The 57,671-nt window shown below is 39.9% G+C and carries 42 protein-coding genes and 9 pseudogenes (2 of these 51 running past the window's edge); 12 read left to right on the forward strand and 39 right to left on the reverse strand.

The genetic code is table 11. The annotated features are described in order from the left end of the window. The 14 genes from ACWM1W_RS00495 to ACWM1W_RS00560 form a co-directional block, all read right to left on the reverse strand. Positions 1-128, reverse strand: the 5' end (the start) of a protein-coding gene (locus ACWM1W_RS00495) for an AAA family ATPase (protein ID WP_166135080.1). The gene continues 1,555 nt to the left of window position 1, outside the view; 128 of the gene's 1,683 nt are visible here — the first part of the coding sequence; the start codon lies at positions 126-128; its stop codon lies beyond the left edge, outside the window. 16 nt (positions 129-144) lie between these two features. Further along, a complete protein-coding gene (locus tag ACWM1W_RS00500; protein WP_166135083.1) occupies positions 145-2,253 on the reverse strand; it encodes a Mu transposase C-terminal domain-containing protein in 2,109 nt (702 codons plus the stop codon). Then, complete coding sequence (locus ACWM1W_RS00505) at positions 2,237-3,049, reverse strand: heteromeric transposase endonuclease subunit TnsA (protein ID WP_010325588.1); 813 nt, start codon at positions 3,047-3,049, stop codon at positions 2,237-2,239. Before ACWM1W_RS00505 ends, ACWM1W_RS00500 begins: the two co-directional genes overlap by 17 nt. Positions 3,050-3,498: 449 nt before the next feature. Beyond that, on the reverse strand, positions 3,499-3,990 hold the full coding sequence (locus ACWM1W_RS00510; RefSeq protein WP_071850529.1) for a GNAT family N-acetyltransferase: 492 nt from the start codon (positions 3,988-3,990) through the stop codon (positions 3,499-3,501). Then, on the reverse strand, positions 3,980-4,246 hold the full coding sequence (locus tag ACWM1W_RS00515; RefSeq protein ID WP_010325590.1) for a type II toxin-antitoxin system TacA family antitoxin: 267 nt from the start codon (positions 4,244-4,246) through the stop codon (positions 3,980-3,982). The genes ACWM1W_RS00510 and ACWM1W_RS00515 overlap by 11 nt, the downstream gene beginning before the upstream one ends. Positions 4,247-4,933: 687 nt before the next feature. Next, positions 4,934-6,772, reverse strand: a complete 1,839-nt coding sequence (glmS, locus tag ACWM1W_RS00520; protein WP_375725995.1) for a glutamine--fructose-6-phosphate transaminase (isomerizing) — start codon at positions 6,770-6,772, stop codon at positions 4,934-4,936. A gap of 12 nt (positions 6,773-6,784) precedes the next feature. After that, positions 6,785-8,149, reverse strand: coding sequence for a bifunctional UDP-N-acetylglucosamine diphosphorylase/glucosamine-1-phosphate N-acetyltransferase GlmU (gene glmU, locus ACWM1W_RS00525; RefSeq protein ID WP_375725996.1), 1,365 nt, complete (start codon positions 8,147-8,149; stop codon positions 6,785-6,787). A gap of 20 nt (positions 8,150-8,169) precedes the next feature. After that, positions 8,170-8,646 (reverse strand): phosphatidylglycerophosphatase A family protein, encoded by a 477-nt coding sequence (locus ACWM1W_RS00530; RefSeq protein ID WP_180052959.1) that lies wholly within the window; start codon positions 8,644-8,646, stop codon positions 8,170-8,172. Between the two features lie 22 nt (positions 8,647-8,668). Continuing rightward, a complete protein-coding gene (gene thiL, locus ACWM1W_RS00535) occupies positions 8,669-9,586 on the reverse strand; it encodes a thiamine-phosphate kinase (protein ID WP_375725997.1) in 918 nt (305 codons plus the stop codon). Between the two features lie 17 nt (positions 9,587-9,603). Continuing rightward, positions 9,604-10,053 carry a transcription antitermination factor NusB gene (gene nusB, locus ACWM1W_RS00540; protein ID WP_005233270.1) on the reverse strand — a complete coding sequence of 150 codons (450 nt, stop codon included), beginning with the start codon at positions 10,051-10,053 and terminating at the stop codon, positions 9,604-9,606. Positions 10,054-10,057: 4 nt separating this feature from the next. Beyond that, positions 10,058-10,528 (reverse strand): 6,7-dimethyl-8-ribityllumazine synthase, encoded by a 471-nt coding sequence (gene ribH / locus ACWM1W_RS00545; RefSeq protein WP_004280926.1) that lies wholly within the window; start codon positions 10,526-10,528, stop codon positions 10,058-10,060. Between the two features lie 11 nt (positions 10,529-10,539). Beyond that, a complete protein-coding gene (gene ribBA, locus ACWM1W_RS00550) occupies positions 10,540-11,661 on the reverse strand; it encodes a bifunctional 3,4-dihydroxy-2-butanone-4-phosphate synthase/GTP cyclohydrolase II (protein ID WP_104426889.1) in 1,122 nt (373 codons plus the stop codon). 412 nt (positions 11,662-12,073) lie between these two features. After that, positions 12,074-13,585 (reverse strand): acetaldehyde dehydrogenase ExaC, encoded by a 1,512-nt coding sequence (gene exaC, locus ACWM1W_RS00555; RefSeq protein WP_375725998.1) that lies wholly within the window; start codon positions 13,583-13,585, stop codon positions 12,074-12,076. 336 nt (positions 13,586-13,921) lie between these two features. Then, positions 13,922-14,890, reverse strand: coding sequence for an alpha/beta hydrolase (locus ACWM1W_RS00560; RefSeq protein WP_375725999.1), 969 nt, complete (start codon positions 14,888-14,890; stop codon positions 13,922-13,924). 519 nt (positions 14,891-15,409) lie between these two features. Between ACWM1W_RS00560 and ACWM1W_RS00565 the strand changes: the two genes are divergently transcribed. Then, positions 15,410-15,997: an LOG family protein gene (locus ACWM1W_RS00565; RefSeq protein ID WP_375726000.1), complete on the forward strand. Its 588-nt coding sequence runs from the start codon at positions 15,410-15,412 to the stop codon at positions 15,995-15,997. Positions 15,998-16,255: 258 nt separating this feature from the next. On the opposite strand, the gene ACWM1W_RS00570 is transcribed toward ACWM1W_RS00565, so the two are convergent. The 3 genes and pseudogenes from ACWM1W_RS00570 to ACWM1W_RS00580 form a co-directional block, all read right to left on the reverse strand. Continuing rightward, positions 16,256-16,492 (reverse strand): VF530 family protein, encoded by a 237-nt coding sequence (locus ACWM1W_RS00570; RefSeq protein ID WP_004280931.1) that lies wholly within the window; start codon positions 16,490-16,492, stop codon positions 16,256-16,258. A 153-nt stretch (positions 16,493-16,645) separates the two neighbouring features. Next, positions 16,646-16,771 (reverse strand): annotated as a pseudogene (locus tag ACWM1W_RS00575) (IS4 family transposase); the annotation flags it as partial. 84 nt (positions 16,772-16,855) lie between these two features. Then, positions 16,856-17,047, reverse strand: coding sequence for a hypothetical protein (locus ACWM1W_RS00580; RefSeq protein WP_005105075.1), 192 nt, complete (start codon positions 17,045-17,047; stop codon positions 16,856-16,858). Positions 17,048-17,253: 206 nt separating this feature from the next. Between ACWM1W_RS00580 and ACWM1W_RS00585 the strand changes: the two are divergent. Then, a pseudogene (locus ACWM1W_RS00585) lies at positions 17,254-17,409 on the forward strand (IS982 family transposase); the annotation flags it as partial. Positions 17,410-17,517: 108 nt separating this feature from the next. Then, the gene (locus ACWM1W_RS00590; RefSeq protein ID WP_004280933.1) at positions 17,518-19,290 is read left to right on the forward strand and encodes an alkaline phosphatase D family protein; all 1,773 of its coding nucleotides are present in this window, start codon (positions 17,518-17,520) and stop codon (positions 19,288-19,290) included. Positions 19,291-19,334: 44 nt separating this feature from the next. On the opposite strand, the pseudogene ACWM1W_RS00595 reads toward ACWM1W_RS00590, so the two are convergent. Continuing rightward, positions 19,335-19,547, reverse strand: a pseudogene (locus ACWM1W_RS00595) (hypothetical protein); the annotation flags it as partial. 70 nt (positions 19,548-19,617) lie between these two features. On the opposite strand from ACWM1W_RS00595, the pseudogene ACWM1W_RS00600 reads away from it, so the two are divergent. Next, positions 19,618-19,707 (forward strand): annotated as a pseudogene (locus tag ACWM1W_RS00600) (IS982 family transposase); the annotation flags it as partial. A gap of 16 nt (positions 19,708-19,723) precedes the next feature. Here ACWM1W_RS00600 and ppk1 read toward each other — a convergent pair. Beyond that, the gene (gene ppk1, locus ACWM1W_RS00605) at positions 19,724-21,802 is read right to left on the reverse strand and encodes a polyphosphate kinase 1 (RefSeq protein ID WP_005105077.1); all 2,079 of its coding nucleotides are present in this window, start codon (positions 21,800-21,802) and stop codon (positions 19,724-19,726) included. 392 nt (positions 21,803-22,194) lie between these two features. Here ppk1 and ACWM1W_RS00610 point away from each other — a divergent pair, with 392 nt between their 5' ends. Further along, positions 22,195-24,657, forward strand: a complete 2,463-nt coding sequence (locus tag ACWM1W_RS00610) for an ExeM/NucH family extracellular endonuclease (protein ID WP_200004097.1) — start codon at positions 22,195-22,197, stop codon at positions 24,655-24,657. A 292-nt stretch (positions 24,658-24,949) separates the two neighbouring features. Further along, positions 24,950-26,860, forward strand: a complete 1,911-nt coding sequence (locus ACWM1W_RS00615) for a bifunctional metallophosphatase/5'-nucleotidase (RefSeq protein ID WP_005105082.1) — start codon at positions 24,950-24,952, stop codon at positions 26,858-26,860. A 716-nt stretch (positions 26,861-27,576) separates the two neighbouring features. Here the strand turns inward: ACWM1W_RS00615 and ACWM1W_RS00620 are convergent. The 3 genes and pseudogenes from ACWM1W_RS00620 to ACWM1W_RS00630 form a co-directional block, all read right to left on the reverse strand. Continuing rightward, positions 27,577-27,875 (reverse strand): annotated as a pseudogene (locus tag ACWM1W_RS00620) (hypothetical protein); the annotation flags it as partial. Between the two features lie 10 nt (positions 27,876-27,885). Further along, positions 27,886-29,184 (reverse strand): Y-family DNA polymerase, encoded by a 1,299-nt coding sequence (locus ACWM1W_RS00625; protein ID WP_034684101.1) that lies wholly within the window; start codon positions 29,182-29,184, stop codon positions 27,886-27,888. Positions 29,185-29,207: 23 nt separating this feature from the next. Next, positions 29,208-29,711 carry a LexA family protein gene (locus ACWM1W_RS00630; protein ID WP_034580556.1) on the reverse strand — a complete coding sequence of 168 codons (504 nt, stop codon included), beginning with the start codon at positions 29,709-29,711 and terminating at the stop codon, positions 29,208-29,210. Positions 29,712-29,975: 264 nt separating this feature from the next. Here ACWM1W_RS00630 and ptsP point away from each other — a divergent pair, with 264 nt between their 5' ends. From ptsP to ACWM1W_RS00645, 3 genes are read left to right on the forward strand one after another with little or no spacing between them, the layout of a single operon-like run. Then, positions 29,976-32,840 carry a phosphoenolpyruvate--protein phosphotransferase gene (gene ptsP / locus ACWM1W_RS00635; RefSeq protein ID WP_005233291.1) on the forward strand — a complete coding sequence of 955 codons (2,865 nt, stop codon included), beginning with the start codon at positions 29,976-29,978 and terminating at the stop codon, positions 32,838-32,840. A gap of 6 nt (positions 32,841-32,846) precedes the next feature. After that, positions 32,847-33,779, forward strand: a complete 933-nt coding sequence (gene pfkB / locus ACWM1W_RS00640; RefSeq protein ID WP_004883949.1) for a 1-phosphofructokinase — start codon at positions 32,847-32,849, stop codon at positions 33,777-33,779. Positions 33,780-33,783: 4 nt separating this feature from the next. Beyond that, positions 33,784-35,466: a fructose-specific PTS transporter subunit EIIC gene (locus tag ACWM1W_RS00645; RefSeq protein WP_375726001.1), complete on the forward strand. Its 1,683-nt coding sequence runs from the start codon at positions 33,784-33,786 to the stop codon at positions 35,464-35,466. 29 nt (positions 35,467-35,495) lie between these two features. On the opposite strand, the pseudogene ACWM1W_RS00650 reads toward ACWM1W_RS00645, so the two are convergent. Then, positions 35,496-35,731, reverse strand: a pseudogene (locus tag ACWM1W_RS00650) (hypothetical protein); the annotation flags it as partial. Positions 35,732-35,978: 247 nt separating this feature from the next. Here ACWM1W_RS00650 and ACWM1W_RS00655 point away from each other — a divergent pair. After that, positions 35,979-39,326, forward strand: coding sequence for a DEAD/DEAH box helicase (locus ACWM1W_RS00655; protein ID WP_375726002.1), 3,348 nt, complete (start codon positions 35,979-35,981; stop codon positions 39,324-39,326). An 18-nt stretch (positions 39,327-39,344) separates the two neighbouring features. Here the strand turns inward: ACWM1W_RS00655 and ACWM1W_RS00660 are convergent, their stop codons facing one another. Both ACWM1W_RS00660 and ACWM1W_RS00665 read right to left on the reverse strand, forming a co-directional pair. Continuing rightward, positions 39,345-40,634, reverse strand: a complete 1,290-nt coding sequence (locus tag ACWM1W_RS00660; RefSeq protein WP_375726003.1) for a type II toxin-antitoxin system HipA family toxin — start codon at positions 40,632-40,634, stop codon at positions 39,345-39,347. Beyond that, complete coding sequence (locus ACWM1W_RS00665; protein WP_004282130.1) at positions 40,631-40,939, reverse strand: helix-turn-helix transcriptional regulator; 309 nt, start codon at positions 40,937-40,939, stop codon at positions 40,631-40,633. Before ACWM1W_RS00665 ends, ACWM1W_RS00660 begins: the two co-directional genes overlap by 4 nt. Before the next feature lie 380 nt (positions 40,940-41,319). On the opposite strand from ACWM1W_RS00665, the pseudogene ACWM1W_RS00670 reads away from it, so the two are divergent. After that, positions 41,320-41,949, forward strand: a pseudogene (locus tag ACWM1W_RS00670) (aconitase family protein); the annotation flags it as partial. Positions 41,950-41,953: 4 nt separating this feature from the next. On the opposite strand, the gene ACWM1W_RS00675 reads toward ACWM1W_RS00670, so the two are convergent. The 5 genes from ACWM1W_RS00675 to ACWM1W_RS00695 all read right to left on the reverse strand — a co-directional run bounded on the left by ACWM1W_RS00675 (position 41,954) and on the right by ACWM1W_RS00695 (position 49,180). Continuing rightward, on the reverse strand, positions 41,954-42,214 hold the full coding sequence (locus ACWM1W_RS00675) for a helix-turn-helix domain-containing protein (protein WP_004647603.1): 261 nt from the start codon (positions 42,212-42,214) through the stop codon (positions 41,954-41,956). A 284-nt stretch (positions 42,215-42,498) separates the two neighbouring features. Then, positions 42,499-42,867 (reverse strand): MbcA/ParS/Xre antitoxin family protein, encoded by a 369-nt coding sequence (locus tag ACWM1W_RS00680; protein ID WP_005233302.1) that lies wholly within the window; start codon positions 42,865-42,867, stop codon positions 42,499-42,501. Positions 42,868-42,997: 130 nt separating this feature from the next. Further along, positions 42,998-46,213, reverse strand: a complete 3,216-nt coding sequence (locus ACWM1W_RS00685; RefSeq protein ID WP_375726004.1) for a tyrosine-type recombinase/integrase — start codon at positions 46,211-46,213, stop codon at positions 42,998-43,000. Then, positions 46,197-48,509 carry a hypothetical protein gene (locus tag ACWM1W_RS00690; protein WP_005233304.1) on the reverse strand — a complete coding sequence of 771 codons (2,313 nt, stop codon included), beginning with the start codon at positions 48,507-48,509 and terminating at the stop codon, positions 46,197-46,199. The genes ACWM1W_RS00685 and ACWM1W_RS00690 overlap by 17 nt, the downstream gene beginning before the upstream one ends. Next, positions 48,509-49,180, reverse strand: a complete 672-nt coding sequence (locus ACWM1W_RS00695; protein ID WP_005233305.1) for a hypothetical protein — start codon at positions 49,178-49,180, stop codon at positions 48,509-48,511. The genes ACWM1W_RS00690 and ACWM1W_RS00695 overlap by 1 nt, the downstream gene beginning before the upstream one ends. A 151-nt stretch (positions 49,181-49,331) precedes the next feature. Here ACWM1W_RS00695 and ACWM1W_RS00700 point away from each other — a divergent pair. Next, positions 49,332-50,152, forward strand: a pseudogene (locus tag ACWM1W_RS00700) (IS5-like element ISAba27 family transposase). Between the two features lie 122 nt (positions 50,153-50,274). On the opposite strand, the gene ACWM1W_RS00705 reads toward ACWM1W_RS00700, so the two are convergent. The 9 genes and pseudogenes from ACWM1W_RS00705 to ACWM1W_RS00745 form a co-directional block, all read right to left on the reverse strand. Beyond that, entirely contained in the window at positions 50,275-50,355 is an 81-nt protein-coding gene (locus tag ACWM1W_RS00705) for a hypothetical protein (RefSeq protein WP_224214008.1), read from the reverse strand. Positions 50,356-50,402: 47 nt separating this feature from the next. Continuing rightward, a complete protein-coding gene (locus ACWM1W_RS00710; RefSeq protein WP_228722936.1) occupies positions 50,403-50,483 on the reverse strand; it encodes a hypothetical protein in 81 nt (26 codons plus the stop codon). A 64-nt stretch (positions 50,484-50,547) separates the two neighbouring features. After that, positions 50,548-50,778, reverse strand: a pseudogene (locus ACWM1W_RS00715) (transposase domain-containing protein); the annotation flags it as partial. 268 nt (positions 50,779-51,046) lie between these two features. Beyond that, entirely contained in the window at positions 51,047-52,201 is a 1,155-nt protein-coding gene (locus ACWM1W_RS00720) for a catalase family protein (RefSeq protein WP_005233312.1), read from the reverse strand. Positions 52,202-52,275: 74 nt separating this feature from the next. Next, entirely contained in the window at positions 52,276-53,865 is a 1,590-nt protein-coding gene (locus ACWM1W_RS00725) for a Dyp-type peroxidase (RefSeq protein WP_005233314.1), read from the reverse strand. Between the two features lie 203 nt (positions 53,866-54,068). Further along, entirely contained in the window at positions 54,069-54,638 is a 570-nt protein-coding gene (locus ACWM1W_RS00730) for a hypothetical protein (protein ID WP_004280952.1), read from the reverse strand. Positions 54,639-55,220: 582 nt separating this feature from the next. Further along, positions 55,221-56,429 (reverse strand): FMNH2-dependent alkanesulfonate monooxygenase, encoded by a 1,209-nt coding sequence (ssuD, locus tag ACWM1W_RS00735; protein WP_004883940.1) that lies wholly within the window; start codon positions 56,427-56,429, stop codon positions 55,221-55,223. Positions 56,430-56,710: 281 nt separating this feature from the next. Next, the gene (locus ACWM1W_RS00740) at positions 56,711-57,457 is read right to left on the reverse strand and encodes an ATP-binding protein (protein ID WP_002058176.1); all 747 of its coding nucleotides are present in this window, start codon (positions 57,455-57,457) and stop codon (positions 56,711-56,713) included. Between the two features lie 10 nt (positions 57,458-57,467). Continuing rightward, positions 57,468-57,671, reverse strand: the 3' portion of a protein-coding gene (locus ACWM1W_RS00745) for a DUF1376 domain-containing protein (RefSeq protein WP_000548572.1). Its footprint extends 351 nt past the window's final position; the window shows 204 of its 555 coding nt (coding positions 352-555); its start codon lies off the right edge, out of view; the stop codon is at positions 57,468-57,470.

The raw sequence follows: 57,671 nt of genomic DNA on the forward strand, positions 1-57,671 counted from the left end.
TTAATGGTAATTGTACTTTTTAGTGCATTTTTCACCTCTGAAAATTCACGTACAGGTGGTAATGCTTCTATAAGAGGATTTCCTTGATACTGCCCAAAACTTGGATGATAAACTGCATTAACTTTCATTTTTATTTACCTCGTTTTAATCATCATCTTCATCAAATAATGATTCGTAATAGGTTGGAAGAAGTAAGGTGGATTCTTCGTCTTCTGCTTTTTTAATTCCTGAGATTGGAATAATATTGTCTCTAACCTTCGCATTTTGTGAGCTTTGGATTTGGGTAGATTTCTTTAAATCCTCTCTTTCTTCAGTTCTTGCCTGATTACGGTTATTCCGTATCGATGAAAGACGTTGAGCATTACTTTTTTGAGTAGAAGATCTTGAAGAAATCGCTTTTTCAATGATATCTTCATTGCGTTGTTCTAAATCAGCACGTGCAAGATTTGCATTTATTTTGTAGCGAGATCGTGTTATTTTTTGCTCAAGTTGAACTTGCCATACCTCCCAAAAACTACAACCTCTAAATTCTCTAGAACGATTTGAAAGTTGTGCTTCCCAATAATCTGAATGATCTTCAGAATGAAATATATAAACTTTTTCAGCGTTAGCTGGATCGTAAGCAACTTTAAGTTTAGGCCTTTGTCTTGAAGCACTTTTCCTGTGTAGCAAGCCGCGTTCAATGAGTTCTTTACAATTATAGAAGACTCCGAAAACCTTTAATCCTAGCTCAGAGAGGGTGCCATCTGTGCGGGGAAGTAGTGCAATATAAATCGCTTTTTCTGATGCTGAGCGTAACTTACCTGTTCGATTCTGTATGCCCCAATTCCATAAATGAATAGGAATGCAGGGTAAATCTGTTGGCATATCAATGTCGCGATCATAAGAAGAAAGTTCATGTGTGTTGTTGTAAATGAGAACAGAATTTAAAATGATCTGGGTAAATTCCTTAACAGTGAGTGTTGCATCTAGTCGGTAGTCTTTACCACCACGTTTCTTTTCTTTGATTGCTTGGACTACACCAGGTGCATAAGGTTTAAATTCAGCCTGGATAGTGCGGAAATAGCGCTCTACAATTGACTTTAAATCACCACGATAGGCAGGTGTGTTTTCTATTCGGATGGCAAAGTTTTTTTCGAGATTCTCAATTTGATGTCCAAGTAATTCGGCTCTATCTGCCAAGATTGCCTCAGGTAATCCAATACATGGCCAATCATTAAAAGTAATCTCATGATCAAATTTTTTACAATAATCGACCTTATCAGACATCGCCATACGAAGAACTAGCATACTCGTAACATAAGATGGATTTTCTAATCCCACGTACATGCCAGTAACCATACGGCTAAATTCATCCATCATAAAGTAAATGGTTGGACGTCCAATAATGCAGCCTCTATCTGAGTCAGAAACAAGATAGATGTCAGCTATCGTAGCATCTACTTGGTAACGAGATCCTGGTCCGAGAACATGTGTATTAACTGTTGAATATAAAACTCTTTTGTCTTTTAAATATTCAATTTTACTAGTTCGTGATTTTATTTTTAGAATAGGACTATATTCACGATCATAAAAGTATTTTAATTGCCAGATTGATGGGGCTTCAGTTTCAATAATGTCGGGATATAGGCTTTGATATATACTAAGAAACTTACGATATGTGTAGGGTAGAGTATGCTTGTTTTCATTGAGCATGTACTGATTGATGACTCTCCTAAATAGTCTTTCAATATCTTCATCAATAAGAGCACCTGTCCCTTCAGAAATAATACGAGGGCGACCTAATTTTTTATTATTTACAGCCTTTTTAACACCTTTTCCTCCAGAATTGTAATACTGAGGGATTAAGGCATTGGGGGTCATTCCTCTTTGCCAATACTGGCGAAGTAAGCGATATATAGTCTGTTTAGTGGTAATCTTTTGATTTACAATTTCATTAATCAAAGATGCACGTATGTTTGAATCATAAAATTTTTCATGTTCAATTATAGGTTTTATAATAGCTAAATTCTTGTCACGTTTGATTTGATAGACAGAGTTTTCTTCTAATACCATCAAAGACATGTCTTCAAAAGGATCTGTAGTAATTTTTATGTTGCCCGATTCAATTGCCTCGATGAGTGTAGATCTTGTATACAATTCAGGTAAAGCTTTTTGATTTTCAAGTTCTATCCAAATTATATGATCTGTATATACTTTGAGGATGCGATACTTTTTCTCATCAAGCTCATAAACATCATTGATTCGAAGCATTGCAGATGACCTCCCATGAATCTTGTTCACTGAGTTTTATATTGCCACATGTGATTTTTCTATAACTAATGTTGATATCAAATACGAAGTACCTCTGAGCAATGAGCTCGCGGATTTCTAATAGTGATTCTCCTGGTTCTAATGAATATTGAACATCAATATATTTTGATAGTTCAATTAGACTCAGATGAGAATTTCTTATAAATTGCTGATAATAGAAGTTGATTTTATCTGGAGTGTGATTTTTACTTTCTGAGTAATTTGCAGGATATAACCATTTAATATTATCAACGACCGTCAGAGGGATATCTTTTTCTGTAACAAGATACCAAGGGATATTTTCTTTTTGCCAATAGCGTCTTTCTAACTCGAGACTTTCAAGAATATTTAAATTTTCTAATTCAGTATGAGAAATAGCTCTGATGACATAAACAGGGGGAGCATTAGTAGCTTCACTGACAATAAAAAATGTAGAAACTAGTGTTTGTGCAATACCATTTTTCATTGGATGATAAAGGGAAAAAGTACGCGCCAAATCCTCAGTTTCTTTTAAATTCAGTGGCATTTGTTCTCGAATATCTTTGATAAAAATATTTCTATCTAAAATCAAAAAAACAGCGAGTTCTAAATCTGAAAACAAGTGATGAGTTCGACCGGTTTTATAGCCATATACTCGACTTGAGCGGTTGTTTAGGGATTTATTATCCTTAACTGTCAAGAAGGGTTTGTATTTACTTAGAAAGCCTTGACCACGTCCTTCTTTTATCCATTTTAGTTGTTGCTCTTTGGTTAACATATTTTTTTAACCTGCTTTAGTATATTTTTGAGCATATCATTAGGTTGTTTATTATTCAATATGGTATGTATCTTTATTACTTTTTTCAGAAATTTATATTTTGTTTTATATTTTTTATTTCAAATTATTGATATTTATAATTTAATTATATTTATTCTGGTTAATTTTAAAATGTTTCATCTTATTGTGAAAAATTTAAAAAAATAAAGTTTCATTCTTTACTTTTGAAAGTATGATTTTAAATTCCAGTGAAAACTCTAGAATAAAATGAGCTACTATTGAATTGTTTGGTAGCCAAAATATTAATTTTCCTAGAGTTTTTTATCAATCAGCTTGAGAAAAACTGACTTTTCCTCATTAGTCTTCATAAATTGCAAATTGCTGAATAAGTCCGTCACCTATTCTTGTTCGTAATCTACTACTAGTCACTCCTGTTGCTAGTAGGCCATTTAATTAAAATTAGGTATTTCACTCACTGGATATATTAATGTTAATGGATTTGATGTTAATGAAATAAAGCCAAAACGCTGATAAAATTCCATCGCTTTTTGATCCTTGGCATGTATTACAATAAAATTTACACCAATAATTTGAGCAACTTTTGAAACTTGTTTAAGCGCATGTGCTAAAAGCACTTTTCCTATTCCTCGCCCTTGGGCAGTTTGATCAACGGCAAAGCGACCTATAACTACACAAGGGAGTGGATAACGAGGTAATCGTTGAGTGAGAACCGCATCAACCCCATCAAATCCAATAGAGGTACTTGATAGGCAATAAAATCCTCGCACCTGCTGTGTATCATCATCAATAGCAACATAGGTTTTACTTGTTCCTGATTTCTGATGCTGAGATGCGTATTGTTTGATGAACTTGTTTAAATCATCTTGCCCACAATTAAATGATTTTTTCTGATGATGGGCTTGTAAAACCTCAATTTTCATCCAATAAACTCATTAATTTTTTCATCTCATCATTTGCAGGGCGTGGATTTTCAAGCAAATTCATTAACATATCACGATCAGCATTATTTACTTTTAACTCGTGATTAGATTTAAGTAATTCTTTTGCTCGTTCAAATGAGGACTGGATCATAAAGGAACTCACACTAAGACCCAATAAATTCGCAGCTTGCTCAATTACATTCTTTGCATCTACAGTTGAACGAACATTTATTCGTTCTGTTGCTAAGTTAGTCATATTTTTCCACCAATTTGTACATCAGTATGATGTACAAATTATAGCAGATTAAGGTGGTGGTTTAAGATTCAAATTTGCATATTTTGTTTTGAAATATTTGAATAGAAAATCAGTGGTTTAATATGAACCAAAATGAGGGGGGTGAATAAGAATAGGTAGTAGGTTTGCATAAGAATACGCAAGGTATTCACACGCTATGACAAACCGGCTCAAAACTTCGCTGTCATCAATCTACCTTGCCTAAATCATGATCTGGCTTAATTGATGGTATGCCTTTTTGCTTTGGTTGACTGTTCTTTGAGCAAGTAGCGTATGATGTGTTCCCATTTGATACAAACTTAATTATAAAAATACAAACATTAAATTCAAATTTTTTATTATCTTATTTTATTATTATATGAGAGTAATAAAGTTTCATCCTTTGTTGTGCATAAGTATTTGTTTTTATTGGTTCCAAAATTATATTGTATTTATTAAAGTATCATACTATAGGCAGGGCTAGTCTAAATTTAATTCTATCAAAATAAAAAAAGTTTCATACCAAAATACTGAAAATACTGAAAATACTGAATATATTTTCTTTATTTTGAAAATTCGTATGAAACTTTATTACTAAGTATGATTATTTATTACCTAGTATTTAACTTTATTACTCAAAAACATCATATAACAGGCTAATTTTATGGATTATTCAACCGTTACTGATTTTGCCAGATTACGTGGCTGGTCAACATCAGTACCACGCAGGACTGCCACATGGTAAGACAGTAGCTGTACTGGAATACAATAAACAATTGGCGCTAAAACAGCGTTTACTTCAGGAATATGTACGACATGCTGGCGTTCTTTGGCTTTAATACCGCTATTTTCATCAGCGAAGACAAATAATTCACCACCACGTGCCTGAACTTCTTCCATATTGGATTTCAGTTTATCAAGCATGTCATCCTGTGGCGCCAGAATCACTACTGGCATATCATTATCCACCAGTGCCAATGGACCGTGCTTCAGCTCACCCGCCGCATAACCTTCCGCATGAATATAAGAAATTTCTTTCAACTTCAGTGCACCTTCCAGTGCAATCGGGAAGTGTGTACCACGACCGAGGAACAGACAGTGCTGTTTCTCTACAAATAGTTCAGAGAGGCGCAGAATTTCATCATCATGACTTAAGGTATCCAGAAGTACCTTAGGCATATGCCATAGTCCAGTCGTGATCTCAGTCATCTGTTCAGCTGAAATGGCATTTTTCACTGTACCAATTTTTAGCACCAGTAGCATTAGTGCAGCCAGCTGAGTGGTAAAAGCTTTGGTTGAAGCCACACCAATTTCAGGACCCGCTAAAGTCAGCAGACTGTAATCTGTTTCACGTACCATTGAAGAAGTTGCAACATTACAAATCGTCATCGTCGTAATGTTTACACCTTTTGATGCAGCACGTTTTTGGGTATCACGCAGAGCAGCTAAGGTATCGGCTGTTTCACCTGACTGAGAAATACACACATAGAGTGTGTTATTGACAATCACTGGCGTACGGTAACGGAATTCACTGGCAATCTCGACCTGACAAGGCAGATCAATCAGCTGTTCAAACCAGTATTTAGCAATCATGCCAGCATGGTAACTGGTACCACAGGCAATGATCTGAATCTGCTGGATTGTTGAAAAATCTTGTTCCGCATTCACCAGAAAGTCTTCACGCAGTGTATTGCCATTCAAGGCTTGTGAAATGGTCTGTTTTAGGGCTTCAGGTTGCTCATAGATTTCTTTGAGCATGTAGTGCTTATATTCACCCTTAGAAGCATTGCTCACGGTGGCATCCAGTTCTTTTACTGGGCGATCCACCAACTGGCCATCCACAAATACTTCAATGGTAGTACGGGTCAGACGGGCAATATCACCTTCTTCCAGATAGATAAAGCGATTCGTGATCGGTAATAAAGCCAACTGGTCAGAACTGATAAAGTTCTCGCCAATGCCTACACCAATCACCAATGGTGAACCTTCACGAACAGTAATCAATTCATCTGGATGATCTGTATGTACGATCCCGAGCGCATAAGCGCCTTTCAGCTGTGGTACGACCTGACGAACAGCTTCAAGCAGGCTAGGGGTAGATTTCAGTGCATCATTGACCAGATGGGCAACCACTTCAGTATCAGTTTGTGAAGTGAACACATAGCCTAAAGCTTCAAGATCGTCTTTCAGCTCCTGGTAGTTTTCAATGATACCGTTATGAACCACAGCAACATTACCCGAAATATGGGGATGAGCATTGTTTTCAGTCGGTTTACCATGAGTTGCCCAGCGTGTATGAGCGATGCCTAATGAACCATTAATCTGTGATTCATTCACAGCTTGTTCAAGGTTCGCGACTTTACCCACACGACGTTCACGGAGCACCTGGCTATTATTGATTAAAGCCAGACCCGCAGAGTCATAACCACGGTATTCAAGACGTTTTAGGCCTTCAATTAAGATATTGCTGATATTACGTTCCGCGATGCCACCGACGATACCACACATACTAACTTCCTCTTATTTCTTGATTTTTTGCGGACGCTGATAGTTTTCTTTGGCAAATTGCTTAGAACGTTCTACCGCTAAACTGTTCTCTGCCACATCACGGGTAATCGTTGAACCCGCTCCCACTGTCGCGCCATTACCGATCTGGACCGGTGCAACCAGAGAGCTGTTAGAACCAATAAAAGCATGATCCCCAATGATAGTCTTAAATTTGTTGGCACCGTCATAGTTGCAGGTAATCGTCCCTGCACCGATGTTTGAACCACTGCCAACTTCTGCATCACCCAAGTAGGTAAAGTGGTTGGCTTTAGAGCCTAGACCAATCTTGGTATTTTTAACTTCAACAAAGTTACCGATATGCACTTCATTGGCGAGTTGTGCACCCGGACGCAGTCGTGCAAAAGGTCCAATTTGGGTATCTTCACCAACGATGGCGCTATCGAAAATGCTATATGGCTGCACTTTAGTCCCGGCTGCAATCTTGGTATTCTTGATAACACAGCCGGCGCCAATTTCGACATTGTCGCCCAGCTCGCAATTACCTTCGATAATCACGTTGATATCAATGCGGACATCCTGACCAACAGTTAAATTGCCACGCAAGTCAAAACGGCTTGGGTCAATTAGATGTACACCTTGCTGCATCAACTGTTTAGCTTGATAAGCCTGGAACTGACGCTCCAATGCAGCCAGTTGCACACGGTCATTGACGCCTTCCACCTCAAAAGCCAGCTCAGGTTCTACAGATGCAACACTCATACCATCTGCCAGTGCCATTGCCACGATATCCGTCAGGTAATATTCACCTTGGGCATTGTCATTGCTTAAATGTGGTAGCCATTCATGTAATTTGGCATTGCTGACTGCATAAATACCGGTATTAATTTCTTTAATTTGACGCTGTTCTTCAGAAGCATCTTTATGTTCAACAATGGCTTGAATCTGACCATCTTTACGCACAATACGACCATAACCACTGGCATCTGCAAGCGTTAATGTCACTAGGCCAATACCTTGCTCTTGAGTAGCATCGAGCAGATTCTGAAGCGTCTGCTGGCTAATACAAGGGACATCACCAGACAGGATTAGTGAAATACCATCTTTCGGCAAAACAGGTAGTGTCATTTGTACGGCATGACCGGTACCAAACTGTTCAGCTTGTTCTACCCACTGGATATCTTGGTCTGCAAATGCGGACTGAACCTGCTCACCGCCATGACCATAAATGGTAATAATATTGTCTGCATTGAGTTTTTTTGTTGTGTCGACCACATGGCCGAGTAAAGGTCGTCCTGCAAGCGGTTGTAATACTTTCGGTAAGTTGGAACGCATACGGGTTCCTTTACCTGCAGCAAGAATAATCACAGTCGTAGACATGTTCTAATCCTAGATATGGCTTAAGCCATCGTGAAGTAAAAATAAATCCAAATACAAAGTGCTGCCCAGAGGCCAGCGATAATGTCATCCAGCATGATGCCAAAACCACCCCCAACCTGACGGTCAATGACTCGAATCGGCCAAGGTTTCCAGACATCAAATAATCGGAACAGGGCAAAGCCAATGAGTAGCCATAACCAGTTCATCTGACCTAAATAGATCAGTGGCAAAAAGGTGATGGATTGTCCTGCAAACTCATCCCAGACAATACGTCCATCATCATGCACATCCATGACTTTGGCAGTTTGGCCACAGATATATATGCCAATCAGGGACATGATGACAATGGCAAAAAGACTATTTACAAAACCTAAGTAGAGCCAGATGGGTACAAATAAAAGTGCAAAAGCTGAACCAAACGTTCCGGGCGCTTTAGGCGCCAGACCAGAACCAAATCCTACCCCACTAAAGACAATGAGCCGGTTGATCCATGACATGCTTTTAAAATTGATCGCAGGTTTATGCAAAATGTTGATATCCGTTAAATTGAAGTGAATGATCTACGCCATCTTTTTCAAAAGTTAAACCGTGTTGCTGCTGAATGGAGCCAATTATATTAATCGAAACATCCAGCTGTTTTTGCAATAATTTTTCATAATTTTGCGGGCTTATTGTAAAGCATAACTCGTAGTCATCACCACCCGCGAGTGCGTATTGCCAACGCTGTTCATCATTTAATGCCTGCAGGGCAGGACTGATCGGTAACTTTTCAAGTCCTAAAGTCGCTCCTACCTGAGAAGCTTTGAGAATATGTCCCAGATCCTGTGCGAGGCCATCCGAGACATCAATCATACTGTTGGCTAGGCCTTTTAAGGCAGTACCCAACTGACAGCGTGGAGTTGGATAATCCAAACGTTTCTGTAATGGATGACCAAGATGATTTAAAGCAAAAGCAGCATCACCCACTGTACCGGATACACAAATCAGATCACCAGGCTTGGCACCTGAACGGGGTACAGCTTTACCAATCTCTACCCAGCCCAGGGCAGTCACAGATAAGGTCAAATGAGGACTTTGTGTGGTATCACCACCAATTAAGCTCACACCAAATTGATCGCAACAATCATAGAGACCCTGACTAAAGGCTTTTAACCAGTCATGATCAATTTGGGGTAGGCTCAAGGCGAGTAAAATACTATGCGGGGTCGCGCCCATGGCTGCAATATCAGAAAGATTAACAGCGACAGATTTCCAGCCAATCGCATGAGGATCGGTGTCTAAAGGAAAATGACGTCCAGCAACGAGGGTGTCGGCACAGATGACCAGTTGTTGCTGTAGAGGAGGGGTGAGCAAGGCTGAGTCATCGCCAACGCCTAAATCGACAGAATTTTTATTCTGACGATTAAAATAGGTATTGATAATCGAAAACTCAGCCATACAACAATTCGACTAGATTAGTTGGCTTGCTGTTTTTCTGCTGCACGTAAAGTTGTCGCTAAACGGTCCAATACACCATTGATGTATTTATGGCTGTCTGCACCGCCAAAGTGTTTAGCTAACTCAATTGCTTCATCCAGAACCACGCGGTATGGAATCTCAAGATGTTCTTTGAGTTCATAGGCGCCTAGGCGAAGTGTAGCGAGTTCTACACCATCAAGTGCAGAAAGTTCACGATCCAGCACAGGGATAAGCAAAGCATCCAATGCTTCATGATTGGCAACCACTTGAGTCAACAATTCATGATAATAGCTGAGATCCACTTTGTGCATGGCATTGTCCACACGAGTACGTGCTTCAATCTCATGCACCGGATTGTGGCTCATCTGCCATTCATAAATTCCTTGTACAGCAAAGCGACGTGCTTTACGTTTTGCTGCATAAGTTGCTTGAAGTGTTTGCGACATAGCGTTAAATAGCCTTTAACAAGTTAACCATTTCAATAGCAGTCAAGGCAGCTTCACTACCTTTATTACCTGCTTTTGTACCCGAGCGTTCAATCGCCTGTTCGATACTATCCGTAGTCAATACACCATTGATCACTGGTAAGCCAGTGTCCAAGCCAACTACGCCCAGACCTTTGGCACATTCACCAGCTACAAAATCGAAGTGAGGCGTGCTGCCACGAATCACAGCGCCCAGCGCGATGATGGCATCGAAACGATCTGAAGCTGCCAGTTTTTTCGCAACTACAGGAAGTTCCCAAGCACCAGGTGCATGAACAACAGTGATATTATCCTCTGATACGCCATGGCGTTTCAATGTATCAATGGCACCTTCTAACAGATGTTCAACAACAAAGCTATTAAAACGACCAACTAAAATCGCATAACGGTCTTCGTTCGCGAGATGCAACATACCTTCAATACGGCGAACTGCCATAGGAACCTCGATTATTTCTCTGATGTTTGTTGTGCGGTGATGTATTCCACCACTTCTAAGTTAAAGCCGGACAGGGCATTGAAACGTAATGGAGAGCTGAGCAGCTTCATTTTTTCCACGCCGAGGTCACGTAAAATTTGTGCGCCGACACCAATGGTCTGATACTGCTGGGAAAGTGCAGCATTGGATTTTACATTTTTTGGTGCTGTTAGTGTATCCAGGGCAGGGCCTAAGTCCTGTAAATGGCGCTGGCCAATCCAGACCAGAACACCACGATCACTGTTTGAAATTTCTTTTAAGGCACGGTCCAGATTCCAGGCCGGTTCACCATCTTGCTTGTTCAGCTTTAATAAATCACGGGTTGGGTTAAAGCCATGCACACGTACAGTCGTCACGCCGTCTTTAGGCTGACCTTTCACCAGTGCTAAATGAATGTCCGGGTTACCGATTTCACGGTAACGATAGAGATCAAACACACCGTATTCAGTATCTATAGTTTGCTGATCAATACGCTCAACCGTTTGCTCATTGGTCATACGGTAGTGAATCAGATCAGCAATAGTGCCAATTTTCAGGCCATGTTTTTCTGCGAAAATTTCAAGATCTGGACGACGCGCCATGGTGCCGTCTTCTTTGATGATTTCACAGATCACAGATGCAGGTTCCAGACCCGCAAGACGAGACAGGTCACAACCGGCTTCAGTATGACCGGCACGGTGCAATACGCCACCTGGTTGCGCCATCAATGGGAAAATATGACCGGGTTGCACAATGTCACTTGGTTTGGCATGTGCAGCCACCGCAGTTTGAATGGTGTGCGCACGTTCAGCTGCAGAAATACCGGTAGTAATTCCGTTGGCTGCTTCAATTGAAAGGGTGAAGTTGGTTCCGTGCTGAGCGCCATTGGCATCTACCATCAAGGGTAGATTTAACTGCTGGCAACGTTCTTTGCTTAAAGTCAGGCAAACCAGACCACGCGCATGGGTGATCATAAAGTTGATGTCTTCAGGACGCACGTGGGTCGCAGCAATCACCAGATCGCCTTCATTCTCACGGTCTTCGTCATCCATCAGGATAACCATTTTTCCTGCACGGATATCTGCTACAAGCTCTTCAACTGTATTGAGCGGCATCAACCTTCACCTTCTTTTTTGATCTATACCAGACCGAATCATGACGTTATTACTGCATAGTCTAACGCTTTTTAAGCAATTTTGCCTATGCTTATTGCTTTCCCTCAGGGGTTCATTGTTATACACAGTCTTGCGTAGCATGAAAAGTCGACTTTAAATGAAAGCACAGGCTTTATGCTGGATTTTTAAACGATCGGAAAGCATAAAAAATGACAAACTTATTTAAAATCAACATAACTATAAATAATCTCTTATTTTTTATGCAGTTTTATTTATTAGTTTAATACAGCCCTTAAAAATACGTATACCTCCCCATTCTTTCCTTTATAAATTTTTTACCAATCAGTTTAAAATTCTGTTTGAAATAATGAATGAATCAGGCGGACCGAAGTCCACCCGAATTTAGATCAGTTTAGAAGAAGCCTGCTGGTTTGGTTGAATAACTCACTAACAGGTTTTTGGTTTGCTGATAATGATCCAGCATCATGCGATGGTTTTCGCGGCCAATCCCGGATTTTTTATATCCACCAAAGGCTGCATGAGCCGGGTAGATGTGATAGCAGTTGGTCCAGACCCGACCGGCCTGAATCGCACGACCAGCACGATAAGAGGTATGTGCTGAACGTGACCAGACACCGGCACCGAGTCCATAAATCGTATCATTGGCAATCTTGATGGCTTCATCAAAGTCTTTAAAAGTCGTCACTGCCAATACCGGTCCAAAAATTTCTTCCTGGAAGGTTCGCATGTCATTGGAACCTTTAAAAATCGTTGGCTCGATATAAAAACCTTGTCCCACTTCCTGACGCTCATTACCGCCTAATAAGATTTCCGCACCTTCTTCGCGGCCTGTTGCAATACAGCCCAGAATTTTGTCCTGCTGTTCTTGTGAAGCCTGCGCGCCGATCATGGTGTCAGTATCCAGTGGATGGCCTGTCTTAATCCGTTTTACTCGTTCCACGGCACGCTCAAGAAACTGGTCTGCAATACTTTCCTGAACCAGCGCACGTGAAGGACAGGTACAGATTTCACCCTGGTTCAAGGCAAACATAGCGAAGCCTTCCAGGGCTTTTTCCAGGAAGCCATCTTCCTGATCCATAATGTCTGCAAAGAACAGGTTTGGAGATTTACCCCCAAGTTCCAGAGTCACTGGAATAATATTTTCAGTCGCATATTGCATGATCAGCTGACCCACAGCGGTAGAACCGGTAAAGGCAATCTTGGCAATGCGTGGATTAGTCGCCAGTGGACGGCCGACTTCAACGCCGTAGCCATTCACGATGTTTAACACACCTTCAGGCAACAGATCCTGAATCAGCTCAACCAGTACCAAAATACTCACCGGCGTCTGTTCAGCGGGTTTCAACACAATACAGTTTCCGGCTGCGAGAGCAGGGGCCAGTTTCCAGGCAGCCATTAGAATCGGGAAGTTCCACGGGATAATCTGCCCAACCACACCTAAAGGTTCATGAAAATGGTAGGCAATGGTGTCTTCATCAATTTCGGAAATTCCACCTTCTTGGGCGCGAATACAGCCGGCAAAATAACGAAAATGGTCAATCGCGAGAGGAATATCTGCTGCCAGGGTTTCTCGGATCGGCTTACCGTTATCCCAGGTCTCTGCGACTGCCAGCAGTTCAAGATTCTCCTCAAGTCGGTCAGCGATTTTTAATAAAATATTGGAACGGGTAGTAGGGGAGCTGTTATTCCATTGCTGTTTGGCGGCATGAGCCGCATCGAGCGCCAGTTCAATATCTTCCACTGATGAGCGCGGAACTTTGGTAAAGGCTTTACCATCTATGGGAGAGACATTATCAAAATATTCACCTTTGATGGGTGGGACCCATTTTCCGCCAATAAAATTTTCGTATTGGGATTTAAATTGCACTTTTGAACCGTCAGTATTGGGATCTGCATAACGCATAATTCTATTCCTTGATATGATTATTATTGATTAATGCCGAACCACTTCTGCTCTGCAAAAGTCCTCAGATTCAACATCTCAGCTCTACTATAGAGAGGGAAAAAAATCGCAGGATAAATACTTACAAGCTTGCTACAAAAGGCAACATTTGAATAAAAATATAATTTATTATTTTTATAAATTTCAATATCTTATTGTTATAATGAAATGATTTTAATATGTAAAAAGCATTACTGATCAGCTTGATATTTTTATTTTATATTCAGGAAAAATAGGTAAATAAAATTATTGGAAAATAAGACAGGCAGAGCTTTCTACCTATCTTATTCATCTGGCTTATAGGGCCTTATTCTCCAGCCATTGAAATAGCTGCTGATAGACCTGCTCACGAACCGGTTTTTCTGAAAGAACCAGATCATGTACCCCATTTTGAATCGAACAGAGTTGCACATCGCCCTGGATTTTCTGTGCATGTTCAATCATGTCGTGTACCTGAAGAATCACATCACTGGTTTGGGCATTACGGTTAAAACGTAGGGGATAAGTGGTTTTATGGGCATGCATCAGCAAAGTCGGAATATTTAAACGTACACCTTGATGAATTTCTTTTTGTGCTTCGTGAATGGCATGTACAAAACTCAGACGCACCCAGTGATAGCTGGGTTTTTTCCATTCCAGATCAAAATGCCATTCCCCCTGATAGCTAATATGCAGGCTGGGCACATAATGACGGTTTAAGCGGCTAGGAAATAGCATTTCCGGAAAACGTTTTCCCAGACGGCTCAATTTAGGCACCAGAAACTTTTTCTCAAAAGGTGTCATATTAAAGTCATAAAAAGGACTATTGAGCCATAAGCCTTTAATTAAGGGATGATCTGGATGATGTGCTGCATACAGGGTAGTAATTAGTCCGCCGGTAGAATGGCCACTGAGTAAAACCGTATCATGGCCTTCCTGTCCAATAATTTCGAGAGCCTGGCTGATTTCTGCATCGTATTCTGATAGATGATAGACATTATAAAGTTTCTGATGGGACATATAGGATCGGCCATATTTACGTAAATCCAACGCATAAAAATCAAAGTCTTGCTGATTAAAACGCTCTGCCATTTCAGTCTGGAAAAAATAATCAATAAAGCCATGAATATAGAGGACAGCTTTAGAGGTGGGTTGGTCTGCCTTTTTGCGGATCAGTGTGGCAACTACTGTACCTTCAGTATCTGGCGGGAATTCTAAAGTGGCCTGTTCATAACCTTCACCTAGAATGTCAGGTTGATATTCAGGGCTGGAAAGCGGATGGGACATATTGTTCTACTCATGACTATTTTTATTCACTTATCCTTGTGGATTGGCTTGCATTTGTCAAATCCTGCTGTCTGACCCATTCGAGATCAGTAGTACCATTCAGAGAATAGCCAAATATAAAATCTCAGGTCATTAGTAACCTGATTGACTAATATAAAGATTAATAAAAAACCCCGGCATCCTGCCGGGGTTTTTCGTATTGGTTAGCTCGGTATAACTCCTGTCGTACCTTACAATCCTTGTGCTTATCTATTGTGATTATTATATGGAACTTCCTGTTCCTGATGTAAGTATCATAGGAAAATTCCACTATCCGGGATAGCCGCAAAGAACCAGAATCGATGTAAGTCAATGCGTACATGTCTGACTAAAAATTATCCATATTTTCTGTAGAAGTGAGGATTTATTCTGAATCATGAGCTTCGATAAGCTAGCCGCTTATGGCTATTTTGCCTGTTTTTAAGACAATTTTTTTATTTTAATGCAGTTAGAATATGTTGATTGATGAGGGGATAAAAAATGAAATCTATTGCAGTCTTTTGTGGTTCAGCTATGGGGAATAGCAAAAATTTTAAAGAGCAGGCCCAAGCTTTGGGTGAGTCTATTGCGAATCGTGGAATCACACTGGTTTATGGTGGCCGAGCTGGTCTGATGGGTGTTGTGGCTGATAGTGCCTTAAATGCCGGTGGAACAGTCATTGGAGTGATTCCACAAAATCTGGTCGATGCAGAATTGGCTCATCCGCTGTTAACAGAGCTGCATGTAGTGAAAAATATGCATGAACGTAAAACAAAAATGTCTGATCTGGCAGATGCGTTTATTGCCTTGCCGGGCGAGGTGGGGACTTTAGAAGAAATTTTTGAGCAGTTGACCTGGGGGCAGTTGGGCCTTCATCAGAAACCTTGTGCATTTTTAAATATCCACGGATTTTATGATGAATTACTAAATTTCCTGATGAAAACGACTGAGGCTGGATTTACCCAGTCACGTTTTACCGATGCCTTGATCTTCTCAAGTTCAATTGAGGAAGTATTGGATGCTGTGGAGCATTATCATGCGCCTGAACCGAAATGGAATAAAAGCGTAAAGGCAGTAGAATCGGTATGAGTAATACCCCAACCTTGGCAATAGTCACCGACATAAAATACACTAAATAACATAATTGGTATTTCAATAAACCCTATATATAACAGTTATATAGGGTTTTTATTTTGTGTGGTGTAATTTAAGGTAGAGTAGGGTGCTTTAAGTTTTGGTCACTAATTTTAATATGTAAATCAACAATAATTACCGACATATATATTCTCTTTCTAAGAGTAGTTTACTATTTGGTATAATATTATGATGAGGTTAGGGCTTTGACTGCTACGATTTCTGTTTGGCCTTTTGGCGTAAGACATACAAATATAAGTTTTCTACTTTTTCACGTGCCCATGGGGTGGTACGCAAGAATCGCAATGATGATTTAACACTTGGGTCTATGCAAAAACATCTAATCTCAATTTTACGACTTAAACCTTCAAAGCCACCGTAGTAATCCAATAATTCATCCAAAATGTCAGCAAGTTTTTTACCGTGTAAAGGATCATTGGTGGTGTTCATAATAGATCAATCGTATTTTGGGTGGCCATTATTATAACCTGGGCTAGTTGGAAAACTAGAGAGTTGGAATGTAGGTAATGATGGACTGAATAGCCACCAAAATTCTAGACACACATAACCATATTTTGGACTGCCACTGCTGTCCCACAATTTTTACAAGAGGAAGCTTACGCGAGCTTCCTCTTGATTGATGGAGGCTTTATCGAGTGAAAATAACGCTTTTAAGGTTTTTATTTCAAATAAATTTACTGGAATTATTCTGAGTAAGCGCTGAACTGTATTAGTTCAGAGTTAATCTGATTTTTTATCTTAGGAAAGAAAATTATTTCACCTAACCTTAAAATAATGTTTTTCAGTAACCAGCTAAATTTTTATTTGTTTATAAAGACGCTCTTTAGGGTCTTCATTTGATTTTGTGACTTTATCAGCAAATTTCTTATCTAACATCAAGGCTGCATATGTTTTGTAACCTATCTCCAATCGGTCTACCTTATTTCCTTCTTGTTCAAACTCTTCAATTAATTTATTGACTTTTTTTACGCTGATATCACTCATATCTTTCAACCATTTAATTTGGGGTTCTTTTAATCTAATCTTTAATTATTGAGATTAGATTAAAGTACAAAGCGCATTTAAGGGCTAATAGCTTATGGAGTAATCACCCCAGGTTAATTAACCCGAATCGCGGATAAGAAATAAACTTGAAAAATAAGAGGACTAGAGCCATCAGTTGAGTTACCAAACCTAAAGCTTTAGCCCCGATGTTCAATAGTAACGAATTATTCTGCGTAATTGATGATTTCTTTCTGAAATTTGAAGCAACTTATTGGAAATTTTCTAAATAAAGTCATCAGTCTATAAGAATTCGAATAGCCCAACTCAGCCTCTCAGAAATTAGTTTTATCGTCATTTGGTATATTTAGGACTTGGAAAAATTAGGCTTCATAGAAATGTCATAATTTAGAGATATTAATGTCATCGAACTGGATTAAAAAAGAACAAAAAACCCACAATAGCAAGCTGTTATGACTAAAAAAATATCCAGACGTGAACTGCTTAAGACCTCCATTGCAGGCTTCGGTGCTTTGTCTTTACCCATATCTTTGACCGCTTGTGGCAGTGATGAGGATGCTTCAGATCAAGCTCAGGCACATCCTAAAGTCGCTTTTAAACATGGGGTGGCCAGTGGTGATCCCTTACAGGATCGGATAATTCTATGGACACGCTTAAGTCCGGAAGATGAAAACCTGCGTTATCAGGTGCAGTGGGAAATTGCTGCCGATCAGGATTTTCGCCAGATAATCAATACAGGACAAGTTGAAACCAGTCGGTCGCAAGATTTCACGGTTAAAGTCGATGCGGATCGTCTATCGGCAGGGCAAACTTATTTTTACCGTTTTAAGTGTGCATCGGTATATTCATCTGTCGGTCAAACCAAAACTTTAGCCACGCAAAGCAAGCTGGTGCAATTTGCCGTTTGTTCATGTTCCAATTATCCAGCCGGATATTTTCATATCTATCAGGAAATTGCCCAGCAAGACCTAGATGTGGTGATTCATTTAGGGGATTACATTTATGAGTACGGGATGGGTGGTTATGCGACTGAACAGGCTGCAGCATTAGGCCGAAGTCTGGCTGCAGATAATGCTGAGGAAATCATTAAACTGGAAGACTACCGCAAGCGTTATGCCTTGTATCGAACTGATGCGGACTTACAAGCAGCACATCAGCGTCATCCATTTATTGTGGTCTGGGATGATCATGAGCTGACCAATGATACCTGGGAGCAGGGTGCGGAAAATCATGATGTTTCAGAAGGTGATTTTTTTGCACGTAAGCTGGCTGCTTTGCAGGCCTATTTTGAATGGATGCCGATTCGTCCAGTGTCTGAAACAGATCATTTGAATATTTATCGCCAGTTTAATTTTGGTGATCTGGTTCAGCTGAATATGCTGGATACTCGTATTTTGGCGCGTAACAAGCAATTGCAATATGCTGACTATCTTACCGCGACAGGACTAGATGCCAATAAATTTCAGACAGATTTGCTCAATCCGACGCGTACCTTGTTAGGACATACACAACGTGAATGGATACTGAAACAACTCAGCCAATCGAATGCCGTCTGGAATGTGCTGGGTCAGCAGGTGCTGATGAGCAAGATGCTAATTCCGGCCGAAATTCTGGCTGTTTTGGGGCAGATCACCAGTGGTCAGGCCACTGCAGATGTGTTGCTACAAGTGCGTCAGATGCTGACAGAACTGGTAGGCCTAAAAATACGCTATCTGCAAAATGATCCAACTTTGACAAAGGCAGAATTAGCCAGAATACTGACTGTTGTGCCTTATAATCTTGATGCCTGGGATGGGTACGTCGTGGAGCGTGAGGTGATTTATACGGCTTGTAAACAGCTGAATAAAAAACTGATTGTACTTGCAGGAGATACCCATAATGCCTGGAACTCCACTTTGAGAGATCAAGCCGGCAGTACAGTCGGGGTAGAACTAGCGACCAGTTCAGTTTCATCACCGGGTATGGAGAAGTATTTGCAGATTCCCTTAGCCCAGTTACAGGAATTTGAAATGGCATTTACTACGCTAATTGATGAGCTGAATTATTGTAATTTGAATCAACGCGGATACTTGAGTGTTGCATTTACCCCGGATCAGGTACAGGCGAACTGGATTTTTATCGATAGCATCCAGAATCGTAGTTATCAGGTTGATCAAAGCCGTGCGTATCAGCTTCAATTAGATCATGAATTAAATGAAATCAAACCGTTAAAGCAAACTGCCTAAGCTGCTTAGAGTTTAAATATCCGGGCCAATGCCCGGATATTTTTTTATAACATTTCATCCCTATAGCTATCAATATCCAGATGTTTGATCGTATTTGCAATACTGATGCTCATATTTTAGTAGCCGCGTATATAATCCGGCAAAGTGAATTAATTGCTGTTTTAGTTCGGCATACCGAGGATCATGGCTTGAATAAAAACGTAATTTTAGTCGTAGCAGGCAGGTTTTTTATAAGCCCAAAAACAGATTTTATGTAATGGGAACAAAAATCATGGCAGCCAAGGCCCAAGGAATTAAGAGCTTGGCTTTGTCCCTGATTCCGCGGATTTTAATTTGGGGATTTACGCATTGTTATGTGCATATCAACTCACCCATCAAAATAAGCCAAAAATTCTAATTATAGAATCAGTGGCTTAAACAGGATTCGGGTTAATTAAGATGTATGGTTTAATAAGTGCTGTTGTGCGATATACATGGGCTTATCCAAACTTGGTGTACATTGAATCCATGTTCCATCTGCTTGAAGCTCCCATGCACGGCGGTTATCTTGAAGATAATTCATTAAGCCATCTTGCAGAATTTGTTTACGAAGTTTTTTATCTTCGATTGGGAAACAGGTCTCGATGCGAGAGAATAAATTACGCCCCATCCAATCTGCACTGGCGCAATAAAGCTTGTTTTCGCCCTGATGGTAAAAATAATAAACCCGGGTATGTTCTAAAAAACGTCCCACAATTGAGCGGACTCGAATATTTTCAGAAAGCCCTTTCACTTGTGGGCGTAAGCAGCAAATTGAACGGACAATCAAATCGATTTGAACGCCCGCTTTAGATGCCCTATATAGGGCATCAATTAGTTGAGGTTCAGTTAAGGCATTTACTTTAATAATAATCTGCGCTTTTTTGCCTGCTTTGCTATTTTCAGTTTCAGTTTCGATGAGTTCAATCAATTGAGAATGCAGAGTAAATGGTGCATGAAAAAGTTTTTTCAATTTGACCATTTTCCCCATGCCTGTGAGCTCCTGAAAGACTTTATGGACATCTTCACAAATATCAGCATCACTGGTCAGTAGTCCATAATCAGTATAGATTTTGGCATTCATTGCATGATAGTTACCTGTGCCTAAATGAACATAACGTTTAATTTTGTCTATTTCACGACGCACGATCAGAATCATTTTGGCGTGGGTTTTATAGCCAACGATCCCATATACAACAACCGCCCCAGCTTCTTGTAATAGATTGGCAACTTCGATATTTGACTCTTCATCAAAGCGAGCACGTAATTCAATCACTGCTGTGACTTCCTTACCATTTCGTGCCGCTTCAGCAAGGACTTGCACAATTTCAGAATGTACACCACTCCGATAAAGGGTTTGTTTTATGGCTAACACATGTGGATCATGGGCTGCCTCTTTCAGTAGCTTAATGACCGGAGCGAAAGAGTGAAAAGGGTGATGTAATAAAACATCTCCGGTTTTTAATACCTCAAATATGGATTTTTTCCCATACAACACTTTCGGTAATTTTTGTACATGGGGAGGAAAACGTAACTCTGGCAAATTGAAGTTCGATATAAAGCGCGCCAGATTAAGCGGGCCGTCAATACGATAGAGTTGCTCTTGCTTAAGATCAAATTGTCCAAGTAAATAATCAATAATATTTTCAGGGCAATTTTTAGTCACCTCAAGTCTTACAGCCCGACCAAAGCGCCGTGAGGATAGTTCATCTTTTAAGGCAATTGCTAAGTCTTCAACATCTTCTGAGATAGTTAAATCTGCATTACGTGTGACCCGAAATTGATAACATCCAGTGGTGGTTACCCCTGGAAATAACTCATGAAGGTGTTGCTGAATAATGGCTGAAAGTAGAATGTAGTGTTCATCCTCGCCAGAAATACTATTAGGTAACTTTACTAATCTAGGTAATGATCGTGGTGCGGGAACAATCGCCAAATCAATTTTTCGTCCAAATGCATCTTTACCTTCTAGGGTTACAATGAAATTTAGACTTTTATTCACTAGCCGAGGAAAGGGGTGGGCTGGATCTAAACTGATAGGTGTGACCACAGGTCGAACTTCATTATGGAAATAGTCCTTAATCCATTCTTTATGTTTTTCGAGGATGTCACCATACTGAATGAAATGAACACCATGTCCTTGCAGTTGTGGTAAGAGATTATAATTAAGTATTTTATACTGTTCTTCGACAGCTTCGTGTGCAAGTTTGGAAATGGTGGTGACTATATCTGAGAGGAGTGAGTTATCTGGACGAGCTCTAGCATGATCTGAAAGTTCAATTTGTTGCATTAAACTGGCAACTCGTATTTCAAAAAACTCATCCAGATTACTTGAAAAAATAATTAAAAAATTTAATCGTTCAAGTAAAGGGTATTCAGTATCTTTCGCCTGTGCCAACACCCGCTTATGAAACTCAAATAGTGAGAGCTCTCTATTTATATACTTTTTTAACGGATGTGATGAAGAGTTTGAAGACACATTTAAGGTAGTCATTTATGGCTCTTATAAAGTCAGATTGCAGCGCTGAAGGAAGCTAATAGAAAATTCTTTAAAGCCTTTGAAAGAGGTTAATTGACTCTTTGTAAATAAAAAATGACTAATTCTGTAGAAAGGCTAAGAATTAAACTTTATTCAACTAAGCATTCTGTGACTGTTTCATGACATATTTATGACATCGTACTGTATTGTTATTTCATCTGGGTAATATTCAGACTTTTATCTGAATTTAGAAGAAAAGGGGCAACGTTGATTTAAACCGGGACAACTTGGGGGCTTAATGAGAAAAATTCTAGAAAAGCGATTTCACTAAAACTGTCATCAGTTATTCATAGTGATGTCATGTATAAAAACTAAGCTATTTTGAATTTTAACAACTGTTCAAAATCATTATGAATATAAAACCAAAAATATTGAGTTTAAGTTTAATACTTATGGGGTGCTCGTTTTCTGCACATGCACAATTAATGTTTAGTCAGTATATAGATGGTACATCTAATAAAAAGGGTTTGGAAATCTATAACCCTGACAGTTTAACAGTGAACTTAGCTGATTATGAGATTCAACAATTTACTAATGGTTCAACCACGAAATCTGCGACTTTTCAATTAGAAGGTTCATTGGCAAGTAAAGCAAAATACATTATTGGTCGAACAGAGTTGCAGGCAGTAATTGGTAATAAAGTCAATCAAGTGGCAGGACTTGCATTTAATGGAGATGATACCTTGGTCCTGTTTTATAAAGGTACTCCAATAGACCGTTTTGGTCGTGTGGGAGAGGATCCAGGTACTGGTTGGGGAGTGGGTTTTAGTAGTTATCAAAATAGTTTGTCACGTACTAAAACTTCAAATAATGTAACTTCAATTGATCCTGCAACAGCATTTGAGTTAGAAAGCGAATGGTCTAAATGGTCTGATCGAAATGAGTTTTCCCAGTATTTAGATACAAGCGCGCCTATAACCTCCCCCGTTACTCCTATCAGTTGTAATACAGCAGATACGGCGATTGCGGACCTACAATCTGCCGCAGAAAATCAACCATATGTTGTTCGTGGTGTTATTACCGCAGACTACCGTTATGACAATGGTTTTTCTGGTTTTTATATACAAACGCCCGATAGTAAAGCCAAATCCAATTTAAGTAATGCTATTTTTGTCTATCTTCCTGCAAGTAGTAAAATCACTGGAGGAAAAGTAGGTGAAGAGGTTATTTTAAAAGGTCGTTTAACCTCATATCAAAACCAACTCCAAATAGATCAACTTGATCAAAATATTCAAACCTGTCATACACAAGCATCCAATACAGTCACGGCACAGGCACTTAATTTACCGTTTACCAGTTTGACGGAGATAGCAGGAAATGTACCTAAACGCTATCAAGGGATGCTGGTTAAAATCCCACAAACTTTAACGATAAGTGAAAATTACAATTACGGTCGTTATGGTGAGCTATCTTTAAGTTTAGGTCGCTTGTATATTCCAACTAATCTATATCCTGCAAAATCTGCTGAAGCAGTTGCATTAGCCCAGCAAAATCTGCTTTCTAAAATTATCTTGGATGATGGCTATAATAATCAAAATAGAACACCATTACTTCCGCAAAACTTCAATGCCATAAATACATTAAGAACAGGTTCTGAACTGAAAAATGTTGAGGGGATTTTAGAATATCGTTTTAATGCATGGCGAATTCAACCGATACAGGGGAAGGTACAACCTGAAATTATCAAGGATACTAATTTACGTCCTTCAACGGTGATTCCAAAAGATGTTAAACAAATTCGCGCTGCGGCTTTTAATGTCTTAAATTATGATAATGGTTCAGAAAAAGGTTTCCCAACAGAACGTGGTGCAAGCTCAGAAACTGAGTTTAAGAAGCAACATCAAAAAATTGTCAGTGCTTTAAAAACAATTGATGCCGATGTGTATGGGTTAATGGAAATCGCAAATAATGGTTTTGATGATAAAAGTGCAGTGGCATACTTATCGCAAGCCTTAGGTGCAGACTGGAAATATGTCATTCCAACCCAAATGACAAAATTAGGTACAGATGCAATTGCAGTTGCGATTATCTATAACAGTAAGCGCGTAAAACCTGTAGGTGAGCCTGCAGTTTATGATGATCAGACTGAAAAGAACCGTGTCACCATGGCGCAAAGTTTCCAATCTGTAAATGGTGGAAAAATATTTACGATAGTACCCAATCACTTAAAGTCGAAAGGCAGTTGTCCTACCGATAAAACTCTGGCCGATGCTGATCAGGGTGATGGTCAAGGTTGCTGGAATGCAACACGTTTAACTGCAGTACAAGAACTTATGCAGTGGATTGCAAAAAATCCAACACAAGTGGCTAAACCAAATTATTTGCTGGTCGGTGATATGAATAGTTATGCTAAAGAAGATCCGATTTTAGCATTAGAAAAAGCCAATTATAAAGTCTTGCTCAATGACGAAAAAATTGGACAAGGTAAAACAGCCTATAGTTATGTATTTGGTGTTGCAAGTGATGCCAATGGCAATGGGGGCGCAGGAAACCTAGACCATGCAATTGCTGATGCAGACTTATATCCAATGGTGAAACGCGCTTTTGCTTGGCACATCAATGCTGATGAGCCGACGGCCTTAGACTATAACGAAGAATATAAAACAGATGAGCAAATTGCAGCATTCTATAGCGATGATGCATTCCGTTCTTCCGATCATGATCCTGTAATTGTTGATATGGATTTAAACGAAAATATATCGAGTAATCCTGATACAGGAAAAATAAGCGGTGGCAGCATGGGGATCTGGTCAATGTTAACCTTAACGGGCCTCGTTTTAGTTTCCATGATACGCAGACGTAAATTTTGATATGAGTTCATCGACTGTAAATTAAGAAAACTGACGAAATAAATTTAATCTATAAGGGGAAATTTCATATTTCTCCTTATTTTATTGAGTGCTTAAAAAATTAGCCAAGCAATAATCAAACATATGCTTATTCAAAATTTATAATTTAAGCTTGGGGCATGAAATGAAAAGTTCCCTAATGGGATAACTTAACCATTTGTTAAAAAACAATTAGAAAAAATAGTGAATGTCATGAATTTTAAACAGCAGACCTACATGATGTTTGTTTAAATTATAATCAGGTGGGGTGGTCATGTCTTTTAATAATAAACTAACTAGGTATTCGGGTTTTACATGCAGTTTATTAGTTTCTAGTATGTTTTTAACTGGGTGTAATAATGATAGTAAAGAAAATACGAATATAACGCCTGTTATTCCTCCTAAACCGCTGGAAGTCAATTTAGTACATATTAATGACAGTCATTCACATTTGGATGAGGAAAGTACTATATTAATGCTTGAAACTTCGATGGGTAAACGTGAAGAAATACAAGTCTCTAATGGTGGTTTTGCACGCGTTGCTGCGTTGATGAATACTTTGGCAAGCACTGAGAAGAATCCAATAAAAATTCATTCAGGTGATGCCATTACTGGGGACCTCTATTTTACTTTGAAAGAAGGTGAAGCAGAGGCAGATCTCATGAATAGTGTTTGTTTCGATACGTTAACGCTAGGTAATCATGAATTCGATAATACGGATGATGGCTTAAAAAAATTTATTGGATTCTTAAATGATAAAGGTAATTGTGAAAATAAAACCCAAGTCTTGAGTGCAAATGTCGAGTTTGGAAAAACTTCAGCACTATACCAAACTAACCTTGTTAAACCTTATACAGTTATGGAAAAAGAAGGGCAGAAAATTGCTTTAATTGGTTTAACGATTGCCAATAAAACTAAAAATGCTTCTCGACCAAATCAAGATACTGTATTTAATGATGAAGTAGTTACTGCACAAAAATATATTGATGAGCTAAAACAGCAAGGCATCAATAAAATTATTGTTCAATCTCATTTAGGGTACGGGTTAGAAAAAGATTTAGCCACTAAATTGTCAGGCGTTGATGTCATTGTTGGCGGAGATTCTCATACCTTGCTGGCAGATGCGAAACTTAAAAGTTACGGTATAAGCCCAGAGGGTGACTATCCCACTGTATTAAAAAATAAAGATGGTGATCAGGTCTGTGTTGTACAGGCATGGCAATATAGTTATGTCGTCGGACAACTCAAAGTCAACTTTGATGCCGATGGTAAAATTGAAGCATGTGCAGGAAAAGCCAATGTATTGATTGGCGATGATTTTAAACGTACAGCTAAAGATGCTCCAGCATTGATGAGTACGGAACTAGATTCTATTAAGCGAGATATTGAAAATAGTAACTCCTTACGTATTGTACAGCCTGATGCTATAGCTTTAAGTATTTTAGAACCGTATAAAGTCGCTAAAAACTTATTAGGCAAAGAAAAAGTTGCCATTGCTAATGATAATTTATGCTTACGTCGTGTTCCAGGAATGACCAAAGATACATCACGTTCTAGTTTAGGTGATGTCTGCAATAAAGCAGATTTTATTAATCAGCATGGGGGTGATGTACAGCAGCTGGTTGCCGAAGCATTTCTACAGCAAGGTAAAAAATATTTTAATGCAGATATTTCAATCCAAAACGGAGGAGGGGTAAGGGTAGATCTGCCTCAAGGTGATATTACGGTAGAGAAAATTTATACAGTGCTGCCATTCAAAAATACCTTAGTACAATTAAATGCAACTGGCCAAGAAATTAAAGCAGTGCTGGAAGATGCCATGGATGCTGTTACGAGTAATAACACAGGCAGTTATCCATATGCGGGTGGACTACAATGGGATGTAGATTTAACTAAGGCAAAGGGTCAGCGTTTATCCAATTTAAAGGTTCGAAATGCACAAGGTCAATATCAGCCATTAAATATGAATCAGACCTATCAAGTAATTACCATCAACTTTCTGGCTGATGGTCAGGACTTTTACACAAGCTTTAAAGACATTACTGGTGAGCGTCGTATAGATGTGGGATTAGATTATGCAGAAGCATTTTTGCAGTATGTAGAAGGGTTACCTGGTGAAAAAGGGCAAAAGGCCTTGTCCCGATTGCCAGTTGAGCAATACAGCACGCAAAATTATAAAGAATAAAAAGGATTTATTGATAAAAGATAAAAATTTTGGCTCAGACCGATCCATAGTTTTAAAAAAAAGAAGCTCCATTGAGCTTCTTTTTTTTAAAACTATGGATTAGAGAAATATTACTTTTTAAATTTTCATTCAAATTAATTTAAAAGGGGAAATAACTATTCCGATTCGTAAAGCGTATATTTGGTCTATATAGTACAATGGAAGTTGATTACATAGTTTTTGCTGGAAAATCTAAGGTTTGTCGTAATTTTTTGAAAGACGTTAAGTGATATTTAAGAATCAAATAAACTATTTTCATCATAGTGAAATAATTTGATTTTATATTTAGTGCAAATAAATAATACTGAATAATTAGTGATACAGCGCAAATTGATCTGTTTAATTTGGGAGAGTTAAACAGATTTTTTTCTTGAAAAAAATATCTAATCCCTAGCCGAAATTGTTACGGCACTAACAGCCCCGTCAAGTTATTGAGCGGGGTTTTTCTTTTCTTATTGGTGGTACACATGGATGCAGTCAATGCAAAGAGAACCTTAAATAAATTACACAATGAGTGAAAGAGATATGAAAACTTTGAACCGACATTTATAAACAGCTAACAGGTGATCACTATTGATGATAATGATGCCTAGTATTTACATGCCTATGAAGAATATTTAATCCAATATTAACCAGGAATATCTATTTAAATACAAATAGAACAGTGGGTTAATTTTTTAAAAAAGTCGCTCTTGGTGTAATACAGTCATAGGCTTATGTAGGGTAGCAGGTGATATGTCATCTAACTCATTAAGCTGAACAGATCGTGGGCGGCCAATACACGCTAAGCAAAACTAAAATTGCAGAGCATGACCATCTTTTACTGAATAGAGCTGCAGACGAGGAAAATCCTCTAGAGTCGATGGATATTTATCTATTGATGATTTTACTAATTTGAAAAGTTGAGGCTGTTGTTTAACATCTAACTTTTTTGCAAATCTTGTCCAAGTAAGTGCCAAAATTTGGCAGGAAATAAATCATTCAAATTATTTCACATTCAATAATTGATCCCACTTGAAGTAGTTTTGAGTTAGCCGATCTCTTGACATGTTCCAGGTTCTATTCGGTAACGTACTTGCTCCTAAAGCCAGCTTGGTTTTGCCAAACTTATGATGGATTTCCTCAAGTGAATCCATCAGGTTATTGTCTAAGCTTATTTGCTTCATGTCAGTGAACAGGTCATAAATATGGGAAGCTTTAGGCTCCAGGCACGTCAAGATCACGCCACATTTCTTAAAGGCAATATCTTTGGTATACAAGTCATCAATCATCGTGGTAGCAATTTTAGAGAACACTAACAGGTTGTCAGTAGGTTCTTGTAAAGTCACTGCAGCTGACTTGCTGTAATAAGGTCTATACGTGTCAAACGGGTTAGATTGTACGAAGCCAATTATATAACCACACAATAAATTTTCACCTCTTAAACGAGTAACTGCATCTTGCACATAGAGGCTCATAGCTTCTTTTAAGTCGTCAATATGGTAAATCCTTTGTCCAAAAGAACGGCTTGCAACAATCTGCTTTTTTGGTGCCCGCGTATGCTCTAGCTCTATACATGAAACACCCTGCAATTCCAGTAATGTCCTATGCATGACGATAGAAAACTGATCTCTGATCATCAGAGGCGAAGCCATAATGAAATCCATGACTGAGTGTATCCCCATGCTGTTGAGCTTTTGGCTGTGCTTCCTGCCAACTCCCCAGATTTCACTCACTTCTATAGCTTGGTACAGATCTTCAGCAGAGCAAGGATCCATTGAAACTAGGTTGCATACACCGTTCAGATAAACATTCTTTTTCGCAATGTGGTTTGCTAGTTTTGCTTCTGTCTTAGATCTGCCAATGCCAATACATACTGGTAAACCAAGCCAAGAAAAAATACGCTGACGAATGTGCTGGGTATAGTCAGTTAAGTCGTAATTTCCCGCATGGGCTGTCAGATCGAGAAAACATTCATCAATAGAGTAAATCTCCTGTTCTTTAGGAGAAACAAAGTCGGACAGGACTTTCATGAATCTGCGTGACATCTCTGTATACAGGGCATAATTGCTAGAAAGCACTTGGACCTGATGCTGTTCAACGATGTCCTTGATCTGAAATAGAGGAACACCCATCTTAATGCCTAGGTCCTTGGCCTCTTGAGAGCGGGCTACAGCGCAGCCATCATTATTAGACAGGACAATTACTGGTTTATCTTTTAGACCAGGGTTAAAGATGCGCTCACAACTCACATAGCAATTATTAATGTCTACTAAAGCGTAGATTTTCTGAGAATATATGGTCATTGGGCAGGAAACCAATAAAGAAATTAACGATTTCTAAATGACTTAATGACAAAAGTAACCACACCCCAAATCACCATTTCCTGGCCATCTTGCAGATGAATGTCTGAGCAATCTGGATTTTCAGCTTTAAGCCAACGATAATTATTTTCGATCATTAAGCGTTTTACAGTGAAATCATTGTCGATCAGTGCAATCACGATGTCTTCATGTTTGGCGTCAATACTTCGGTCTACAATCAGTTCATCATCAATCTCAATACCTGCATCTCGCATAGAAAGTGAAGCGACTTTCACCACAAAGGTTGCTGCTTCATTTCTAATCAAGTGTTCATTCATGTCTAGAGTTTTATCTACATAGTCTTGGGCAGGGGATGGAAAGCCAGCAGCGATTTTCTCAGCGGCTAAAGGAATTTTCATGTAGGTGGATGACTCTACAACAGAGATTGAAGCAATATCATTAAAGCACGGTGAACCGTACCGGGTTTGTCGGAGACCAAACTTTCTGAGATGAGACGCATTGCTTCTCAAGACGTAGCGAAGCGTAGTGATCCGATGAAAAAAGTAAAATATACCCCCTGAAATCAGATAGAGCGGTTCAATTAGAACTAAACCCAACTATCGCAACACTGAGCTCTGGAGAATCTCGTCGTTTCTTAATTGCGTCGTAATGATGATCATGAAGATAAAATCAAAAAATACAGATTTTTGTGTAAATCCTGAGTAGAATTCGACTTATTTTTTCTGCAGTAAAAAAGCATGGCTTCTCACTATGCTGCTTTGCAAGGACGTTTTATGCTCGCGCTAGATATACAACATGTTCGAATGAAACAACACGCCACTGATAAGGCACAAGCGTTGCAATGTCTAGTCGATATCTTAGTCGAAGACCAATTGGTTACACCTGATTATATTCATGGGTTGACCGTGCGCGAACAACAAAGTGCAACGTATTTAGGGCAAGGAATTGCCATTCCGCATGGGACGCCTCAGTCTCGCCAATGTATTTTAAAAACTGGTATTCGTCTGGCACACTTTCCTGAAGGAGTTGTTTGGGACGGTGAAAATAAAATTTATTTAGCAGTGGTGATTGCTGCGAAATCAGATGAGCATTTGCAAGTCTTACAAATTTTGACGCGAGCTTTAATTAATGATGTCGCTGATCAAGTGAAACAGGCTCAATCTGCAGAGCAAATTATCGCATTATTACAAGCCCAACCCGCATCTTTGGCATTGCATGAAAATTTAATCGCCACCCAAGTTCCCGCACTTGATGTAGAAGATTTAATTTGGCAGGCAACACAGTTGCTGAAACAGCAAAAAATGGTGGAGTGTGGTTTTCTGTCGGGTTTAAACCTAAACAGCATGATTCATTTAGGGGAGGGGGTCTGGTCGATCACTTCTAACCAGCATGTTTTGAGCCCAGCTGTAAGTTTGGTAAAAGCGGAACAGGTTTTAAGCCATCAGCAGGAAATGCTCAAGACTTTGGTGTGTATTGCCAGTAATGAGCAACTGGATATGCAACGGTTTCAACGGTTAATGGATATTTTGTTTGATACTGAACAAGTTCATACCCTCAACCAAGAGCAAGATAGTCACCAGTTGGCGCAGTTAATTGGTGCTGAACTGATTCCTGATTGGCCATCTCGTCGTATTGTCTTAGCTAACGCTCATGGTCTACATGCACGTCCCGCGACACACTTGGTCAATATGACCAAGAAATTTGCAGGGGATATTCTCGTTGCTGTAGATGAGGGGGCTTACGTTTCGGCAAAAAGTTTAACCAAATTATTAGCCATGGGGTGTCGTCGTGGTCAAACTCTGACTTTTATTGCACAACCCGATACCGATGCTGTAGCAGGCTTAGAACAGATTATTGATGCAGTTCAACAAGGTTTAGGAGAAGAAGTTGAAGCTGTTGACCTTGTATCTCATCAGCATAGCAGTAGTGCCCCAGTCGTAAATAATTTGGAATTAATGCCTTTTGAATCACATGGCGATACGGGTAGCTGCGGTATTGCGGCATCAACTGGCCTTGCTTTTGGTCCTGCACATGTGGTGAAGCCACATGAATTTAGTTATGAACGTCGCGGACAGAGTTTTAAAGCTGAGAATGAAAAGCTTGAAATTGCACTTCATCAGGTGAAAAATAACTTACGTCAATTCATTGCACATACTGAATCTACTGCCATTAAGCAGATATTCATGGCACATTTGGAAATGCTGGATGATCCAGACCTCCTCCAAAGTGTACAACGCGGTTTAAAGCAAGGGTTGTCTGCTGCAGCAGCTTGGCATGATCATATTGAAGTGGCTGCTACCGCACAGGCTGCACTTAGCGATCGTTTACTGGCAGAGCGTGCGGCTGATTTAAGGGATATTGGTGAGCGTGTTTTGGCTGCTTTGTGCGGTGTGGCCGATGTCACAGAACCCGAGCAACCTTATATCTTAATTATGCATGATGTTGGCCCGAGTGATGTAGCGCGTCTGAATAAAGATCGTGTTGCAGGCATTTTGACCGCGGTTGGTGGAGCGAGTGCCCATAGTGCTATTGTGGCACGTGCTCTGGCTATTCCAGCAGTCGTAGGTGCGGGTGTAGCTGTTTTAAATATTGAGAACCATGCCACAGTGCTAATTAATGGGGATAGTGGTGAGTATGTGGTCTCACCCGAGCAAAATCAGATTGATCATGCCATTGCAGAGCGCCAACGCCAGCGTGAGTTGCGAGAACAAGCGGAACAGCATTGTTTAGAACCTGCCATCACACTGGATCAACATCAAGTTGAAATCGCAGCCAATATTGGCAAAGTGGGCGCTACGATACAGGCTGTGGCCGATGGGGCAGAAGCAATTGGTTTGCTACGCACAGAATTGGTCTTTATGTCACACAGCAGTGCGCCTGATGAGGCTACACAGGAAGCCGATTATCGGGTGGTGTTAGATGCTTTGGCGGATCGTCCATTAGTGGTACGTACACTTGATGTGGGCGGGGACAAACCTTTGCCGTATTTGCCTATTGAAAAGGAAGAAAATCCATTCTTGGGCTTACGTGGTATTCGTCTGACTTTACGTAAGCCAGAGTTGTTACGTCAGCAATTGGTTGCTTTACTTAAAGCAGCAGATAATCGCCCATTAAGAATTATGTTTCCGATGATTGGGCGGGTTGAAGAATGGCGAGCGGCAAAAGCAATTTTGGATGAGGTTCGCATACAGCATCCATGTGAAAACTTACAAGTCGGTATTATGATTGAGGTTCCTGCGGCAGCATTGTTGGCTCCAATTCTTGCTCAAGAAGTTGATTTTTTTAGTATTGGAACCAATGACTTGACTCAATATACTCTGGCGATTGACCGTGGTCATCCACTGTTGTCTGCTGAAGCTGATGGTTTACATCCGAGTATTTTGTTATTGATTGATCAAACTGTTCGGGCAGCACATCAGCATGGTAAATGGGTGGGCATTTGTGGTGAATTGGCTGCTGATCCAAAAGCTGTGCCTGTATTGATAGGCTTGGGCGTGGATGAGTTGAGTATGTCGAGTACCAGTATTCCATTGGTGAAGGCGCAAATTCGTGGTTTGAACTATATAAATTGCCAACAGGTCGCTCAGCAAGCCTTAAGTTGTGACAGTGCAACTGCCGTACGTGCATTGGTGGAGTAATTACGAATGGCTAAGATATTAAGCATTACTCTGAATCCTGCAATTGACCTCACCGTGCAATTGGATCAACTAAAAGTTGGCGAGGTCAATCGTCAGTTAACGGCCCAAAGCCATGCAGCAGGTAAAGGCTTAAACGTGGCACAGGTCCTTAAGGATTTGGGACATGAACTGATTGTGAGTGGCTTTTTGGGGCAAGACAACCGTCAAATTTTTGACCATCATATCCAGCAAGAGCAATTTGATAACCAATTTATTTATGTTGCAGGTGAAACACGACAAAACATTAAAGTTGCAGAAGCTTCTGGTCAGATGACTGACATCAATGGCAAGGGCTTTTTTGTAGATACCTCAGCAAAACAACAACTATGTGAACGTTTATCTCAACTGATTTTAGAAGTTGATGTGATTGTGATTGCTGGCAGTTTGCCACAAGGGTTTTCTGCAGAAGAGCTTTCGACACTGATTCTATGGTTACAGTCTGCTGGTAAAAAAGTCGCAGTAGATACCAGTGGTGTTGCGTTGAAAGCAGCAATTGCTGCCCATCCTTGGTTGATTAAGCCTAATACAGATGAGTTGACGGAAACCTACCATTTGCCAGCAGAAACGTTTGCAGAACAGCAGCATCTTTTTGCCAGTTTAAATAGTCAGATCGAACATATTGTGGTCTCGATGGGTGAAAACGGAGTGAACTGGCTTCACCGCACGCAACCCCTGCATGCTACTGCACCGAAAGTCACCGTCCAAAGTACGGTGGGTGCGGGAGATTCCTTGCTGGCAGGTATGATTCATGGCTTGTTGAGTTCAACTTCCCCAGAAGAAACATTGAAAACAGCAACCGCAATTGCGAGCAACGCTGTGACCCAAATTGGGTTTGCCCTTCCAGACTTTGCTGTTATTGAAGATTTGAAATCGCAAATCTCAGTCCAATCATTGAGTTAATACGATGCAAGAGATAAAACATATTTTATTTGTGCCACATAGTCCCGAGCAGCCGATTAATGCAGTGATTTTGGCCAAAAAACTCTCCAAAGCAGCGACAGCACTTGGTATTTCCAATGATGTGGCGACATCAGTCGAGCATCTCGATTTATCAAATGTTATTGATACAGTTGTTTTTGTTGGACAGAAGTCGGTAGATGCGGATCAACTGCGTGACAAGGTTGTGAAAGTCATTGGTTTGAATAACGCACAACACGATGCGATCATGCTTTTGCAACAAGTTCTTGAGCATTCAGATGCTTTAGATGAAACTACTGCAGCCAATGTAGGGATTACACGGTTTGTCGCCATTACAGCATGTCCAACTGGTGTTGCGCATACGTTTATGGCGGCCGAAGCCTTACAACAGGGTGCAGTAAAGCACGGTTATCAGATTGATGTTGAAACCCAAGGATCGGTTGGGGCTAAAAATATTTTATCGGCAGAAAGTATTGCCAAAGCAGATGTGGTGATCTTAGCAACGGATATTGAGGTCAATACAGATCGCTTTGTAGGCAAACGTGTATATCGCTGCAGTACAGGATTTGCCCTTAAGCAAACGGATAAGACTTTTGCAAATGCAATTGCTGAGGCCAAAGTGCTTGAAACGGGTAAGCAAACAGCCACTAAGACAGAAAATGAAAACAAAGAAAAAACTGGAATTTATAAACACCTTTTAACAGGGGTATCTTTCATGCTGCCGATGGTGGTGGCGGGCGGTTTGACCATTGCCATCTCGTTTATGTTTGGCCTCAATCCTGTTGAAGGAAGCTTTGCCGCATCCTTAAAGCAAATAGGTGCTGCAGCATTTACTCTTATGGTACCTATGCTGGCAGGTTACATTGCTTATTCTATTGCGGATCGTCCGGGTTTAACTCCAGGTTTGATTGGCGGTTTACTTGCCACACAATTAGAGGCAGGCTTTCTCGGTGGATTAGTTGCAGGTTTTATTGCAGGTTATATTGCGTTATTTTTATCGAAGCAGCTTAAACTCCCAAGTAGCTTAGAAGCATTAAAACCAATATTGATTATTCCACTATTGGCCAGTTTAGCTGTTGGTTTAATCATGATTTATGTGGTTGGACAGCCTGTTGCACAATTGTTTGAATTACTCACACACTTCCTTGCCAATATGGGGACGACCAATGCCATGATCATGGGGATTATCCTTGGGAGTATGATGTGTATTGATGTTGGAGGGCCAATAAATAAAGCGGCTTATGCCTTTACGGTGGGCTTACTTACGTCACAAACATACGGACCGATGGCGATTACCATGGCTGCGGGTATGGTACCGCCATTGGGTATGGCAATTGCAACTTTTCTGGCAAAGTATAAATTTACCAAACCTGAGCAAGATGCAGGGAAGGCTGCTGTAGTTCTGGGCCTATGTTTCATTTCGGAAGGTGCTATTCCGTTTGCTGCCAAAGACCCGATTCGAGTGCTTCCATGCGCGATCGCAGGTGGTGCTGTAACTGGGGCTTTGGTTGCATTATTTAAATGTGAACTAGTCACTCCGCATGGCGGTGTAATGGTGCTGATCATTCCGAATGCGATGAATTATCCATTAAAATATTTATTGGCGATTGCGATTGGAAGTGTGGTGACTGGTGTAGCTTATGCCGTGATAAAACAACGGTTAGAATAAGCCCTTCATAGAAGCTTTGTGAAAGCTATTTAGTGCAATAAATGAATATTATGCTCAATCCAATTTGGATCAGTTGGAGAGTCTCTGCTTGAATTTGTCCAGGTAGTAGGTCATGAGCGATATTGCTGAACCGGATTGCAACCTTACAAATCGAGCCAATAATTTCATCAACTTCTTGGACACAAAGTTCCGCTTCCTGAGTACCAAGTTTCACAAGAGCTTGTCGAGGAATATTCAGTGCCTCACCCATGATATCCATTTGATGTGCAGGAAAGTTCTAAACCTCTACTGATCGCTTCTGCACTGTATTCAAAGGCGATTAATGGCCGACCTGTGATTGCGGTTGAGGAGACCAATGTACCCCAAAGCCAATATTCACCCCATCCATTGTAGTAAACATTAAGTTTTTGAGCATGGATTTATTTCCTTTTGATACGTTGGCGAGCACTACTGTTCTGAAATGACAGCTTTGTCCGTTATAATTGTATAAACATTTTTGGTTTCTGGTAATTATGTCCTCATTGATCAATTTTCTATCTCGCTTTAGTACTGCAACTCTTCAGCGCAGTCTGAGCTATGCTAAACACATTGATAGGGAAACGATTGAATTCTTTGAGGACAAAGACGGGGTTACGATGTATGCCCAAATTGAAGGGACAGATTATTACGATACTGCAATTACCTATAATCCCCAAAAAGACCGTTTAATCGATGACGATTGCACTTGTCCGGTTGGATATAACTGTAAACATGCTGCTGCTTTAGCGCGGTTATTCTTTCAAGAATATCGTCAGGAATTTCAGCAGCGTTATGCTGACTCTCAATCCCCGCAGGGAATCGCAAAACGCCAACGGGGGGATGATCAGGCGCAGCGCTGGTTGAATGATTTTAAACGGTATTTACAACAGACTGAACCAGAGCAATCTGTCAAAACAAACAATTATTTAATTTACCTGCTAGATCAGTCTGTCAGCTTAAAGAAATTGACAGTTGATGTTCAGAAGGCCAGACGCAATAAAAATGGCTCAATTGCGGGGGAAAGTTATTATACCCAATATGAAAATATCACCAGAAAGCATCTGACTTTAGCTGAACAAAAACGACAATTATTTAACCAGATTTATTATTATGCCAAAATAAACAGTGACGAACGCTTTTATCAAAGCAATCTCGATATCTCCAGCATTTTATTGGAGCATTTCAAATCTTTTATTCAAAGTGGCGATGTGTACTGGCAAAAAAAGAGCCATACTGCACTTCAATGGTCAGAACAAGGCTACAACATCGAATTTAGATGGGAACAAGGGGCTAAACAACAGACAGAGCATTTAAACATTGAATTGGTCAATGGTGATATTCGACTCGATTTGAAATTAAATCCACATATTCAGATTCTCGCGAGCCAGCCACCGTGTTATGTGGATATTCAACAGAACACGGTGGGCCAGTTATATGGTGAATATACGGCAAATCTTCTGTACCATTTTTTACAGATGCCTGATCTTCCATCTATGCTCTTGCCAGAGTTTGAGAAACTGACTCATCAATATTCAGACGTGAAAAATCTACCTCAGCCCGAGTCTATTCAGCATATTGATGTCCTTGAGGGAAGTCCCCAGCCAATTTTACGCTTCGGTGTTTTAGATAAATTTGATTGGAAATGGGAAGAGTCTGTTTGTGCCGAAATTGAATTCTCCTATGTAGGCGGACGAATAAAAGCAGGTACATCAGGTGACAGTTTTATTGGTGAGCAGCATGGCAAAATGGTGCGACAGCTTCGGAACTTAGTTCAGGAACAACAGTCAATCCAGCGTTTACAGCTATTGGTCGAATCACTGAAGTGGGTGAAAGATCTTAATTATTACCAGCAATTAAAACTGGATAAACAACGTCTTGATTCTATGGTTTTTGCGTTCTATGGAGACTGGATCAAACAGCTGATGCCCATCAATCAAATTGAATTGATTGGATGGCAGATAGAGCATCTGGAACACAGCCCATTTAAGCTGCAATATGTTGAAAATTTAAATATTTCCATCACTGAATCTGAAAGCCAACAAGACTGGTTCAATATCGGGGCGACCGTTCAGGACAGTGCAGGCAATAGCTATGATTTACTCGATGCACTTGTGGCTTTGGTGAAAGAACAGCCTGATTTACTTGATCCACGGATTTTTGGTCATCTGAATGACAGTCACATTTTCACCCTGAAAACTGCAGCGGATCAACCAGATTTGGCTTTATCCGCAAAGGACATTAAGCCGGTATTGTTGCATCTGCAGAGCATTTTACAGCAAGAAGAGCGTAGCATAGATCGCTATGATGCGAGTCAACTATTAGAATTACAACATCATCTGGGGATGGTGTGGCAGGTCAGTAATCGCCTGCAGCAATTTGCGCAGAAATTCAAACAAGGCTATCAGCAACAACTGCCGACACCACAAGGTTTTCAGGGGGAATTACGTCCATACCAGCAGCAGGGCCTAGGCTGGTTACAGTTTTTAAGGGAAACCCAGCATGGCGGGATTCTGGCGGATGATATGGGTTTGGGTAAAACAGCACAAACTTTAGCCCACTTACTCATGGAAAAGCAGGCTGGTCATTTGCAGGACAGACCCGCCTTAATTGTTGCACCCACATCGCTGATGCATAACTGGTTCAAAGAAGCGGAAAAATTTACCCCTGAGCTCAAGGTACTGCTGCTACAAGGCCCCGACCGCCATCAGTATTTTGAGCAGATTTCACACTATGATATTGTGTTAACCACCTACCCGCTCTTGGCGAGAGATGAAGAGCAACTGAAGCAATATGAATATCATCAACTCATTCTGGATGAAGCGCAGAATATTAAAAATCCGCGTGCCAAAGCTGCACAGGTAGTACGGCAATTAACAGCGCGACATCGTCTATGTCTAACTGGTACACCTATGGAAAATCATTTGGGTGAGCTGTGGGCACTATTTTATTTTCTAATGCCAGGATTTTTATATTCACAAGAAATCTTTAATAAAAAGTACCGCTATCCTATTGAAAAACGCGGTGATCAGCAGTTAAGGCAAAAGTTGGTAAACCGCATTAAACCCTTTATTTTACGTCGCTTGAAAACTGACGTTGCCAAGGAATTGCCTGAAAAAACCACGATTGAAGTCAATATTGACATGAATGAGCAGCAATCCAAGCTATACGAGGCTGTTCGCGCCACGATGCAGGCAAATATTCAGAAAATTGTGGCAGAAAAAGGCTTTAAGCGTAGTCAAATCCAAATTTTAGATGCCTTGCTGAAGCTGCGTCAGGTCTGTTGTCATCCTAGCTTGCTGAAACTGGATTCAGTTAAAACCGGGCAGGCGTATTCTGCCAAACTTGAACAGTTGATGGATATGGTTGTTCCAATGGTGGAAGAGGGACGAAAAATTCTTATTTTCTCTCAGTTTACCTCAATGTTGGAACTGATTGAACAACAGCTCCATCACGCAGAAATTGGCTATGTGAAGCTGACTGGAAAGACCAAAAAGCGAGATGAAGTCATTACAGCATTTCAGTCTGGACAAGTGCCGGTATTTTTAATCAGTCTGAAAGCAGGAGGGGTTGGTCTGAATCTAACTGCCGCAGATACGGTCATTCACTATGATCCATGGTGGAACCCTGCTGCTGAAGATCAAGCTTCAGATCGTGCATGGCGGATTGGACAGGACAAGCCGGTATTTGTGTATAAGCTGATTACCAATAAAAGCATAGAAGAAAAAATTATTGCCTTGCAGCAGAATAAAGCAGAACTGGCACAGTCTATTCTAAGCACAGATCATGAGGGAGAAGTGAAACTGACGGAAAATGATGTGATGAAATTGTTTGAGAAATTTTAGCTTGGTTACAGGTTTCCTCTAATCATCTGTAAGTATCTGAAAGTCTGGATGCAATTTTTTCCAATGTTCTCTTAATTTTTCTTTATGAACAGAAAACATAGGTAAGTCTAGTAATAGCACTTGCCATACTGACCGTGCTTTGTCCATGATCGCGTGAAGTTGTTTTTCAATAACACGCCATGGAACACCGACTTTTTCAGCCCATTGTTCAAAGTGTTTCATCTCAGCTAAATACCAATCTTTATTTTTGGCAAGATTCAATGCGAAATGAAGCTCATTTTCAATATATACACTAGTCATCAATATATCGTATGCGGGAGATAATCTTGGTGTTCTTTTGTCCTGATAAATCATACTCCAGTTTTTTAAGTGTGCATCTCCATTGGCGAGCAAAATGTTGACAAGTAAGTGGCTGGCAACTTGCTGAATATCAAGAATTTTGTTATATGAAAATTGATAAATGATCTTTCCTATCTGCTCATAATTTGTGGTGCTGTATTTCTGCTGTGGATATGCACCGAAGATCTGAGCAAAGTCTTCGATGTGAATAAGCTCTGTAGTATCAGCAGTACTCTGTCTATCAAATCTTTTGATTGCAAAAGCATATTGCTCTTGGGGTAAATTTAATGGTAGAAGGTTTTGTAAGAGTGCCATATCCACCAAGCGAATCTCAGAGACATCTATTCCGACCATTTTGGCAAGGCTCATCATAGGATATTCATTTAGCGGAACAAAAGCATGTCTGGAAGAAGGAGTTTTGACAATCCAGTCCCCGTGTAGAGACGATTCCGTTGCCTGGACTAGTGTAAAACGCCCATCTTTGGCTTTCATGGAAAACTTCATTTGGACGCCGGCCAAGGAAAACTTATTATCTGTTCGGATCTCCTGTTTTAAGATCTGATCTGGATTAGAGATCTGCAGTTTGAATTTTATTTCATCTGGAATTTCTTCTGGATCTAATGGAGTCGCAATGAGTGCTCCAGGTAAATCATGACCTAAAGCTGCCAATAACTGAAATTCATTGTCTATATGTACTTTGAGGCTTTGTGCAATCAGTTCGCGTAATGCACCTTCTGGTAGCAAGTTTGATAGCAAGGGATGTAAACGCTGATGTGTAACATAGGTCTTTTCTAAAATCCTATCCACTTGAGGATACAAGGGGGAAGTCAGCAGGCTCAAGGTCGGGCGTTGCTGATCAGAGCGGAAGGAATCTGTAAAAACCAGAATATTTTTTCCGCTCTGAAATCCTGCCAAGTATCCAACGATACCGTGATGTAATGTTAATTTCAGGACGGCAACAGTATTCATGGTTCCTCTCCTCCGAGAAGACCCTTCCATGGGTTAGTCATTAAGTCATCCTGATCTTCAATAGTGACTTTAATTTCATCATTCAATAATTGTCTGATCAAATGAACCTTATCATCAGGAATGAGCATCAGTTGAGCATTTAATCCTGCCGCTATAATTTCTAAGGTCTCTAATCGAGGGTTGCCCTGACTTTCCAGTTTTTGGTACTGCTGTCTTGAAATGCCTGTACGGGATTGCATATCAACTTGCTTTAAGCCCAATTGGGTTCGTCTTTTTTTGATTTGCTGAAGTAAAGACTTATTCATTGTAGATACATTTATTGCTTTTAGGTCCTGTAAGAAACATATTAGTTTCTTTTTTTTGAAAAGCAATTTATGACTTTATCATTTCGATCTGTAAAAGCCCTAGCTACGTAGTGATCTGAAATCACTCTGAAAATACAGTTAAAATACGCGGTTCAATTTACCTTAATCTCCTTACGTAATTGGCAGCCAGATCTGAACTGTTGGCAACTCTCTGGCAAAATTTCCTGGCAGCTCTGCATTTAACTACCTAGCGCAATCTGATAATAAATAATAACAAACCCGCCGTGCAGTTAGCATACAGTAAGTAAAGGAATGGTTGACTGTGATCATAAAAATAGCATATCAAGCCGGAGGGAAACTAGACGGCTAAGTATAGTAATATCAATAGTTTTAATACTTTAGAAACATTAACCGTCGGTTCAGAACACTATCAGATTTTCAACCTGTCTAAATTGCAAGTGCAGTTAGGTGACCTGTCCCAACTACCAAAATCTTTAAAAGTCTTGCTGGAAAATTTACTACGTTTTGAAGATCAGCTCACGGTGAAAACCGAGCATATTCATGCCTTGGCAGGATGGCTTAACGATCGAACTTCAGAACAGGAAATCCAGTATCGTCCGGCACGGGTCCTGATGCAGGATTTTACCGGTGTTCCTGCAGTGGTTGATCTTGCTGCAATGCGTGCAGCAGTGGCCAAAGCCGGTGGTGATCCGGAAAAAATTAATCCGTTGTCACCGGTGGATTTAGTCATCGATCACTGGGTGATGGTCGATTACTTTGCTAGCCCGCAAGCTTTTGACTAGAATATCGCCATTGAGATGCAACGCAATGGCGAGCGCTACCAGTTTCTACGTTGGGGGCAGGCGGCGCTCAATCAGTTTCGCGTGGTGCCGCCAGGAACCGGAATTTGCCATCAGGTCAATCTGGAATATCTGGCACAAGTGGTCTGGAGCAATGAGGTCGATGGGCAGGGCTTTGCCTTTTCTGATACCTTATTCGGTACCGATTCACAATTTATTCATCATATTCTGAAAATATTTCTTCAATTTCATCCCACTGCGGCAATTTATGCTTTTTTTTATTCACTTCGAATTGTAAACCAACACCATCAAGCACACGTTCAAATATGTCAAATGAACCTGTAAAATGGCCATTTTCCATCTCTGAAATTGTTGTTTTATTGACTTGAGTTTTTTCTGCAAGGCTTTTCTGTGTATAGCCTAACCCTTTTCTTGCCAAACGTATTTCTTTACCTATTTCACCTCGTGTAGCCATTTTTTTCTCCCGAAATTTGTTAGCCATATAGCAAACTTTTAACTAATTATGGTTAATATTCGCTATATAGCAAACTTTTATAATGATTCTTGAATAGCTAAATTGAACTTATAAGATTCAATTTAGCCTCAAATTAGGTTAATAGAATCCATATATGTATGGTAGTTCTCAATAATGAGGCAGTTGTATACCTCTTGAGAAGAGAAACTTCTTATACCTTGAATTTGAATTATTAGACAAAATTATGACTTTTAATTTTCTGTGTAATGAAGCTTTATATATTCTTAATATTTACCCTGAAGCCGAAGTCCTTCGACTACGTTTAATACAGTAGCTAATCCCTGAGTAGTCTGAATCTGTTTTATCGGAATGCCTTTGGTTAGCTTATTTGGTGACTTCATAAAATGCTGCATCCATTTAGCCTCTCCACCTGTTAGAGCATCTAGTGATATCGCAATACGAATTAAAATAATTGCGAGTTCTCCTTGACTTGAATCGGGATCTAACTGAAGCGAATTTAAAGTTTCCACTGAATCTAAATTGATAACGATAGCAAGCTGGTCCAGTGTCAAACCAAGTTGTTTTGCAGATGATAAAACAGCTTTAGTTAATACCTTTTTTTGTTTTGCAATTTTTTCTGACGTTTTATGCATGACTGATCTCAGTTTCAGACGTTGCTGATACCTAGAGTTTATACTATTTGATTATCGTTTCTCAGACATCCAATTTTTACTGAAGATATATTAAATTTGGCTTTAGATAAGGAAGCAACGGTTAAATTATTTAACAGCATGTGGTTATTTTTAGACCTTCAGCTTTAAGTTCAAGAGATCGAGGTCTGCCGATACATGCTAGATGTAAGCAAAATTTAAATGCGGCCAGTGCTTTGGCATCTTTTGTCGAGTAAAGCTGGAGACGAACATAATCTTCTTGAGTCGTAGGATGCTCTGTTGTGCTCGATTTAGCCAGCTTCAGTAATAAAGGTTGTTTCTTTTTATCTAGCAATTGTACCAAGTCTTGTCCAAGCAAATGCCAAAATTGATGGGGAAACAGGTCTTTTACCTTGCAATAAAATGATTCCAATTGATCAATTTTATTCCAGCGATAATGAATGCCGGTATGCGAAACTGTAACACGACTTAAAAATGTCTCAAGCACCGCTTTTATTTGATCTGGCTTTTTTTCAAAGATATTTTGAATATTTTCAAAGAAATAGTTCCTTGCTTTGCGCTCTTCAACGGTATCTATCATCGAGGGTTTCAAAGGTTTATCCAGATGATTTGTGTTGTTGAGATCAAATAACCTTGGGTTGTTTTTTTGAGACTTGAGTTGGCCCAGTTGTTTGGCATTTTCATACCAGTAGTTAACCAGTTCGACAGGTAAACTCATTTCTTGTGATACCCGATCTGGTTCATGATGAATTTCCAGTAAATTTAGGCACTTAAAAAACCATGCAAATGAAACTTTGGATTCTTTTGTTCCCGCGAAATATTTAAAAAAATCATGATGCTTTGAGTTAAATGAAACCTCATCTAGAATGTCTTCTACGTTACTTTTTAACCAGTCAGTTTGATCGTTGAGTAACTGCTGACTTAAATGACCAGCATGCTTTTCGAAATTGAATGGAGCAGAATCTTTTACTGTGTTTAAAAATTTGAAAGAAGGTAGGTAGCCCATCATCTTTTTTGCCAGTTGAGTATCGATGTCTGGGTGATATTTCAGTATTTTATGCCCAGAAATCAGGTAGCTTAGATGAATATAACTTTTAAAAGTTTCTGTAGGGTCAATGTGACCCAGTAAATGGGCAATCATAAACCAATGATTTTGACCATGTGTATGACGGAGTAACTCTGTCCGAATGGACTGATATTGTTCTTCAGTATAATCCGTCAGATTCTTGACTAGGGGAGCGTAATCGCAGTTGAGCAGAACGGATAAGTGATTGGCAGCCGTGTGTCGAAATGAGTGAAAAGAATAATCATGAGTTTTAAAAAGCTCGTTCATAATCATTCTAAAAGGTGTTGTCACCGTATGTTTGTTCAGCTTGCTATTTTCATTCCAATTACGGAATAAGTATAAGTTTTGCTGATTGAGTAAACGTTGCTCGACTACATGATTATGAAATAGTTGATATTCATCGGTTTTTAATAAGCAATACACAGGAACTTTGCGTTCAGCACTATCTGTTTTAAGTTGATGTAAGTTTCCTTTCTTTTTTGAGCCGTAGGGCTGAATCCATACTGATAGACAGCTCAAGCCCTCAATATCCCGCACACGTAAGCCTAGAATTTCATTAATACGCATACCGGTACGGTAAGCTAAGATATAGATGATTTTTAATGTCTTATAAGTGTTTTCTTGACTATTAGCACCTGAAAATAAGGTATCTAATTTGTTCATGAAAGCTTGATAAGTCAAAGGGCCAATAATACGGGCTCTAGGCCTATTTTGTATGGCGAGTGATTCTAATTCGAGAGATTCAGCTTCGAAAACTGTTCGTTGAAAGCTATGGAAGCGCTTCAACATCCTGCTGGTTTGACCTCTGGATTTTTTAAATTCAGGTTGGCCTGCTTCATCTGCGAGACGGGTGTTCGTAATAATTTGTGTGTAGATATTTGCCAGATTCGTATTCAGATCATCTTCGCTATCTAGATATTGTAAAGAATGTGTTAGCCAAGGCTCGGCAATCCGGGAGTAATAAGTGTAAATCGAACTATCTGCTAATGGTCTATTCTGCTGAAACGATTTTTGAAATTGGTTAGCGCAAAAATTAAAATTTTCAGCCAGTTGCTGAATCTGTTCTAATTCTGGTTTATAAAGGCTGATGAGCCATAAGGCGACACGTTTACTATACTCATTAAATTTATTAGTATTTTCAATGCAATATTTAATGATTAATGCATCGACGCTTTGATCAGTTTGTGGTGTACGAATCAGTTGTAAAAGGTCTTTGTGAATCTTTATAACATCATCCAAGGCTTGCTGAATGTCATCATTAGAGTAGGATTGACCCACAATAGATGGTGATTTTTCTACATCTGAATCAGTAAGAGTGTCCTGCTGATATTTAAATTTTGGATGAAGAAATCTTTCAAATTCTATTTCTGATAAGCCACAGGTTGCAGTATTTTCTATAAGACATTGTGAGAGAGCAGGATCAATGTCAACTTTCGGGAGTTGCATCCAGTTAAAGTTGGCGTAGTCGCGTAATAATTTATAAGTTTTAAGATTAAATGGTAACTTAATCTTATTAAAAATAAGCTGTAGATAATCTTCTACATTCTGGTTTACTGTACGAATATTTCTGCTATTAAAATGAATTAACCATAAGCGGGTGATTTGATCAGGAATAAAATTACGCGATTTACGAATGGTTTTTTCATCAATAAATAGATCTCCATAAGAGGGAGAGAGCGGTTCTAAAAATATAATGTTCAGATCTTCGATCTTTCTGATTTTTGCCGGATCTTTTAAGTGTTCAAGCAAAGCTTCTAAAGACGCTTTTTGATTTAAGCCGGAATAAAGCATGGCAGAAATAACAATATTTCCAATGATTTCATCATCAGAAAATGTCTTGCTATCTTTTGCTAGAATCCAGTAGTCCCAAAGCTTATCAAGAACTTCATCAACCTGCTGTCCCTTCTCGATCCAGTCCATGGTAAAAACCGGCTGATCACGCTGCATCTCAAATGTCAGATTTGGTAGGGGCAGGGGCTCGCTCCTATTTAGATTGATTTTTTTAATATACGATCGAAAAAATTCATGCGCATATTTTTTCCAGGCCAAGCTTGAAGCTTTACGTTTAATAAACTCATAAATTGCTGGATAGAAGGATTCAAGATGTTCTTTTTGTTCTAGTTCTATTTCTTGGAAATATTGAATTAATTCCTTTTCTACATCCGATCGAGGAGATTTCTCTTTCTCAAGACGAATTTGTTTTCTACGATTTTCTGCATATAGTGGTCGAGCTTGCTTAGTTCGTTTATTGGATGAGGACATCGAGTTCAATACCGGTAATATTAAAATAATCTTTTATTTGTTCAAGAACATGAGCAATGCTTGAATATTGTGAAATAGATAAGCTGGAATAAGGATGCGCAGCTTCTTGCTGCATCGGCTCATGACCGAATAAAGCTAAAATTTCAATTTCGCTAATTTTATGGCTGAGAAACGCACGGGCTGTATGCCGGTGCCAGTTTTCATGTTCCAAACCTAACTCTGGATGAAAGTCTTCTACAGTCGAAGGTCTCAAAGGTTGCCATTGACCATCCTGAAAGATATTTAACAGTGGGAGCTTGCTCTCTAGAATCTGCTGAATATTATTTGAAATTTCTGGCTGAATAGGAGTAATTTGAGTTTTAAAATAATGTAGAAAATCTATGAATTTCAGGAGTTCTTGTACAACAAAATGACACAGTGGAATCAAACGTCCATAGCCTTGACGCCCACCCACCTCTTTATCAGAAACCATCAAAATTTTTCTTTTCAGGTTAAAGCTTTTTAAAAAACCAGGAAACTCAGCGACGGGTCGCGCAGCAGTAAAAAGCAATAAAAAATGCCACATCCAGATATTGTAGTGATTAAAAATTGCTATCCAGTCATCTTCTTTTTGTGAAATTATTCTGAATTTGAGAGTGGCAAAGATATTTTGAATCACATTTGAAGTAGGTGCTTTGCGGCTTCCAAAGTTTTTTTCTGCAGCATATTCAATATTCTGGTATTCATCGGATAGCGACTCACACAGCTCTTTTAAAATTAAGACATATTCAGTCTGTAAAGTCAGGATATTTTGATGACAATAAGAAGTAGAAGAAGACTTATTGGCATCAATACCAGTGAGAAGGTCAGCAAGCTGTTTATTTCCAGTGCGTTGCAAAATAGTCTGATGTAAAAGAGAGCCAATTCTTATTAGTGATAATTTTGGAATATAAAATTTGGCTCTCAGCTGTTTCAAATGTTGCTGAAGGTCCTCTTCCTTAACGGGGTCACCGTCTCGCAGAGATTCAATAAATGAATTCGGGATCGGGATGTCCAGATGAACTGTTTGGTTGAGCAAGCCCTCTGGATAAGCAAAATCCTTATTTTCAAAAATTGAAAATTTACTTCTCAGATAATATTGTCCATTGCTTTGCTTGATCTGTTGGCGAGCATTTAAATTTTTAGCACGTTTACTTTGTAGACGGAGCCACTCCTGGATTTTATTTCCTGTCAGAAATGACAGCATCAGGATCAAGGATGCCTTCTTTTTTTTGATTTCTTTATCCTTGTCTTTAGAGTCTTCTTTAACCTCAACAATGTAATTTTTATATAGTTCAGTAATTAGGGCACTTATGCTTGTGGTATTAGGAAAGAGGCTGCTGTATGGCAGCAAATGTTCTTTCCGTTGAATATGTTTGGCAACCAGAGGCAGCACATAGCTTTGGCCGGATTCTGAATATGCAGCAAGGGGGGTAACGATGGTTGGGTCTACAAGTATTTGACGTGTATCTTGGTCATCTAATTGTTCTTCTATATTAAGAGCTTTAGACTTTTGACCTTTTTTAATTTCTGAACTTTCTACAATCAGCTGATCTTCATCTAAAAAATCATGTTGAAGTTGAGTCTCGATGCTCGCTTTGGCAATTTTGGCCTTATTGTTTAAAATATAAGTAAATGTAATGCGTAGATTATTCAGTAGATTTTTTTCAAAATCATTGGATGGATCTGTATTGAAATTACTTAAATATTGAACAAATTCAGTTAACGAAAGCGTAGGATCTTTAAGATGCTTTTCCCAAAGGATCATGTATTCGCGTGTATTTTGATATTCTTTATCGGGATTCAGAACCCTATTGGCCACACGGAAGCGTTGAAATAAGCGTTTTACAGTATTGAAATGTTCAGTGTAGTCTTCTTTAAAAAGCTCAGGTTTAATGTCTGGAAGGGCAATTAAATAGATTGCTGCTTTTAAGACCAGGATATTCCAGATTAAAGCGTTTTCTTCCGACTCTGCTAATTGTGCAATTGAGTTCACATACCAAGTAACTGGTGTTGCGCTAACAGTATGTTTTCGAGAGGAGACCAATGCAGCTGGTCTAGCAACAACAGAATTGGTTTCTAGATCAAAATCTAATAGATCGAGATTCAGTCCTTCCAGACATTGATCAGTTGGGTGCGAAGTCAGTAAATCAGCAACATATTGAATATGTTCGGTACGTTGGAGCTGCTCATCACCAAAGAGTTTTTCCAATGTCTGTTTTAATGATACCCCTGGAATATCAGCAATATTTTGATGGGTTGGGTTGGATTCTGACATTATGCTTTCCATAGCTGATCTGGCGTGAGAACGAAGTCCGCATTATTTAAAAGCTGTTGTACAACTTCACTAGTTTGTTCTAGTTGATCAAGCACACTTTGTCTTTTTCGGTTTATAACTTTATTGCGATAATTCAGCTGATATCGTGTGTATGAGAGTCGTTTTGCTAGCAGGTCTAAGCTCATAGTACGGTGAGGTTTGAAAGAATTTTCTTTGTTTAACTTGTAAATAGCCTCGGCAGAAATGTATTCATTTATTAAGTTATGTAACCTTTTGGGATTTAATCGATTAAGATCATAATAAGTAGATGATAGAAATTTTAGAAATTCGGAACTAGCCACATTTTTTAATAGTTCGATTTTTTTGTTATCTTTGGGAAGAGAATGGATAATTAGATTAATTTCTTTGGGTGCATTCTGAGTCCAGTATAGGAACCATTGGATATTACTGGCGATGGTATAACCGGATAGATTAGTATCTTTCCAGACGTGAATTTCGGGACGTGGATTCAAGATACCTAGATCTGTTTTTAAAGCTTTGAAAGCCTCTTGATAGCAAAGATAAATTCCAGAAAAATCAGGGTGTATACTGATTTGGATTTTATTAAAATTTTTGCACAACAATTTTTTAGGTGCGCCAAATTTTTCATTGAAATCAAAAGCCGTTTGCATATTTACTTGGTGATTATATAAAAAAATCAAGTAAATATTCGTATATTCGTTAACAGTCAGACAATGGCTAAAAATTCCATATATTGTGCATCTAAATTTCAAAAACCACTAGACCTCTTGCGAAAGTAAAAACCACCTCAATCTAAATTTCATGAGATATCAGAAATTAAATCGTTTTTCAGATTCTGAATTCCAGCGCTTGGTTGGTGTACCTCGACCAGTTTTTAGTGAAATGATCGAAGTTTTAAAAGAAGTAGAATCACTTAAAAAGAAATCTGGGCGTCCTCATACTTTAGCTATAGAGGATCAATTATTATTAACACTCAATTACTTACGGAATTACAGCACTCAATTGGAGTTGGCTGCAAATTACCATATCGCTGAAAGTAATGTGAATCGAACCATTAAAAAGGTTGAAGATGCATTGATGAAATCAAGACGGTTTACTCTGCCAAAACGAAGCATTACCACAGCAGACGAACAGTTTAACTGGGTCATTATTGATGCGACAGAATGTTCAATAGAACGTCCGAAAAAAAAATCAGAGTAAGTTCTACAGTGGTAAAAAGAAGAAACATACGCTAAAAGCACAAGTGATCTATCATCCGAACAGCAAACAAATCATAGGGCTAGATATATCGAATGGCAGTCAGCATGACATTAAATTGGCAAGAAGAACGGTTAAAAAATTCAAACATTGTAAATATTATGACCGATTTAGGGTACTACGGATTAGAGCAAGATGGCTTTAAATTATTGATGCCAATAAAGAAAAAGAAGAATTTACCCTTATTTGATGTTGAGAAAAAGTACAATAAAATGATTGGAAAAATACGAGTTGTGATCGAACATATTAATAGTCAATTGAAAACATTTAGAATATTAAGTGAACGCTATCGAAATAGACGGAAAAGATTCGGTTTACGCATTAACTTAATCGCTGCACTGGTAAATCGGATGAACTTGCAATAACGACTTTCGCAAGAGGTCTACTATATATAGTATTTTTGAGCTTTTTTTAATGGTAATTAAAACCAAACAGGAATCAATTTTTGATAAGTATAGTAAGTGTCCGCTGAATCCCATACCAATTTTTAATTCAATTTAGGTTTCCAGCAGTGTGGCAGTAACTCTTCAATCTGGGTCACTTTATGTGTCGGTAACCTTTTCAGCACATCACTTAAATAGGCAGTAAGCGTCCGCTGAACCCCATGCCTATTTTTTAATTCGATTTAGGTTTCCAGCGGTGTGGCAGTAACTCTTCAATTTGGGTCGCTTTATGCGTCGGCAGCCTTTTCAGCACATCACTTAAATAGGCAGTAAGCGTCCGCTGAACGTAAGCGTCCGCTGAACCCCATGCCTATTTTTTAATTCGATTTAGGTTTCCAGCGGTGTGGCAGTAACTCTTCAATTTGGGTCACTTTGTGTGTCGGCAGCCTTTTCAGCACATCACTTAAATAGGCATACGGATCCAAGCCATTCAGCTTTGCTGACTGGATTAACGTCATGATGTTTGCCGCTCGCTGACCACTGCGCAGCGAACCTGCAAACAGCCAGTTCTTGCGCCCCAACGCCCAGGGACGCATCTGATTTTCAATCGGCTTTGTTGCACAAAGATTTCATAACTATTTGATTTTAAAAGTTTTGATTATTTTTTGATCCAAAATTAAATTTATTTAAATCAGATGCTTACATATTTATGCAACAAAGCCAGTTTAATGGCGTAAAAAGGTAAAAAACCGTTAGCCCAGTCACAGGCTAACGGTTTTTGAATGATTAAAGGCGATGTAGTTTTTTACCCAATGGGTGAAATTTTACCCCAAACAATGCCCCCATAACCGCCCCGCTACTGGTTTTTTGCCAAATTTAAAGGTTATAAAAATCTTTATCAAATGCCTGTTTTAGATTGATTGGCTCGGCACGTTTTTTATGATTTAAACGATGGCGAGTGGTCGAGGCGGTCTGATAGGCACGCAGTCGCGCATGTTGCAAATTACCAATCGGACGGTTGGCTTCAATACAGCGAAACGGGGTAAATGACAAGTGTTCCATAATGTCAAAATTACCGTCATCCGGCACATCTTGGCAAGGGATGGTGAGTTTTGCCACTGTCACAAACGGGGCGTCTTTTTCATCCCATTCTTTGGTCAAGTCATTAATGGGTTGGTCTTTTAAGTTACGGCACAGCTGGATTTGCACATCAAACTCATAATCGTGCTGACGGATTTCTTGTAAAATCAGAGGACGAATCGCCTCGCTGGTGGCATTGACATCGAGATCTCGGCGTTTGATTTTGGCTTGTGACGCTTTGGTCGGGGCGACACGGATTTTCGCCATATAGTCGCCATGACGCACCGCCCCTTGTGAGTAAAAACTGTATAACAAGGTATTTTGCGGTTTGATGGTTTTAAACTTACTAAAAGCCCTAAAAGTCTTGAGGGATTCTTTGGATGGCAGTTTTTTGCCATATTGGGTAATCCAGTCAAAGGCAAATTTGGCTTGCCCTTTCGCGCCTTTGGCAAAATAATCATTTAATTGTAAAAATAGCCGTGAAATATAACTATAGTCTTGGATAGTATTACAAAAGAAAATAGGAAAATTAATCAGATTGTAGTCAAAGTTTGGGCTATCTGGCTCATCTGGCAGTAATTTGTCGCCTTTGACACCAAAGACTTTAATCGCCAACCCTTGAGAAAGCCCCAACTTGTTGTCGGCAGCCACACGAGATGAGCCGTTAGAAAAACGAATCACTGCTTCATGACGAGCGGGTTTGGCATAGATACCTTGGGCATATTCTTTGGGCAGTTTTGGTAAAATCTCAAAGTTGGCTTTTAATGCACAGTAGCCTTTAGCGTGGGCATCTCGGGTGTGATAATTGATTTTGCTAACCGTGTCTGATTTGCCGATATAGTCACGAATATCTGCGGTGATTTGGTCGATGGCTTTTTCATCGTCGCTAGTAAGCTGGTCGATGGCTGGGTCAAACTTGGCATAACGACGACCGAATAATTTATTTAACATGATGATTGTCCTTTGTTATTTTTATCAGGTTAGGTTTACTAAACCCACCTAACCTTTTTTTATTTAGATTTACTCTAATATGAATTTTCGTTAAGCTCACTCATCCATTTGAGTGCCGACAAGCTCGGTACAAAAAGATATTCACCGCCTTGTAGGGTATTAAATTGCAAAATATTGGTATGACGCTTACGAATTGGCTCATCGGGTACGGTGAACACATCGCTATCAGCGTCACTACCTGCGTGTACGCCTAGCATTGGGTCACGTTCTTCCCCAAGGTTCATAAAGTTGCCGTCATTAATCCATTGGCTTTGCAAAAACTCAAGCGTGTCCATGGCATGGGCGTTGATACCGATAAAAAATAACCCCCGCTCTTGACCATCGTCTTGGGTCACGTTGGGCGGCACGATATCGCCATACGATACACTACGGCGGATGATACGGTGAAGACGCACATCGCTTAGAATAAAATCTTTGGTATTGCGGGGGTTCATACGGCGAGCATGGGCACCAAACGGGCAGCCTTTGCCATAGGGATCGTCCGTGTAGTCAAATTTATTGTTTGCTACATTGTCTTTGCCGAGGGCTTCATCATCATGGTCTGGGCTTAGGGTGATGGGGGCACCCGAACGCCAGCGACCAAACATTTTTGCCCCCAATTTATCGGCTTTAGCTGGGTCATTGTCGCTTTGTTCAAGGCAATAGCGGTGAAAGTCAGCGACATTACTGCGGTATTTTCGCAGTACCATAAACGAACCGTTTTTTCCCAATACTTCAGGCTGTGGCATGGGAGGTACCACGCCCGCTTCACCTTTATAACCTAACACAAATTCACCCGCCGCAATCGGACGTTCGGTGTTATTTTCAAGGCTGATACCACTGCCATCAACTTCTGGGTTACTGATGCCATCGCGATAACCAAACACGTTTTTGACGTCACCATCTACGCCAAAATCATGTTCCACTAAGATTTCGATCGCGTTACGGCTGGTATCTAGATAAGGGGCAAACGTCTGTTTAAGTTCGGCAAGTTTGGCTTGCCATTTTTCTTGGCTATTGGCAATCACCGCGCCGCAAATATGAATATCGCCTTTATCACCAAATGGCGCAAGCCAGTTGCTAGGGTCATTATCGCCTTTGTCACCCAAGATATCGGAGCGGCCTGCCATACCTGCTTTGAAATTTTCTGGGAAAGAATCAAGCGAGCTTTGCGGTAAGCCTAAAGCTTTTAGCCCCTTATACGTCATCACAATGGTCAAATTGGCATCCATATCTTTTTGGAAATTTTTTGAGCCTGTGACGTTTGGTAATACCGCTTTTAGTAATTCACGACCCGCGTTGCTGTCATTGACTTTTAGCGCGACAAGCGTGCCGTAGTAAGGCGCAGGGCGGTCATGCAAAATAATAGCTTGAATATCCTCAAGCTCCATCGTGGCGATATTGGGATAGATAGCGTTCGTTGCCCGTGTCATGACGCTGTGCAGCTGCGTGCCGATTTTTTGTTTCGCTTCGTGTACCCGTTCTTTGACACTGCCTTTTTCAGCGGGTGTATCGCTGTGTTCAAGTTTGTCTTTAACGGCCTCTATACCATGCTCGATACCATCTTGTAGATGGGTTTTTAATTTGCCAAGTAGGCTTTCATTCGCTGGGTTGTCGTTATTCATGGTCGTTCCTAGCAGAGAATCTTAAAAATTTGATGCTGAAAGCTTGTTCACCATACACCACGCTAAATATCGCTTGCTTATGGTAAAATCACTGAACAAATCGCTTTTGTATCGAAATTTTAACCTAAAGCTTGCCCGTTCAGAGTACGGTTAGAATAGTACGCTGATAAACGTGATATGGTGAATACAGGTTCTAAGCGGGCTTATTGGGCTTGTTCAATGGCTTTATTAATGCCACGCACGATTTTGTCATTACGCGCAATATCACGAACCGTCAGATGCGGTACACCTACATACCAACCGGTAGCGGTAATCTGATGGTCAAGGATAAATTGCTTGACAGTCGGGCTTTTAATCCCAGGCCAACCCTCTACATTGCCAAAAATCAAATCCATGAGTTCTGGAATTTTGGTAGCAAAGTCGTTGATGTAAGCATCCCAATCGCCATCATAGGCGGTACAAAACAGTAGCTTAGTATCATTGTCTAAAAACACCAACCGCAAATCATGCAAGGTGCCTACATTGGTCGCCCCTGCAAGATTGCCTTTGGTAATTTCCAAAATTCGCTTGATACGAGCTGCCCCATCTTTGGTCAAGGGGGCGATGGCGGTGAGTTCAGACACTTTGCCTGATTTTAAGCCCTTTTCACCGGCACTGGTGACAGAATGGTCATAGCCATCATTAGCGCCCTCTTTTAGATTTGCCATGAGCATTTGGGCTTTTAATGCCACATCGTCTAATAAAGAAAGTTTTTCATTGTTTTCAGTTGTCATATTTATTGCCCTTATAGTTAGTTGATCATTAATTGAAGTGCATGATTTAAATTTATTTATCCCATTGTTTTATGATTTAAAATTTAAATCTTTTTTATTATATAAGCCGCAAAAAGCAAAAGCGTTAAAATAACTTTTATCACCCATAAAATTACACAACTAAGCTATTGATTAAAAAATGACATACTAGAGACCGTAAAACTAACAGTGTTGGCTTAAAAAATATTCATTACTATCAATAGGTTATTCACATCCCGAATATAACCTAGCTATAGAGAAGTCATTTTTCCTGTGTTGCATTTGCTAAAAAAGTTGGGATATTGACACCTTGATGATTAACTTTAGCAAAGTAGCTTGCTGGTCTAATCTCACCGTATAACTGGCTACCACTTTTTAAAACAAAGTCTATCAGTTAAAAGGTTTATCAGTTAAAAGATGTTTATCATGGCTAGGGTGGATTCCACACACCCTGTCGGATGATAGGTGTCTAATGATAGGTATAGACGAAGCGAAAAACGTGCTTTAATTAGCACGTTTTATCACAAGCATTGAAGACGCCTTTAATATGTCTTTAAGATGAATTTAAGAGGCGATGGCGTGTTTAGGTGCAGCAGTGGTAGGTGTTTTTGGGGTTGCAGTGTCACGGGTTTGTTGCGGTGGTGCATAGTTATTAGCGACAATCTCACCAAACGGTCCTGTCAAATTTGGCTTGACCAAGGTGTTTTGGGTGTCTTTCGGTAATAATGGGAAAACCAATTCAGCAAACCGATACGCCTCTTCTAAGTGTGGATAGCCTGAAAAAATAAAGTTATCAATGCCCAAATCGGCATACTCTTGAATACGCGCGGCAACAGTTTGTGGGTCGCCCACCAGTGCGGTGCCTGCGCCACCACGTACCAGTCCAATCCCTGCCCATAAGTTGGGCGAAATTTCTAAGTTATCACGGCGACCGCCATGCAAGGCTGCCATACGTTGTTGTCCCACCGAGTCCATTTGGGCAAATTTGGCTTGGGCAGCGGCAATGGTGTCGTCATTCACATGACTCAATAATTCATCAGCGGCTTGCCAAGCGGCTTCATTGGTTTCACGCACAATCACGTGCAGACGAATACCATAGCTTAATGTACGACCTTTGGCAGCGGCTTTGGTTTTAAGCTGCTCAATCTTCTCTTTGACGGCGGCAGGCGGCTCACCCCACGTCAAATAACTGTCAACTTGTTCGGCAGCCAGTGTTTGCGCCGCCTCAGATGAACCGCCAAACCACAAGGGCGGATATGGCTGTTGTAGAGGGGGGTACAGCAATTTAGCATCTTCTACTTGCAAGCGTTCACCGTTAAAAGTAAAGGATTCGCCTGTGTGCGAGCGAGTCAAAATCTCTCGCCAAATCGTGGTGTATTCACTGGCTGTCTGATAACGCGTCGCGTGGTCTTCAAAGATGCCATCGCCTTTAAGCTCTTGTTCATCGCCGCCTGTGACCAGATTAAGCAGCAATCGACCATTTGATAATCGATCAAAGGTGCCTGTCATGCGAGCAGCAAGCGCGGGTGTCGTCACCCCAGGGCGTAATGCCACCAAAAACTTTAAGCGAGTGGTCGCATCAATGAGACTAGCGGCGACCAACCAAGGGTCTTCACATGAGCGACCTGTCGGAATCAACACGCCCTCATAGCCAAGGTTATCGGCTGCCACTGCAATTTGCTTCATATAGGTATGGTCAACGGTTCTTGCCCCTTTACTCGTGCCTAAATAACGACTGTCGCCATGTGTCGGTATAAACCAAAAAATTTTCATCGTAACCCCTGCTTGTAAGCTCAAAAATTGATTAAGATAACTCGCCTTCGGTCGTCTTTGCGTAAGTCCTATTAATAAGTACGCTATTCGGTAGTAATTATTTTGATACCGGTAATTCATTAATGAACTTTATGATTTTCAACATAAAATGATAGGATTTCCTCTCTTTTTCTAGAATTTTTCTGTCTATATTTTAGAGAATAAAGTTGAGATTTTTAGAAATTAATTATAAAAAATGCCAATTATATCAATAAGATAATTGGCGGTAGTAAAGACTTCTTTTATCCGGTGATGCGTCTATCATCCCAATAACACGGTACTACAATCAAATTGTTTTCATGTAATCGTGACCATAATCGGACACCTAAATCTCGCTGCATATTTTGGACTGTGAAGTTGGAAATCAGCAGAGTAGATTTCATGTTGTCATAACGGCTATATAAGACCTTATGCACCATCTCCAGGCGTTTTTCATGCCGGTCATGCAGGCCATATTCATCAATCACCAATAAATCAAAACTGGAGAAATGGTCGATGACTTCTTTCTCAGAGCGTGAAGCATCTGACCAGGTATCCATCATTTTTTGAGCAATTTCTGCGCTGGTATAGTAGCGTGCAGATTTTGTACTGTTATGCAGAATGTTGCGAATGATTGACGCACTCAGATGAGTCTTTCCTGTACCCGGTGTACCAATGAGCAGTAGGTTTGGATAATGGTCAGAAATAATCTGCTGTGCAAAAGCCTGACATAGTTTGATGGCATTGTCTTGTGCAGGACATGCAACTACATAATTCTTGAAGCCACGATCCAGGTAGCGTTTATTGAGCCCTGAGTTTTTGATTTTCTGTTGTAGCAATCGCTGTTGCAACTCATCTGCATAGGCTGCATGTGAGTGATGGACGGTTTCTTTGGCACACAATTTACATAGCTTGTGACCAGCGATTTCCATCAGGGGTATATGATGGGTAGGGCAAAGTGTTTCCGTTGTTTCTGTGCGAAACTGGAGCGTTTTAAGCATGGTATTCATGATCACTCTCCTAAATCCATTTGGAATTTTCTAAAAAATCCTCATTTTTTTCTTCAAAATTTGAAGATGAAGATGAAGATGAAGATGAAGATGAAGATGAAGATGAAGATGAAGGGCATGGTTCAAGCATGACTTGAGTAATACTCGGGTTCTTCTCAGGAGCTGCTTGAGCATTTACTTTTCGTTGCTTGGCTGATGCTTGAGCATTACTTGC

This window comes from Acinetobacter sp. TW_SC_4 (assembly GCF_054861205.1).

Coding starts and splice junctions, on each gene's coding strand:
- ACWM1W_RS00740 (WP_002058176.1), bottom strand. CDS start 57,457: ATGAATACCATGCTTAAAACGCTCCAGTTTCGCACAGAAACAACGGAA.
- ssuD (WP_004883940.1), bottom strand. CDS start 56,429: ATGAAAATTTTTTGGTTTATACCGACACATGGCGACAGTCGTTATTTA.
- ACWM1W_RS00615 (WP_005105082.1), top strand. CDS start 24,950: ATGTCTTTTAATAATAAACTAACTAGGTATTCGGGTTTTACATGCAGT.
- ribBA (WP_104426889.1), bottom strand. CDS start 11,661: ATGCCGCTCAATACAGTTGAAGAGCTTGTAGCAGATATCCGTGCAGGA.
- ACWM1W_RS00565 (WP_375726000.1), top strand. CDS start 15,410: ATGAAATCTATTGCAGTCTTTTGTGGTTCAGCTATGGGGAATAGCAAA.
- ACWM1W_RS00500 (WP_166135083.1), bottom strand. CDS start 2,253: ATGCTTCGAATCAATGATGTTTATGAGCTTGATGAGAAAAAGTATCGC.
- glmU (WP_375725996.1), bottom strand. CDS start 8,149: ATGTCTACGACTGTGATTATTCTTGCTGCAGGTAAAGGAACCCGTATG.
- ACWM1W_RS00720 (WP_005233312.1), bottom strand. CDS start 52,201: ATGTTAAATAAATTATTCGGTCGTCGTTATGCCAAGTTTGACCCAGCC.
- ACWM1W_RS00680 (WP_005233302.1), bottom strand. CDS start 42,867: ATGCATAAAACGTCAGAAAAAATTGCAAAACAAAAAAAGGTATTAACT.
- ACWM1W_RS00560 (WP_375725999.1), bottom strand. CDS start 14,890: ATGTCCCATCCGCTTTCCAGCCCTGAATATCAACCTGACATTCTAGGT.
- ACWM1W_RS00675 (WP_004647603.1), bottom strand. CDS start 42,214: ATGGCTACACGAGGTGAAATAGGTAAAGAAATACGTTTGGCAAGAAAA.
- ACWM1W_RS00660 (WP_375726003.1), bottom strand. CDS start 40,634: ATGAATACTGTTGCCGTCCTGAAATTAACATTACATCACGGTATCGTT.
- ACWM1W_RS00730 (WP_004280952.1), bottom strand. CDS start 54,638: ATGACAACTGAAAACAATGAAAAACTTTCTTTATTAGACGATGTGGCA.
- ribH (WP_004280926.1), bottom strand. CDS start 10,528: ATGGCAGTTCGCCGTATTGAAGGTATGTTGCATCTCGCGAACGAAGAC.
- ACWM1W_RS00570 (WP_004280931.1), bottom strand. CDS start 16,492: ATGAACACCACCAATGATCCTTTACACGGTAAAAAACTTGCTGACATT.
- ACWM1W_RS00690 (WP_005233304.1), bottom strand. CDS start 48,509: ATGTCAGAATCCAACCCAACCCATCAAAATATTGCTGATATTCCAGGG.
- ACWM1W_RS00510 (WP_071850529.1), bottom strand. CDS start 3,990: ATGAAAATTGAGGTTTTACAAGCCCATCATCAGAAAAAATCATTTAAT.
- ACWM1W_RS00665 (WP_004282130.1), bottom strand. CDS start 40,939: ATGAATAAGTCTTTACTTCAGCAAATCAAAAAAAGACGAACCCAATTG.
- pfkB (WP_004883949.1), top strand. CDS start 32,847: ATGGCTAAGATATTAAGCATTACTCTGAATCCTGCAATTGACCTCACC.
- ACWM1W_RS00725 (WP_005233314.1), bottom strand. CDS start 53,865: ATGAATAACGACAACCCAGCGAATGAAAGCCTACTTGGCAAATTAAAA.
- glmS (WP_375725995.1), bottom strand. CDS start 6,772: ATGTGTGGTATCGTCGGTGGCATCGCGGAACGTAATATCAGCAATATC.
- ACWM1W_RS00625 (WP_034684101.1), bottom strand. CDS start 29,184: ATGACCATATATTCTCAGAAAATCTACGCTTTAGTAGACATTAATAAT.
- exaC (WP_375725998.1), bottom strand. CDS start 13,585: ATGCGTTATGCAGATCCCAATACTGACGGTTCAAAAGTGCAATTTAAA.
- ACWM1W_RS00590 (WP_004280933.1), top strand. CDS start 17,518: ATGACTAAAAAAATATCCAGACGTGAACTGCTTAAGACCTCCATTGCA.
- ppk1 (WP_005105077.1), bottom strand. CDS start 21,802: ATGACTACCTTAAATGTGTCTTCAAACTCTTCATCACATCCGTTAAAA.
- ACWM1W_RS00530 (WP_180052959.1), bottom strand. CDS start 8,646: ATGTCATGGATCAACCGGCTCATTGTCTTTAGTGGGGTAGGATTTGGT.
- ACWM1W_RS00515 (WP_010325590.1), bottom strand. CDS start 4,246: ATGACTAACTTAGCAACAGAACGAATAAATGTTCGTTCAACTGTAGAT.
- thiL (WP_375725997.1), bottom strand. CDS start 9,586: ATGGCTGAGTTTTCGATTATCAATACCTATTTTAATCGTCAGAATAAA.
- ACWM1W_RS00655 (WP_375726002.1), top strand. CDS start 35,979: ATGTCCTCATTGATCAATTTTCTATCTCGCTTTAGTACTGCAACTCTT.
- ACWM1W_RS00505 (WP_010325588.1), bottom strand. CDS start 3,049: ATGTTAACCAAAGAGCAACAACTAAAATGGATAAAAGAAGGACGTGGT.
- ACWM1W_RS00695 (WP_005233305.1), bottom strand. CDS start 49,180: ATGCAAACGGCTTTTGATTTCAATGAAAAATTTGGCGCACCTAAAAAA.
- ACWM1W_RS00645 (WP_375726001.1), top strand. CDS start 33,784: ATGCAAGAGATAAAACATATTTTATTTGTGCCACATAGTCCCGAGCAG.
- ACWM1W_RS00580 (WP_005105075.1), bottom strand. CDS start 17,047: ATGAGTGATATCAGCGTAAAAAAAGTCAATAAATTAATTGAAGAGTTT.
- ACWM1W_RS00685 (WP_375726004.1), bottom strand. CDS start 46,213: ATGTCCTCATCCAATAAACGAACTAAGCAAGCTCGACCACTATATGCA.
- nusB (WP_005233270.1), bottom strand. CDS start 10,053: ATGTCGCAAACACTTCAAGCAACTTATGCAGCAAAACGTAAAGCACGT.
- ptsP (WP_005233291.1), top strand. CDS start 29,976: ATGCTCGCGCTAGATATACAACATGTTCGAATGAAACAACACGCCACT.